Genomic DNA, 57,671 nt, shown 5'->3' with positions numbered 1-57,671 from the left:
AATATAAATCAAAGTTTATTATCTGATGAATGGATACTTGTAAATAAGGATGATGAAGCTTTTTATAATAAGATACAAGAAAAATGCAACTATAGTTTGGAAGATATAGCAATAAGCTTTCAAGGAATAATCACAGGCTGTGATAAAGCATTTATTTTGAGTAAAGATGATGTAAAATTGAACCTTGTGGATAATAAATTTTTAAAATATTGGATAAAAAGTAAAAATATAAATAAATATATAGTAGATAAAAGTGATTATAGGTTAATATACTCAAATGATATAGATGATGAAGAAAAAAATAAGAAGATACTTGATGAGATTATAGGAATATATAAATCAAAACTAGAAAACAGAAGAGAATGTAAAAGTGGAATAAGGAAATGGTATGAACTTCAATGGGGCAGAGAAAAGCTTTTCTTTGAAAGAAAAAAGATAATGTATCCTTATAAATCCAAAGAAAATAGATTTGCCATAGACTATGATAATAATTTTTCAAGTGCAGACGTATATTCTTTTTTCATAAAAGAAGAGTATTTAGATAAATTCTCATATGAATATCTAGTTGGAATTTTAAATTCCAGTATTTATGATAAATACTTTAAAATAACTGCTAAAAAAATGAGTAAAAATATATATGATTACTATCCTAATAAGGTTATGAAGATAAGAATTTTTAGAGATAATAATTATGAAGAGATAGAGAGTTTATCAAGGCAAATAATATCAATTTTATTAAATAAATCTATAGATAAAGAAAAGGTAGAAAGATTGCAGATAAAAATGGATAACTTAATAATTGATTCTTTAGGTATATAAGTATCCATAAATATGAAAAAAATTGAAATGTTAATTATTTATCTAAATTTTGAATAAAAAGTTAACCATATAAAAAAATATTAAAGATATATACTTTTCAATGTTTTTTTGATAAAATAAAAATAAATTTGTGCAATTTTATTTTTCTCCAATAACTAAAAATAGTTTTTTGAATTAATATTTGCTGAGAAATAGAAATCAGAAATGTTTTTAATATAGTAGGTGATAATATGAAAGGATTAGTTTTAGAAGGTGGAGGAACAAAAGGAGCCTATCAAATAGGTGCATATAAGGCTTTAAGAGAGCTTGGGATAGAGTTTCAAGGAGTAACTGGCACATCAATTGGTGCTTTAAATGGAGCATATATAATTCAAAATGATATTGAAGTAATGGAAGATATTTGGTTAAACTACGATTATACTCACTTTATGAATATTGATAAAGATACCTATGAGAAATTTAAAAATGTAGATTTCACTACTAAAAATATCAACGCACTTATTGAACTTATAAATAAGGCTAGAAAAAATGAAGGTATAGATATAAGCCCTATGAGACAACTAATGGAAACTACATTAAATGAAGATATAATACGAAAATCAAAAAAAGACTTTGGACTTGTTACAGTATGGTGGGATAAAAAGATTAATCCACACCCATTGTATATTGAAGATATGCCACAAGGGAGATTGATTGATTATTTAATTGCTAGTTCTAGTTTGCCTATTTTTCAATCAAATATGATGGATGATAAATTATATCTTGATGGAATGTTTTGTGACAATATGCCAATAGGACTTTTAGAAGACAAAGGGTATGAAGATGTTGTTGTGATTAGATTGATTGATGATTTTCTTGGAAAGATGAATCTAAATAAACATCAGAATATAAATATAAAAACTATAATACCATCAGAGTATCTGGGAGGTTCTCTTAATAAAGATAGAGACAATGTAGAAAAAAATATTAGATTGGGTTACTTGGATACTATGAAAGCATATGAAAGATGCAATGGGATTAAGTATTATTTTGATGTAGAATATAAATATAATGAAGAATATTGTTTTGACAAGTTTAGAAGTATGAGTAATGAAACTGTACAGTGTATTTGTAATTTATTAAACATAAAAAGAGATGCTTCACTTAGAACTATTATGGAAAGTGTAATACCAAAGCTTGGTGAAGTGCTTGGATTACCAAAGAATTTTTCATATAAAGATTTATTTTACTGTATATATGAAAAAAAACTTGAAGAAAATAGCATAAATAGAATAAAATTATATGATTTTAACAAAGTTTTAGATGTTGTAAATACAAATATTGATTCTAATAAAAATTTAGCTTCTAATTTTGAAATTAGACCTAAAATTAGTATTAAAAAGAACAAAAATACAAAATTATTGACAAATTGTATTATAAAAGACTTAAAAAATCAAAGTTAAATAAAAAACAAAAAAAAATTTGTAATTATACTCGAAAAAAGTGTATATTAGTAGTATAATATTTTTGTAGCACTAGTGGGAACAAAAAATGACCATAGGACAAAAAAGTACCACTAAGTACCATTAAAGTAAAAAATAGGAAAACAATTTTAAAAAATATAAAATGTAAAGTCTATAGGAGGATTAAAAAAATGGAAAAAATAGTTAGTATCAAAAATGCAAGTGGATTACATGCTAGACCAGCAGGAATGTTTGTTAAGAAGGCAGCTGAATTCAAATCAACAGTAGAGGTTGTAGCAAAAGACAAAACTGTAAATGCAAAATCAATAATGGGAATAATGAGTTTAGGTTTAGCTCAAGGAGAAGAATTAAAGTTAGTTGTAAATGGAGACGATGAAGAAGTAGCTTTAGCTGCAATGGTTGAATTAGTTGAAAGTGGATTTGGAGAGTAGATATAATAATTTTTTTAAGTTTAATATTTGTAATCTAATCATTACTTAGAGTAAAAGTAACAGAGAAGCATTAAACATATACAGATTAACGTTTGTAGATATTTAATTTCTTTGTTACTTTCATGTTTATTTAATCAGAAGATTAAGACTATTGTTAATTGGGTATGAAAATACAAATATTTTAGAATATGAAATAAGATATTTTTAATCATAAATTTAGTATGAAAATACAGAAGATATTTTTTAGGAGGTAGGGTTATGGCTTACAAAGGAATAGGTGCTTCTCCTGGTGTTGCTTTAGGGAAAGCGTTAGTAGTTGAGCATAGTGAATTAGTAATTGAAAAGAAATCTATAGATAATGTTGAAGCGGAAATTGCTAAATTAGAAAATGCAGTTGCAGTTTCTAAAGAAGAATTAGTAAAAGTTAAGGAAAAGGCTTCTGAAGAATTAGGAGCAGAAGAGGCAGAAATATTTGAAGCACATTTATTAGTTTTAGAAGACCCAGAGTTAATTGGTTCTGCAATAGATAAAATTAAAACTGAAAATGTAAATGCAGAGTATGCTTTAAATGAAATAAAAGAGATGTTTGTTAGCATGTTCGAGTCTATGGATAATGAGTATATGAAAGAAAGAGCAGCGGACATAAAAGATGTTACAAATAGAATACTTAGACATATATTAGGAATTAAAGTTGTTGATTTATCTGCTTTAAGTGAAGAAGTAGTATTAATAGCACATGACTTAACTCCATCAGACACAGCAACTATGAATAAAAAAATGGTTTTAGGATTTTTAACTGATATAGGTGGAAGAACTTCTCATACGGCTATCATGTCTAGAACTTTAGAGATAGCTGCAATCGTTGGATTAAGTGATATAACTTCAAATGTTAAGGATGGAGATTTTGTAGTCTTCAATGGAGATACTGGAGAAGTAATCGTTAATCCAGATGAAGAGACTATAAATAAATATACTGAGTTAAAAGCTAAGTATGAAGAAGAGAGAAAAGCATTACAATTATTAAAGGGAAAAGCATCTGTAACTTTAGATGGTAAGCATGTAGAACTAGCTGGTAATATAGGAACTCCTAATGATATAGAAGGTCTAATAAAGAATGATGCAGAAGGTGTTGGTCTTTATAGAACAGAATTCTTATACATGGATAGAGATTCTTTCCCAACTGAAGAAATACAATATGAAGCTTACAAAGCTGTACTAGAAGGAATGGATGGGAAACCTATAGTTATAAGAACACTGGATATAGGTGGAGATAAAGAATTAAGTTATTTAAGTATGGAACCTGAAATGAATCCATTCTTAGGTTATAGAGCAATAAGACTTTGCTTAGATAGAAAAGATATATTTAAGACTCAATTAAGAGCTTTATATAGAGCAAGTGTTCATGGAAAACTAAGAATCATGTTCCCTATGATTTCATCTTTAGAAGAATTATTACAAGCTAAAGAAGTTGTAAAAGAAGTTTTAGCAGAACTTGATTCTGAGGGTGTAGCTTATGCTAAAGATGTAGAAATTGGTATGATGATAGAAGTACCATCTGCTGCTATAATATCTGATGTATTGGCTAAACATGTAGATTTCTTCTCTATAGGAACTAATGACTTAATTCAATATACTTGTGCAGTTGATAGAATGAATCAAAAAATAAGCTATCTTTATAATCAATTTAATCCAGCTGTTTTAAGACTTATAAAGACAGTTATAGATAATGCACATAAAGAAGGTAAATGGGCAGGTATGTGTGGAGAATCTGCTGGAGACCAAAAAATGATACCAATACTTTTAGGTATGGGATTAGATGAGTTCTCTATGTCTCCAATATCAATACTTCCTGCTAGAAAGTTAATAACTTCAGTTAAAGAATCTGATATGAAAAAATTAGCTGATGAAGTACTTAATATGGGTACTGCTGAAGAAATAAAGAAATATATTGAAACTAGTTTTAATATGTAATTATTAAATTATATCTACATAAATACTTATTTAGGTAGATTATAGATAATGAAAATTATTTAATGAATGAGTAAAAGCCATAGTTTGTCTATATACTATGGCTTTTTTATTGTATAATTTAATGTATTATAATATTTATGGTTTGGTATTAAGGATATAGTCTGCATCTAATAAATATTTAATGGAGGTATACAATTTGAAAGGTATAAAAACAAAAGTATTTATCATAGCTATGCTTATTTTGAGTTTTGTAATATTATATTTAAATACAAAACCCAATTTAATAAATGATAAACATGATAAAAAAATATATTTAGATTTAAAAGATACAAAAAAAATAGAAATTTACAGTAATACTAGTCAAGAAAATGATTCTAAGCCAATTTTAATTTTAGATAAACATTTAATAGATGAGATACTAAATTATTTAAATGGTGTAACGTATTATAAAGATAAAGATAAGAATACGAATGAAGTTATATTAAAAAGTCAAAGTATAAATTTCTATAATGGTGATGGAGAACAAAAAATCATAAGTTACTCATATGATAGTACACATAATGTCGGAAATATTGAATATAATAATGAAAAATTTAATGTACCACATGATTTCTTTAGGTTGATATCATCACTTGAAGAATTTAGACCTCAATATTCGAAAGTACCTAATGATGTAAATGAACTTTTTAAAAAGTATAACTGGACACCAAGTTTTTTAATATCATCTCAACAAAAAACAATTCCAAATAATTTTAAGTATTCATCAGAAGATACAGTAGAGAAGTTATACTGGGCATATAATATAGAGCTATCTAAAGATATAGGTTTAGACTTTTCAAACTTAAAATCAAAAGAGATTACTGCTGAGATATACAATTTAACTGAACCATTATCAGATGAACTTGAAGATACTCTATTAAGTACTAGAGGTATAATAATAAGGTATGAAGGAAAAATTGTAGGAGCGTATATTGATTCTGGAAGGCATGAAGGGAACGCTATTAGCTTAAAAAGACATAGTTTTAAAGAAGTAACAAAAGAAGACTTAAGTTCATGGATAGAAGATAATTGTATAGATAAGTCCAATTCTTTATATATAGATGTATCAAAGTTAAGCAATGAAGATTTGATAAAAATGTATATAAAGGCTATAAAAGAAAATAATGCAAAAGTTTTATTAACTACTATGGATGTAGAAAGTAAGATAAACACTCTATTTATCAATTTGGATAATCATAAGCTTTTTAATGATACTAAGTTTGAGATGAATTTACCAGATTATATTGATAATGATAAAATTGTATATATGGAAAATGTGGATTTAAAAGAAAATGGAAAAAGATGTTATAATGTGGTATTTGGGGGTAATGATATAATGAGTGACACTGGAAGAGGAAGTTTTTCTGATATCAATATTGATATTGTAGATGAAAAAGGAGTGTGGAAAGTGTCTGGATTTACAAAATAAATCTAAAATAAATATTGTTAAAAATTAATATTGTATTGAAAAATAATTAAAAGTATTTAATAATAGAATTAGGGGAAGACTAAGTTTGTAAGTAGAAAATAATTAATTAATATTTAATAAAATAAATGTGATATCCAAATAAATCCTGAATCTAATTTGAGTTTTAATATAGATAGTCTAAAGTTTGATTATTAAAGATTTAATTGTAAGTTGTTACAGTTGAAGATATTGATGTAGAGATTAAAGTTTAGAATAGAAAGTTACCTTAAATTTAAAAATGCAAGATAACACAATCTAAAAATTATAATCACTCAATAGGTTTATGGATTTATTTGTTTATTATAAATGAATGGGAGTAGATTTATCTACTCCCATTTTGTATACTATTATTAATTTAATTAACAATCTTAGCTAAAATTATAATACTAGCTAAGATTTTCTGCATTATTAGTAAATAATTTTTTTATATCATTATTTCTAGTATTTAAATCATTACTAGAATTATTTGTTTTTTTCATAATTAATGAGTAACGTTTTTTATTTATAAAAAAGATTAAAATCTTATCATCGTCAAAATTGTATTCTTTGTATCTATCAATAGACTCATAACCTAAATTTAGAATGTTCTTATCCTTTATACTATCTACATCTAAAATATATGATGGGTCAGCCTTTAGTAATATATTAATTAAACATTTTTCTTCACCAGCACAGAATAACTCCATCTTATTTGATATAGACTTAGATTGTTCTGAAGTTATTTTTGCAGGAATAAGATTATTATTATCATCTCTTAAAAGATAACCATGTGTGTCTTGTTGATATACTAAATTAACCTTTTTCTTAGGGACACTAATTATTTTATCTAAATGCACATAATGATGATTTTCAACAAATCCTTCATTTAATATTTCAACAAAGTTGTCAATCTTACCTAGACAAAAAGATTCTATAGATTCTTTACAAAATTTATTTGTAAATGGTATGATGTTTACGTTTTCCTCATCTGTATTCCATGCTATTGCATAATCTAACGAATATACTTCTTCCTCTATATCTGCAAAATTAAATTGTACTATGTTTCCTTTCAAAATTACTCGACCTCCATCTTATAATATATTTAATATACTTTATAAAACTTATATTATATTTAAATAATATCATAAATTGGATAATTATGATATAGTAAATAAGAAAAAAATTGAAAAAAATCACTATAAATGAGTAATAAATATAAATAGTGTATACTAATGGGATGGAAACTGTCCACTATTAAATTTATTACCCCACATATGTAAAATAAATTTATTAATATAAAATATAATCTATCGACAATGAATGGACTTTTAAAGGAACTTAATATAAAATTAATTAAATAAATACTTAAAAACGATTTACTTTAATGATAAAATCGTATTAAAGGAGGTTAATTTTATGGATATAAAAAATAAAATTAAATCTATATTTTTACCAGAAAAAGATGACTATTTAGATGATGAAGAATTTGAGGATGATATAGAGAATAATGAGGAAAATTCAAAGGAAGAAAGTAAAGTACATTTAAATGACTTAAGCAGAGTAAAATATGATTACAGAGAATTGAAAGACATAGAAAATCAAACAGAGGAAATGTGTTTACTAGCAGTAAAACAGGATGGTACTATAATTGAGTTTGTAAAAGATAAGACTTATGGAGTATGTATGGAAGCAGTTAAACAGACATACAAGGCTCTTAAGTATATAACAAATCAAACAGAGGATATTTGTATAGAAGCAGTCAAGCAGAACTACAGAGCCTTGTACTACATAAATGACAAGACAGATAATGTATTAATTGAGGCTATAAAAAATGCATCTACTCATGATGTCATGGAAGTTTTTAAATTTGTAGAAGAGCAAACTGAAGATGTGTGTCTAGCATTTATAGAAAGGGCATCAAAAAATGATGTTGCAGAGATACTTAAAGATATAAAAGAGCAAACTCCAACTATATGTTTAGAAGCAGTAAAAAAAGATGGAAAATCTCTAGCTTATGTTAAAGAACAAAATAATAGTATATGTTTAGAAGCAGTAAAAGAAAATTATAGTGCACTACCTTGTGTAAAAGAGCAAACAGAAGAAATATGTATAGAAGCAGTAAAACAAAATGATTTTGCATTGTATTATGTAAATGAGCAGACAGAAGAAATATGTATAGAAGCAGTTAGAAGAAGTTATATGGCACTACAATATGTAAAAAAACAGACAGAAGATATATGTATGGAAGCAGTTAGAAATGATGGAAGAGCGTTACAATATGTAAAAGAGCAGACAGAAGAAATATGTATAGAAGCAGTTAGACAAAATGGGAAAGTCTTGCAATATGTAAAAAAACAGACAGAAGATATATGTATAGAGGCAATAAAAGGTTCATTTGAAGAACTTCAAATAAAAGAAATATTAAGTTATGTAAAAGTTCCAACAGAAAGAGTTTTTGTAGAAGCAGTAAAACAAAATGGAAAGACTCTTAAATATATAGAAAATCAGACTGAATTAATGTGCATAGAGGCAGTAAGAGAAAATTATAATGCTTTACAATATGTAAAGAAACAAACAGAAGAAGTTTGTTTAGAGGCAGTAAATCAAAGTTATGAGGCCCTTAAATATGTAAAAGAGCAAACAGAAGAAATTTGTTTAAAAGCAGTAAAGCAAGATTATAGAATGTTGAAATATGTGAAAAAACAAACAGAAAAAGTGTGTCTAGAAGCAGTAAAACAAAATTATAGAGCTTTGGAATTTGTTGATAATCAAACAGAAAAAATTTGCTTAGAGGCAGTAAAACAGAATAGAAAAGCACTACAATATGTAAAACAAAAACAAAGTTGAAATATATAGAAGAATATCTGTAAATAAATTAAAAACTGATATTTTGTACTGTATAAAGACACCTAGCTTATAGTAATAAGTTAGGTGTTTTTATGTATATAAAAGATAGTAAAACTATTTTATTATAATTATTTTGTTATATAAAGAATATCTAAAAATTTATATAGGTCTTTTTTTGACCAGTTTTACAATTTTAACAACTAGTTTTGTAAAGTATATTGAATTTTCTCAAAAAAGAAGGTATTCTATGTATGTAAAATTTTTTTGGAGGTAAAAATGTTTAAGAAATATGCTGATAAAATGACATCTGTTTTAATCTGTAATAATATGATAGATAATAATGAATCCAGAGTTTACTCTTATGGATTTGAAATATTAATGGCTTTTATAGTTAATATAACGACCATGCTGCTCATAGGTTTTTTATTTGGTAAATTTACATATATATTGTTTTTCTTGATGTGCTACTGTCCAATAAGACAATTTTCAGGAGGGTATCATGCAGACAATTATTTTAGATGCCTATTGACTTTTGTTTTTATAATTTTGTCTACAATATTAATTATAGAAAATCTAAATATATACTTATTTAAAAATATCATTATGATTATTGCTAGTATTAGTTGGATTGGAATTTGTCTTCTCTGTCCAATAGAGCATAGAAGTAATCCTATTAGTGATAGAGAAAAATCAACTTACAAAAAAGTTGCTGTATTTATATCTACAGTAGTGTTATCAATGACAGTTTTAAGTTTTTTATTAAATATATTTGTAGATTATTTCATATATAGTGTATTTGCTATGTTTTGGATATTTATAATGTTGGTATTAGGAAAATTAAAAGCTAAGAATATAAGTAAAATATGTATGAGGGAGAATTAAGTTATGAAGAAGTTTATTGTAAAATTTATGAAATTTGCTAGTTCATTAGCACTTAGCACTGCTATATTGTCAGCTAATAGTACTTGTCCATGGATTATACATCAGCCTAAAGTTCCTGAAGAAATTAAGACTTTAAAGAAGAAAAATTAAACACAAGCAATTATTTATATAAAATTATTATAAAAAAGGAATTATTATATTTTAATAAGGTTAAAACCATATAAAACTAGATACAAAATTTATTTTACGGGTGTATAATATATATTTGATAGTGTATTAGTGTGCCAATTTAGGGGGATATAGTGTATCCAATGAAATGACTTACGATTAGTAAGTCATTTTTGTATTGTATGTATTTTAGATAAACTTATGATATAATGAAGGGTAAAGTTTAATTAAAATAATAAAAAACTTTAGTATAGATAGTAATTTAGGAGGTAGGTTATGAGTATGATACATAAATTTTCTATGAATGGATATAATATCGTTTTAGATGTGAATGGTGGAGCTGTTCATGTATTAGATGATGTTGCATACGACTTATTAGACTTTTATAAAGAAAAAAGTAAGGAAGAAGTATTAGATGTATTAAAATCTAAATATGAAGAAGAAAAAATAAATGAAGCATATGAAGAAATATCAAATTTAGAAAAAGAAGGTCTTTTATATACAGAAGATACATATCAATATCATCCAAGTTTTGTACATAGAGAACCTGTGGTAAAAGCTTTATGTTTGAATGTAGCACATGATTGTAATTTAAAATGTAAATACTGTTTTGCAGCTCAAGGTGACTTTGGTGGAGAAAAAGAACTTATGAGCTTTGAAGTAGGTAAGTCAGCAATAGACTATTTGATTGCTAATTCAGGCAGTAGAAAGAACTTAGAGATAGATTTCTTTGGTGGAGAGCCTTTGATGAATTTTGAAGTTGTAAAACAGTTAGTTGATTATGGTAGAAGTATTGAAAAAGATTATAATAAAAATATAAGATTTACAATAACTACAAATGGTGTACTATTAAATGATGAAATTATAGATTATATAAATGAAAATATGCATAATGTGGTTTTAAGTTTAGATGGAAGAAAAGAAATTAATGATAATATGAGACCAACTTTAAATGATAAAGGGAGTTATGATATTACATTACCACGATTTAAAAAGCTTGTGGAAAAAAGAGCGAAAGATAAGTATTACTATATAAGAGGGACATTTACAAGAGATAATTTGGATTTTGCTAAAGATGTTATGCATTTTGCAGATTTAGGCTTTAAATTAACATCTGTAGAGCCAGTTGTTGGAGATGAAAGTAATCCATATGCACTTAGAGAAGAAGATTTACCTAAGATATTTGAAGAGTATGAAAAGTTTGCTGTGGAGTATGCAGATAGACAATTACAAGGAGATGGATTTAAGTTTTTCCATTTTATGATAGATTTAAATCAAGGACCATGTGTAATAAAGAGAATAACTGGATGTGGTGCTGGAAATGAATATCTTTCTGTAACACCAAATGGAGATATCTATCCATGCCATCAATTTGTTGGAAATGAAGAATTTAAAATGGCAAATATATTTGATGAAGAAATTGTACTTCCAGAAAGTTTAAAAAATATGTTTAGAGAAGCTCATGTATATACTAAAGAAGAGTGTAAACAATGTTGGAATAAGTTTTACTGTTCAGGTGGATGTCATGCAAATGCAATAAACTTTAATAATGACATATCAAAACCATATGAATTAGGATGTGAAATGCAAAGAAAACGTACAGAGTGCTCTATAATGATACAAGCTAAGTTAATGTTAGAAGGAGCAACTAACTAAATTTATATCTTAAAGGAGTTGTTTATATATGATTAGAGATTATTTGGAAGATAAGCCTTTAATTGATGAAAGTGTATTTGTGGCAAAATCAGCAGATATAATTGGAAACGTCAAAATAGGTAAGAATTCAAGTGTATGGTATAATGCGGTAGTTAGAGGAGATGAAGGACCGATAACTATTGGAGAAAATACTAATATACAAGATTGTTCTATAGTTCATGGAGATGCAGACACTATAATTGGTAACAATGTAACAGTCGGGCATAGGTCAATAGTTCATGGTTGTAAAATCAGCGACAATGTTTTGATTGGTATGGGTTCAATAATATTAGATAATGCTGAAATAGGAGAATATACTTTGATAGGAGCAGGTACATTAATTACATCTAATAAGAAGTTTCCACCAGGTGTTTTGATAATGGGGTCTCCTGGTAAGGTTGTTAGAGAACTTACAGAAGAAGATAAAAGATATATTGATGAATCATATGAATGGTATCTAGAAGCAGCACAAAATCAAAAATATTAAATTAAAAGGTGGTTGTTTCAAAACATACTTAAATCTGTTTTGAGGCAACCACTAATTTATTTTATTAAATTTAGTTGATATTTTAGTTTTAAAAAAGTGTCTGATTAAAATAGGTATAAAATGTCAAAAATAAAAATTAACTGAGTTAAATAATTTTAATAAAATTACTAGTATATGTGATAAAATTAAATATTAAAGAGGATATTAGAATATCAATTGGTAGGATAATGTCATATATGTGATAAATTAAGGTGTAAGTTTTTGGGTATACCTATTTTAGGAGTGAAAATATTTGAGAATAAGTTATAGAAATTTAAAAAGATATAGAGAAATTGGATATGTTTTAATAAAGTATGGTTTTAGTTTTATTGTAGAAAGATTAAATATAGAAGGAATAGCTTATAAAATTCCACTATTTGACCCACCAGAAGAAATAAAAAATATGACAACTGGTGAGAGAATAAAAAGAGTTTTAGAAGAATTAGGACCTACATATATAAAAATAGGGCAGATACTGAGTACAAGAAAAGACTTGTTAGACCAAGATATAATTGATGAGATATCAAAACTTAGAGATGATGTGGAGAAATTTGACTCAAATATAGCCATTGAGATATTTAAAGAAGAAGTAGGATTAAGTATAGAAGAGATATTCTTAGAGTTTAAAGAAGAGCCAATTGCAGCTGCTTCAATTGGACAAGTTTATGAGGGCGTACTTAGAACTGGAGAAGAAGTAATTGTAAAAATTCAAAGACCAAATATAGAGAAAATAATAAAGTCTGATTTAGAAATTCTTAGAACGGTTGCAAATACTTTAAAGGATTTAAAAAAAGATTTTAATTTAGACTTAGTACAAATGATTGAAGAATTTCAAACTCAATTAATGAGAGAACTAGATTATACTTTTGAAGCTATAAATGCAACTAAATTCTCTAGGATATTTAAAAATAGCGATGAAGTATATATACCTAAAATATACTCAGAATATAATACTAAGAAAATTTTAGTAATGGAGAAGGTTAATGGTACAAAATTAAGTGATGTAGAAAAAATAAAGAGACTGGGTTATAATACAAAAACTATTGTTGAAATAGGAGTGAGGTCTTTTTTTACACAAGTATTATCCCATGGATTTTTTCATGCAGACCCACATCCAGGTAATATATTTGTAGTTGCTAAAAACAAGATAGCATATATAGATTTCGGAATGATTGGAATTATTGACAATAAAACGCTAAACCAATTAAATGAAATTGCATTAGCAGGCGTAGAAAAGAATGTTGACAAGATAATATACTTGTTGATAGAAATGGATGCATTAAATGGAGAAGCAGATATTAAAGGTCTTAGACAGGATTTACTTTATCTAATACATTACTACTATGATGTTTCTATAGAAAAAATAAATGTAACAGATGTATTAAATGAACTGTTTAGATTTTTTAGACAGTACAAGATAATCATGCCAGCACAATTTGTGACTCTTGCTAAGACTATTATAACATTAGAAGGAACAAGTAGAACTTTGAATACAGATTTTTCTTTTGGTTCTATGGGAAAAGAGTTTATGAAGCATCATTATAAGAATAAGTTTAATCCTAAAAATGTTGTTTTAAGTTCAAGACAAAATGTAGAGGAAATATTACTTGATATAAAAACTATTCCAAAACAGCTAAAAGCAATCTTAAAGAATGTAGAAAGAAATAATATAAAAATGCAAATTGAAGACGTAAAAATGACAAAATTAGAAAATTGTATATTAGAGTTAACGTCTCAAATATCACTGAGCTTAGTGTTAGCATCAATTATAGTGGGTTCTTCCCTTATAATTGCATCTCCAAATATAGAAAACAATATATGGATAAAGTTTACTGCTATAGGAGGTTTCTTTATATCTTTTATAATAGGACTTTGTTTAGTTATAAGGAGTGTTAGGTCAAAATATAAAAAGGATTAGGGGGAATTAAATTTGAAAAAATGGATATTGAAATATAAAGGTAAGATAGAGGAAAGTGAATTTAGCAAAAAAATTAATATTTCCCCGGAAATCTGCCAAATTTTAAAAAATAGAGGGATATGTACTGAAAAAGATTCAGAAATATTTATGAATCCATCTTTAGATTATTTAAGGGACCCTTTTTTGATAAAAGATATGCAGAAGGCTGTTGATAGGATAAAATCAGCTATTGAAAATAACGAAAAAATTTGGATTTATGGAGATTATGATGTTGATGGTGTGTCATCTACTTCTATTTTATGTATATATTTTAAAAGTATAGGATATCATGTGGATTACTATATCCCAAATAGATTGGAAGAAGGCTATGGTATAAATGAAGAGGCTATTAAGCTTATAAGCTCTAGAGGATGTGACTTGATTATAAGTGTTGACTGTGGAATTACATCGGTATCTGAGGTCAATATAGCGAATGATTTGGGTATAGATGTTATAATAACAGACCATCATGAATGTCAAAATGAGATTCCATCAGCATTTGCAGTAATAAATCCAAAACAAGAAGATTGTAATTATCCATTTGATTCACTATGTGGATGTGGAGTAGCATTTAAAATGATTCAAGCATTAACTCCAAAAGAAGAATTTAAAACTAGTATGTATGATTATCTAGAAATAGTAACTCTGGCAACTATTTGTGATATTGTTCCACTTATAGATGAAAATAGAATAATTGTAAAAAATGGTTTAAAATTAATGAAAGAAGGCAAAAATATTGGATTAAGAGAGCTTATAAAAGTTTGTGGTGTAGAAAGTGATAAAATAGGTTCTTCTCATATAGGTTTTGCAATAGGTCCTAGGATAAATGCTTCTGGTAGATTGGGCTATTCTTACTTAGGGGTGGAGTTGTTTACAACTCAATCACAAGAGGAAGCTATAGAAATAGCAAATATACTAGAAGAAAAAAATAATGAAAGACAGATGATTGAGGCTAAGATGTATCATGAAGCTGAAGAAATGTTAAAGTCTAATAGCAGATACAATGATGATAAAGTGTTGGTTTTAGCTAAAGAAGGTTGGCAACATGGAATAATAGGAATTGTAGCATCAAAGCTAACTGAAAAATACTATAAACCTACGATTCTTTTAGGCATAGAAGATGGAGAGGCTACTGGTTCAGCAAGGTCTATAAAAGGATTTAATGTGTTTGAAGCTCTTGTAAAGTGTAAAGACTTAATGACTAAGTTTGGAGGTCATGAACAAGCAGCAGGATTATCTTTAAATTCAGATAATGTGGAAGCTTTGGCAAATGAAATAAATAAATTTGCAAATTATAATTTGACTGAAGATGATATGATAGAGAATGTGAATGTTGAATTTGAACTACAAGAAAATGTAATAAATTTAAATCTTGTAGAAGAATTACATAAGTTAGAGCCTTTTGGATTAAATAATCCAAATCCTAGATTTATAGTTAGAAATTATATTTTAAAAGATTTAAAAATTATAGGTAAAAATCAACAACATCTAAAATTAAGTATAGAAAAAGAAAAAAGCTATGAATGTATAGGATTTAACATGAGTCACTTAAAATCATTGTATAAAGTGGGAGACAAAGTAGATGTATTGTTCCAATTAGATGAAAATAACTATATGGGAAATAGGAAAGTACAGTTTTTACTTAAAGATATCCGATTAGCTCGACCTAAAAGTGCAAGTAATGACAAACTTTCACTGAAATTAATGTCAAAAATAATACCAAAAGATACACAAAGCTTGTATAATATATCTGTATCTGATTTTGAATTATTTGATGGAAATACTGATATAAATATATTTGATTATTTTGAAAAAGGTACATTAATAATATCTAATTCTATAAATGGATTTTATAGAGCAGTGTCAGATATATCACTTGTAGATTTAGATTTTAAGATAAATTACAATATTATTGAAGATATTAGCAAAAATACTGATAAATTAGAGCTTATATTTTCTCCTAATATTGATAAAATAGACTTAAAAAGATATAATAATATTATTCTTTATGATTATTTATACAATAAAGGCGAATATTCGTATATATATGAGAATAAAAGAGAAGAAAGTGAAATTATAAAATATTATAATAAAACAGACCTATTATATTTAAAGAATGTAGTTAGTAATATAGTTCCATCAAGAGATGAATTTATAACAATTTATAAACAAGCACTCATAAAAAAAGAAATTGATTTGGATATGGTAAATATAAAGGGAACTTTTAATGTAATTCCATTAAAGTTTTTTACGATATTGAATGTGTTTAGAGAATTAAATTTACTTGACTTTAATTTAAATTATGAAAAAAATTCTGTACTCATAAGAATATTGCCAAAACCACAGAAAAAATTAGATTTAAATGAGAGTTTAATACTCAATAATCTAAAAAATTTAGAAAAACAATATAATAGCAGTTATTAGGAGGCGTTTCCCATGGATTTAAAAAACTTTATAAGGAATATTGATGATTTCCCAAAGCCAGGTATAGATTTTAAAGATGTTACTACTCTATTTAAAGATGGCGAGGCATTTAAATATGCAGTAGACTCTATAGTTGAAGAACTAAAAAATAAAGGTGTAGATTTAGTAATAGGGCCAGAAGCAAGAGGATTTCTGATGGGTACACCTGTAGCGTATGCTTTAGGAGTAGGATTTGTTCCAATTAGAAAGCCTGGAAAATTACCAGGAGAAGTTGAGAGTTATGAGTATGGCTTAGAGTATGGTACGGATACTTTAGAAATACATAAAGATGCAATTAAAAAAGGTCAAAAAGTAGCAATAGTAGACGATTTATTGGCTACTGGTGGAACTATGGAAGCTGCTGCTAAGCTTGTAGAAAAATTAGGTGGAGAAGTAGTTTCTATGCAATTTTTAATTGAGCTAGAATTCTTAAATGGGAGAGAAAAGTTATCTAACTATAATGTTAATTCTCTTATAAAATACTAGTACTTTTACAATAGTTGGTATAGCACCAACTATTTTCATATATATTAAAATTTTATACAAAATAGGTGGTTATATGCATGATAAAGAATTACAAGAAATAATTGAAAAAATAAAAGTTTATGCACCTAATGCAAATTTTGAAATGGTTGAAAAAGCCTATAATCTTGCAAAAAAAGCGCATGAAGGACAATATAGAAAATCTGGGGAACCATACTTTATTCATCCATTAGCAGTGGCAAACATTTTGATAGAGATGGAATTAGATATTGAAACTATAACAGCTGGTTTACTTCATGATGTTGTAGAAGATACGGAATATACCTATGAAGACATAACAAAAGAATTTGGCAAAGAAGTAGCGGATTTAGTTGATGGAGTAACGAAACTTGGTCAAATAAAATATCGTTCAAAAGAAGAAACTCAATCTGAAAACCTAAGAAAAATGTTTTTGGCAATGGCAAAGGATATAAGAGTTATACTTATAAAACTTGCCGATAGATTGCACAATATGAGAACATTAAAATATATGCCTCCAGAAAAAGCGAAATATAAGGCAAAAGAGACACTTGAAATTTATGGAGGTATAGCTCATAGATTAGGAATTTCTAAGATAAAGTGGGAATTAGAAGATAGAGCATTAAGATTTATGGACCCAGAAGGGTATTACGATTTAGTTGATAGAGTGTCAATGAAGAGAAGTCAAAGAGAAGATTATATACACGGAATTGTTGAACTTCTTAAAGATAAGTTTAAAGATTTAAGTATACCATGTGATGTATATGGTAGACCAAAGCATTTTTACAGTATTTATAGAAAGATGCAAAAAAAACATAAGACTTTTGAAGAAATTTTTGATTTAACAGCAGTAAGAATACTAGTAGATAACGTAAAGGATTGTTATGCAGTTCTTGGTATAGTTCATACATTATGGAGACCTATTCCAGGCAGATTTAAAGATTATATAGCAATGCCAAAGCCAAATCTGTATCAATCATTGCATACTACTGTTGTAGGCCCTGATGGAGAGCCTTTAGAGATACAAATAAGGACTCATGAAATGCATAATATAGCTGAAAATGGTATCGCAGCCCATTGGAAATATAAAGAAGGTATTTCTAGTAAAGAATCAAAGGTTGAAGAGAAACTTCAGTGGTTGAGACAAATGATGGAGTGGGAGAAAGACTTAAAAGACCCACAAGAGTTTATGGATGCACTTAAAGAAGATGTATTTAATAGTCAGGTTTACGTATTTACACCAAAAGGAGACGTAATTGAATTACCAGCAGAATCAACACCTATAGATTTTGCATATAGGGTTCATACAAATGTAGGAAATAAATGTGTAGGAGCTAAAATTGATGGAAGAATAGTTCCTATTGATTATAAGCTTCAAAATGGTAATATTGTAGAGGTGCTTACATCATCTAATTCCAATGGTCCAAGTAGAGATTGGCTTAATATAGTAAAGACACCAAATGCTAAGAGTAGAATTAGACAATTTTTCAAGAAGGAAAGAAGAGAAGAAAATGTTGATCGTGGAAATACAATATTAGAAAGAGAATTTAAGAAGCATGATATACCACAAAAAGACCCTCTTGTTGAAAAATATATGGCACTAGTTGCTAAGAAATTTAATCAGCCAAGTGTTGAGGATTTAGTTGCTACTGTAGGTTATGGTGGTATAATGTCATCTCAAGTTGTATCTAAAGTAAAAGATTTATATTTAAAAGAAGTTAAAAAAGTCAAAAAAGAACAACAAATACAAGAAGAAGATTTAAATAAACACAATATAAGTGAAACAGAATACAGTAAAAAGAGAAAGAAAAATGCATCACAAGGGATTATAGTAAAAGGACTTGACAATATATTAGTAAGATTTGCTAAGTGTTGTAATCCTCTTCCAGGAGATGAAATTGTAGGATATATCACTAAGGGTAGGGGAGTAGCTATACACAGAGCTGATTGCCCGAATGCGAACAACAATGGAGATTTCTTCCAAAATAGATTGGTAGAAGTTTCATGGAGTTCAGCAGGAAAAGGTAAGTTTGAAGCAGAGATTCAAATAAAGGCTGTTGACAGAAGAGGAATTGTTAATGAAATAACTCATATTGTTGCAATGGATAAACTTAGTTTAAATGGAATAAATGCAAGAAAAGGTAAGGATAGTATTGTAAGTATAAACCTACTTGTAGAAGTTAATGACACAGACGAATTAAAAATTCTAATGAAAAAATTAAAAGCAATTCCTGGTGTAGAAAGTATTTATAGAATGACAAATTAGAGTTAAAATAATAGGGAGGAAACTATGAGAGCAGTAGTACAGAGAGTATCTTCATCTAAAGTTACAGTAGATGAAAACACTATAGGTCAAATAAATAAAGGGTTACTAGTATTATTAGGAGTGACTCATGATGATAAATCAAGTGATGTAGATTATATGATTGACAAAATATTGAATCTGAGAATTTTTGAAGATGAAGATGACAAAATGAATTTATCTCTAATGGATATAGGTGGAGAGCTTTTAGTAGTATCTCAATTTACTTTATATGGAGATTGTAGAAAAGGAAGAAGACCTGGATTTAGTAATGCAGCTAAACCAGAACTTGCAAATAATCTGTACGAAGAGTTTATAAAAAAGGCAAAAGATAAAGGTGTAACAGTTGGTACAGGACAATTTGCGGCTCATATGATGGTAGAATTAACTAACGATGGTCCAGTAACAATACTATTAGATTCAAGTAAATCTTTTTAAGGGGGAAAACTTTAATGGTTATAAAAAAATTTGTAGATAGTTATTTTGGAGTAAATACTTATGTATTAGGTGATGAAAAAACTAAAAAATGTGCAGTTATAGACCCAGGTGGAAGTTTGGTAGATACTCTAAGTTTTGTAAAAGAAAATGAATTAAATATCGAATATATAATTCTTACTCATGGGCATGGAGACCATATAGGATATGTTAAAGATATTAAAGATAAAACTGGTGCTAAGGTAGTTGCACATATTGATGAAAAAGAATTATTAAATGATAAAAATAAAAATCTAAGCTATACAATGAGATGTGGAGCACAGGAGTTTGATGCAGATATATATGTAAGTGATAAAGACAAGCTTGAACTTGGTGAATTAAAAATGACTTTCTTGCATACTCCAGGACATACACAAGGATGTATGTGTATAAGAGTTGAAGATGAATTGTTCACAGGAGATACTTTGTTTGCTGGAAGCATTGGTAGAACTGACTTGTATAGTGGAGATTTTCATCAAATGGAAAAATCACTTAAGAAATTATGTAAATATGAAGATGCTGTTAGAGTATATCCAGGACATGGTCCAACTAGTACTCTAGGGGTTGAAAAGAAGACAAATCCTTATATGTAATTTTATAGTAGTATTAAATAATGTATCAAATATTTAATAACTGTATTAGAGATTGGGTTCTTCTACTGTTAAATAGAAGGAGTTAAGTTGATGTTATATGTTTTTTTAAAAGGACACGATTATAAGTATGAAGTAGCAGAACTTATAAAATTGTTTACTAATGAATTTAAGTTTACTGACTCTGATAAATGTAGTAATAATATGGAGTCAATGTATTTAATAAATAGATTGATTTATGAAAATGGTGTATTGTCTTCAAGTACTGAGTGTTATGAAGATGGAAACTTAAAGTATGAATCAATACAAAATATAGAAAATATGAATCTTGAATTTTTAAATGGATTTGACAATAGCAAATCAATTGAAGGTTTTTTGAATAAGTTAGATAATGAAAGTAAGAGAAACTTTAAAAAGTTATGTAAAGAAAGTATCAAAAAAAGCATGTTTATAGTGCTTAAACAAATGTTTAATTCTTATGTTCCATGGGGAATTTTGACTGGTATTAGACCAGTCAAAATTGTCCACAATCTAATGGATAAAAAGTTAGATGATAATAGCATAAGAAACATTCTAAAAGATAATTATTTTATAATAGATGAGAAAATAGATTTAGCTCTGGAAATCGCCAAAAGAGAGCGAGTATTTATGTATCCTATAGATAAAAATAAAATTTCTCTTTATGTAAGTATTCCATTTTGTCCAACTAGATGTGTATATTGTTCATTTCCTTCAAATTCATTAAAGCAATTTGGGCATTTGAAAAGAGAATATGTTTATAAATTGATTGAAGAAATCAAGGGTTTTGCCAAGCTTATCAAAGATACTAACAAAGAAATTGAAACTTTATATATTGGTGGAGGAACTCCTACTACATTGGATGAGGAAGAGTTGGACTTGCTTATAAATTCATTATTTAATGAATTAGATTTAACTAAAATTAAGGAATTTACTGTAGAAGCAGGTAGACCAGATACTATTACAGAGCAAAAACTAAAAGTATTGAAAAAACACAATGTAAGTAGAATTAGTATAAATCCTCAAACTATGAATGATGAGACTTTAGTTAAAATTGGTAGAGAACATAAAGTTTCTGATTTAGTAGACTGTTTTAATATGGCCCGTAGAATGGGATTTGATAATATAAACATGGATATAATTTTAGGTCTTATAGATGAAGACTTAAATATGGTGAAGAATACATTAGAAGAAATAAAAAAACTTTCTCCAGAAAGTCTTACAGTTCATACATTAGCTATAAAGAGAGCATCTAACCTAAATATAAATATGGATATGTATAAAGAACACCTAACACAGTATGAAGAAATGGTAAAAATGATAGATTTATCAATGAAATACGCAAAAGATATGGGATTAAATCCATATTATATGTACAGACAAAAACATATGTTAGGAAATTTAGAAAATATAGGTTATGCTAAAGAAGGATACGAGTGTATTTATAATATACAAATTATGGAAGAAAAGCAAAGTAATTATGCATTAGGTGCAGGTGCTATATCAAAATTTGTTTATGTAGATGAAGATAGAATTGAAAGAGTAGAAAATGTAAAAAATGTTGAACAATACATTGCAAGAGTAGATGAAATGATAAAAAGAAAGAAAGAAGAGGTATATAAAAATGTTGACTAAAGCTCCTAGAGGAACTAAAGACATAACTCCAAAAGAGGCTTATAAATGGAGTTATGTAGAAAATAAATTTAGAGAAATATGCGCTTTATATGGATATGAAGAAATGGTAACACCTATATTTGAACATACAGAACTTTTTAAAAGAAGTGTTGGAGATACTACAGATATAGTTCAAAAAGAAATGTATTCTTTTAAAGATAAAGGTGACAGAGAAATCACATTAAAGCCAGAAGGAACAGCGGGTGTAGTAAGAGCATTTATAGAAAATAAATTGTATGCAGATACTCAACCAACTAAGTTATTTTATGTTACACCTTGCTTTAGATATGAAAGACCACAAGCTGGAAGACAAAGACAATTTCATCAATTTGGTATAGAAGCACTTGGAAGTGATACTCCTTCAATGGATGCTGAAATAATAGCATTAGCTGTTCAATTTTTCAATGAAGTTGGACTAAAGGATTTAATAGTAAGCATAAATTCAGTTGGTTGTCCAGTTTGTAGAAAAGAATACAATGCTTTATTAAAAGAATATCTTGATTCAAAAGCAGATGTACTATGCGAGACTTGTAATGAAAGAAGAGAAAAAAATCCAATGAGGGTTATAGATTGTAAAAACCCTACATGTAAAGAAAATATTAAGGATATACCATTTATTGCAGACCATTTATGTGATGATTGTAAAACTCACTTTACGAAATTACAAGAATACTTAAATGAAATGGATATAAACTTTGTAGTTGATAAAACAATAGTTAGAGGATTAGATTATTACAGAAAAACTGCCTTTGAAATTATATCTAATGATATAGGAGCACAAAGTACTGTATGTGGTGGAGGTAGATATGATGGCCTTGTTGAACAACTAGGAGGACCAAAAGGTATAAGTGGAATTGGTTTTGGATTAGGAATTGAAAGACTTTTACTTACACTTGAAAATAATGGAATTGAAATAGAAAATCCACAGTCTACAGACATATTTATAGTAACAATAGGAGAAGAAGCAAATACAAAAAGCTTTAAACTCTTAAAAGAATTGAGAAAAAATCATATAAGTGCAGATAAAGACCATATAGAGAGAAGTGTCAAAGCACAATTTAAATATTCAGATAAAATAAATTCTAAATTTACAATAGTAATTGGAGACGATGAGCTTAAAAATGACACTGCGACATTAAAAAATATGAAAACATCAGAGCAAACTACTGTAAAATTAAGTACATTAGTTGAAGAATTAAAACAAAAGCTGTAAAATAAGAAAGTATGATGTTTTGCATATTAGATAATAATATAGCATTAAAATTAAATAAAATGGAGGTAGTATCTTGGAAACTTTAAAGGGTTTAAAGAGAACTCACTACTGTGGAGAGTTGAGAGAAAAAAACATAAATGAAGAAGTTGTACTTATGGGATGGGTACAGAAAAAAAGAAACTTAGGTGGTCTTGTATTTGTTGATTTAAGAGATACAAGCGGATTGTGTCAAATAGTTTTTGATACAGATGTAGATAAAGAAGCTTTTGAAAAAGCTGAAAAATTAGGGGCTGAATTTGTAATAGCTGCAAAAGGAAAAGTATGCGAAAGACAATCTAAAAATCCTAATATGCCAACTGGAGATATAGAAATATTTGCCACTGAACTTAGAATCTTAAATAAGTCAGAAACTCCACCTATTTATATAAAAGATGATGATGATGTTTCAGAAGCACTAAGATTAAAATATAGATACTTAGATTTAAGAAAAGCATCTATGCAGAGAAACTTAAAATTAAGACACAAAGTAATGAATATTACGAGAAATTACTTATCAAATAATAGATTTTGCGAAATAGAAACACCATTTTTAATTGCACCAACTCCAGAAGGAGCAAGAGATTACCTTGTACCAAGTAGGGTTAATCCAGGGAAATTTTATGCATTACCACAATCACCACAATTATATAAACAGTTATTAATGGTAAGTGGTATGGATAGATATTTCCAAATAGTTAAATGTTTTAGAGATGAAGATTTAAGAGCAGATAGACAACCAGAGTTTACACAAATAGACTGTGAAATGTCTTTTGTTGAGCAAGAAGATGTTATGAATATGATTGAAGGATTGCTTGAAGCTATATTTAAAGAAGTTTTAAATGTAGAGTTGACACTTCCACTTCCTAAGATGACTTATGCAGAAGCTATGTCTAGATATGGTTCAGATAAGCCAGATACTAGATTTGGATATGAATTAACAGACATATCTGATGTTGTTTGTAGCTGTGGGTTCAAAGTGTTTGCAGATGCTACACAGCCAGGAAAAAGTGTTAGAGGTATAAATGTAAAAGGTAAAGCTGATGATTTTACTAGAAAGCAAATATCATCATTAGAAGAACATGCTAAGACATATAGAGCAAAAGGTCTTGCTTGGATGAAAGTAGGACAAGAAGGAGTAACTTCTCCAATAGCAAAATTCTTTAATGAAGAAGAAATGAATGCTATACTTACAAGAATGAATGCTGAAGCAGGAGATTTACTTTTATTTGTAGCTGATAAAAACTCAGTAGTATTTGATGCTTTAGGACAAGTTAGACTTGAAGTAGCTAATAGACTTAATATGTTAGATAAAAATGTATATAATCTGTTATGGGTAACTGAATTCCCAGTTTTTGAAGAAGATGAAGAAACAGGCAAGTTCTCAGCAATGCATCACCCATTTACATCACCTATGGATGAAGATTTAGATAAGTTAGAAGAAGGTGATAAATCATCTTTAAGAGCAAAAGCTTATGATATTGTATTGAATGGTTATGAAATAGGTGGAGGAAGTGTTAGAATATCAAATTCTGATGTCCAATCAAAAATGTTTAAAGCACTTGGTTTCACAGAAGAAAGAGCTAATGAGAAGTTTGGATACTTATTAGAAGCATTTAAATATGGAACTCCTCCTCATGCTGGTTTAGCTTTTGGTCTTGATAGACTTGTTATGTTACTTGCAGGAGCTGACAATATAAGAGAGGTTATTGCTTTCCCTAAAAATCAAAATGCTGTTTGTCCTATGACAAATGCTCCAACAGTAGCAGAAGATGAGCAATTAGAAGAATTAAGTATAAAGGTTGATATAAAAGACAACGAATAATATATAGTTATAAGAACTTAAAATGTAAAAAGTCTGGATATAAAGCATGTTTATATTCAGACTTTTTATGTTAATCTATTTTTTCTATTTTAAATATATTTATAATTTTAGCATCTGGGCAACAAAATACACATTCATTTTTATTTTCTTCACCAGGTATGCTTCCACCATATCGTAGTATGTCAATATAAGGAAAAGCTACATGTAATGCCATTGGGCACAATCTTCCTCTTTCTGTATCAAAATCAAATGAATCTCCAATCTTATGTCCATAATGACAAGCACCTTTTTCTTTTTTGTCTATTAAGGTTATCTTTATCTTTGGTCTTCTAGCCATATTTTTATATATCCCCCTTTTATTTTTATTTAATATAAAAAGACTATATTTACAGCTTTTATTTAAAGGTTTTTAAAATAGCTAATAAGGAAATCTTTAAATAGTAATACAGCTTTAGATGTGTAATTTTCATTAAACCATGATAGATTTAAATATCTTTTAAATTCAATATCTTTTATATGTAATAGTTTAATCTCGGGGTCTTTAGATAACCCCCATGACTTTCCACATATGAATCCAACACCTTGGAGTGATTTTATTAGTGCATAGATTGTATATGGTGAATCGCATTCAAAGGCTATTTTTGGTTTGAAATTAGCAGATTCACATAGTATATCTATTATTTCTCTGTAGTTTTCACCTTTAGTTATAACTATGAAGTTTTCATCTGAAACTTCACTTAAGTATACTTCATCTTTTAAAGATAAGTTGTGATTAATTGAAATACCCAATAATATCTCTTCACAAGTTAAAGTTATATTATTTTCTGAATTTATTTTTGTAAACGAAGAAGATATATACAAATCAAAATCACTTTTCTTGTAAGAAGATGGTAAAGTATGTGAGACATTAAAAGTAATGTTAGGATATAGTTTTCTAAAATTACTTAAAAGTGAAGGCAGTACATTAGCTGCCGCAGTGGCTAATATTTTTACTTCCCCTGAGTTCTCTAAAGAAGTATCTCGTAATTCCTTTTTTGACATCTCTACCAAATCTAAAATACTGTCCACTCTTTTTAGAAATAATTTTCCATATTCATTTAATACAATATATCTTCCTTTTCTATCGAATAACTTGACTCCAAGTTCTCTTTCCAAAGAAGATATGGTTTTACTTAAAGCTGGTTGTGCTATATTTAGTTTTTGTGATGCTTTTGTTATATGCTCCATTCTAGCAACCGTTTGAAAGTACTTAAGATGCAATAAATCCATAATATAAAATACACCTCTTTTAATATGACTTAAGTTATATCAGTTTGATAATTAACTATATATTATACATTATAATATAAAGCTTGTATAATAAACTATAGTATCTTAAAAAGTTAATCATATAGTTATTTATATATTATACATAATCTAATTAAAAAAAGTGAGTTCGATATATAATTAATTAAATAAATAATGCTAAAAACTTTAATTATATAAAAATATATCTGAGAAATAAATCGTATATCAAGTAAGGTAAAAAAATTATTACAGAAGTTAAGATATACTAAAAATAAAATTCTATTTATATTATTTAATATCTTAGAGTAATGATATTAGCTAAATTATTATGTTATACTATTTTAAATAGTAAAAATCTAGATACTATAATTTTAGGGGGAATTAAGATGAAGTTAACTAAATCAATATCATCAATATTGTGTTTATCTCTAGTTTTAAGTCTATCACCAGTAGCACATGCAAATGAAATAAGCAGAACAGCAGTGGAGAATACTTTAGTAGGTCAGGATAGATACCAAACTGCTGTTGAGGTAAGCAAAAAAGGATGGAGTAGTGCAAATGAGGCTGTAATTGTAAATAGTGAATCTATTGTAGATGCATTGGCTGTAACACCATTTGCTAAATTAAAAAATGCTCCTATATTATTGACAGAAAAAAATAATCTAAATTCACAAACTGAGAAAGAATTAAAAAGATTAGGAGTTAAAAAAGTTTATATAATTGGACTATCTAGCTCTGTATCAAATGATGTACAAAAACAGTTAGAATCCAATAGTTTAACTACTGATAGAGTTGGTGGTAGTGATAGATACCAAACAGCCTTGAGTATAGCTAAAAAAATAGAAGGATTAAAAGATATATCAGAAATAGCTGTAGTAAATGGATATACAGGTCTTGCAGACGCAGTTAGTATAGCTTCTGTAGCAGCTACTAATGGAATGGTTATACTTCCAGTGTCTGATGCATCTGGAATATCTAGCTTTAAAGATTTTATAGAATCTAAGAATATAAGTAAATCATACATAATAGGGTCTACTAATGCTGTATCAGATAAAATAAAACAAAGTTTGCCTAATTCAGAAAGAATAGGTGGAGCAGATAGAAATGAAACTAATGGTAAAGTAATAGAAAAGTTTTATACATCCAATAAATTAAATAATGTATTTGTATCCAAAGATGGAATGAAAAAGCAAAATCAACTTATAGATGCTCTAGCAGTAGGAGTACTAGCATCAAAAGAAGATTCTCCTGTACTCATAGTAGGAGAACAATTAAGTACAACACAAAAGAGTGTATTTTCTAATAAAAGTGCTACTTCTATAACTAAAGTTGGCAGTGGCGGTAATGAAAGTGCATTTAAAGAATTAAAAGATTTACAGGCAAATAATACTGATAAGAAAGTAATGTATGTAACTAACACGGATAAGGTAAATATAAGAAGTGATGCTACAATAGAAGCTTCTGTCATAGGATATCTAAATAATGGTGATGAAGTAGAAGTTTTAGAAGTGTTAAAAACTGGATGGGTAAAAATAAAATACAATGAAGATATTGGATATGTTAGTGGGTCTTATTTGACAAATAATAAGCCTGATAGTAGTAATGAAAATGTAAAAATAAAGTATGTAAAAGAAAAAGATGGTCTAAATGTTAGAAAAGGGCCAAGTACAGAAGATGAAAAAATAGGACATCTTCCATATGGTAGCAAAGTAGAAACAATAGAAATGTTTGCTACTGGATGGGTAAAAATAAAATATAGTGGTGGATATGGTTATGTAAGTAATGATTACTTATCTGATACACCAGTTATTTAATTATAAGTAATGATTAAAGGGGCTATCTCAAAATAGAGATGAGCCTCTTTTCATTGTTGAAATGATGAAAATATATATGATTTCATACAAAAAAGAGCGCCTCATGAACTAAAAAGTTCATTTTGAGACACTTCCTTTTTTATAAAACTTTGAGTTTGATGGTTATTTCTATTTTGATACCTTAATTCTAGGGTTTATTATTATGGATATTACTATCATACAAAAACTCAAAATCCAGTGAATAATTCCAAAGTTAGATATTAATAAATTCAATCCTGCTATAGCAAATAAGCAATATTTAATTAGAATTAAAAGTGTACTTATAGAAAGTCCTTTTATAGAAAGTATTCTAAATCCTAGGATGGACATTCTAAGTCCTACAAATGCCAATAATATACCTGTAATGTCCTGAATTAAGTAGTAGTATTCAAATTTCATACTTAATCAACTCTTCTCTGAACAGTGTCAAATATCTCTAACTCTTCAATTTCATCATCTGTATATGTAAGCATAGTAAAACCAGTTACACCATAAATAAATGAAATTATAGGAGTAATCCAACTTAAGAAACAATATGGTATAAATTCCAGTGGACTCACACCAAGAGTTTGAGCACAGAAAACAGCATTTGAATTCCATGGTATTAGTGGTCCACCAAGTGTGGCTGTATCTTCTATAATTCTAGATAGATTCTGTGGCTTTAATCTAAATTCTTTGTATATTGGAGACATTAAAGTTCCAACAAACACTGAAGTAAACATCATTGACGAACTAAATGCATTTGCAAAGTAGCTTACTATAAAAGTAGACCCAACTAATTTGGTTCTAGAATTTCCTATTTTAGTTATCATAGGTTGAAGTAGTACCTCTAAGAAACCAGTTTTTTGGAGAATACCAGCAATAACGAAAACTACAAATACTAGTAAAACGGTTTCAGCCATACTCATTATTCCTCCACGATTTAATAGTTTGTCAGCATAAACAAATCCAGTATCTATAGTAAAACCTGATAACATATAATTTAAAATATCACCTATTTTTTCTCCTTCTTGAAATACAGCTATAATAAGTCCCATTACAGCTGAACTTAGTATAGATATAATAGGAGGTTTTTGCAACAATAAAAGTAATAATAAAAATATTATTGGAATCATTGCTACTAAACCAATATGAAAGTTTGAATTTAATACATCTTTAATTTGGTTTATTTGAACATAGTCGATAGTGTTATTTGAATATTTTAATCCAATTACTGTATATAGAACTATACATATTACATATGCAGGTCCTGTTGTGTAAATCATGTGTTTCATGTGTGTAATCACATCTGTCTTACAAACTGCTGCAGCTAAGTTTGTAGAATCTGATAGGGGAGACATTTTATCTCCAAAGAAAGCACCAGAAATCACTGCACCAGCTGTTAAGCCAAGAGGAATACCCATGCTAGTACCAATACTCATCATTGCTATACCAGAAGTTCCAAGAGTTCCCCAAGATGTACCAGTAGCGACAGAAGTAAGTGAGCAGACTATTAATGTTGTAAGTAAAAAATATTTAGGGGTTATTATTGTTAGACCACTATACACTACTGTTGGTATCGTACCAGCAGCTATCCAAGCTGCTATTAGTACGCCAACAGAAAGTATAATCAAATTTGACTGAAATGCATCCTTACCAACTTCAAATCCAAAGGCTTCTATTTCATCATTAGTATAGCCAAGCTTCATAGCTGCAGGAACTACTATAAGCCATGAAAGTAAAAACATTGTAGTTATAGAAGCATTAAATACAACTATGCCAACTGATGTTAAAGCTATTATTGCAAGCATTACTAACAAGGAATATCTAAATGAAGGTCTTTTTCTTTCTGTATCTATTTTCATAGTGAAAATTCTCCTTAAATCTTTTTAGTTAATTGCATTTTTTATTCTTGTAAGAGCTTCTTCAAGCATACTTTGTGGACATGCTAAGTTTATTCTTTGATGTTGACTGCCTCCAATACCAAAGCTGTTTCCTTGATTTAAAGCAACTTTGCCTTTATTTACAAGTATATTTTCTAGCTCATCATCACTTAATCCAAGTTCACTAAAGTCTACCCATAATAAATAAGTACCTTCTGGTTTTCTAACTTTAAGTTTTGGCATATTTTCATGTATATAGTTTATAGCAAAATCTACATTAGATTCTAAATATTCCAAGAATGATTCTAACCAAGGTTCACCATTATTATATGAAGCCTCTGTTGCAACTAAGCTAAAGCAGTTATTTCTTTTTATATCAATTCTAGTAAAAGCATCATCTAATGATTTATAGTCTTTTTTATCAGGTAGTATCACATAAGATGATTGAAGACCAGCTATATTAAAAGTTTTTGTTGGAGCCATACAAGTAATCGTATTTTTTTCATATTCTTTAGAAATAGATGCCATAGGGATATGTTTATGTTTTTTTAATATGATATCACTATGTATTTCATCAGATATTACTTTTACATTATGTTTAAGGCAAATATCTCCTAATTTCTTTAATTCTTTCTTTGTCCATACTCTACCAACTGGATTATGAGGATTACAAAGTATGAATAATTTTACATCTTTAATATTTCTCTCAATGTCTTCATAATTCATTACATAATTTCCATCTTCTAATTTTTGTAATGGGCTTATAATTAGTTCTCTATTGTTATTTTTTACAACACTATTAAAAGGACTATAAACTGGCTCCTGTATCATTATTTTATCGTTTTCTTTTGTAAGTTCATTTATTAAAAGACTTATGGCTGGTATAACACCTGGGCTATAAACTAACCATTCACTTTTTATTTTCCAATTATGTCTTTTATCTAGCCAATTTACTATAGATTCATTGTAAGAATCTGGTCTTGTTGTGTAACCATAAATCTCTTGTTCTAGTCTATTTTTTAAAGCATCAATTATGCAAGGAGCAGCTTTAAAATCCATATCAGCTACCCACATAGGAAGTAAATCATTGCTTCCATACTTTTTATCCATCTCTGACCATTTAGACGAAAAATTATTGCTCCTATCAACAATTTCATTAAAATTATAATTCATTGTAAAAACCTCCAGTAATTTTTAAATTTATGTTAATAATATTAAGCAAACAACATGCCAAGATATATAATAAAAAGTATTTAACTATAAGTTAATATGTGATATTAAGTGATTTCAAAGTGTAAGGTAGCTAAAAATATTAATTATATTTAGAGATTTGTGGAAAAGGTTATTTCTAATAAGGTTTCATATGTATGAAAATATAAATGAATAGGTTTAAGTGGTTTAACTGTTTAACTTATTAGACCTATTCATTTATATTTTTTAGAAATTCAAATCCTTTTGATGTTATAACTGAACCACCACGACCAACCAGTATGTTTACAAGTCCAAAGTCTTGTAATTCTAAAAGTATATTTCTAATCTGTTGCTCTGTCAAAAATCTATTTTCATCTAAAGCTATTTTGTATAGACTTTTTCTGCCAATTCTTTCTTTTAAATTATAAGCCTTTTTTAAATTATCCAATATAAATAAGTATTCATCTAAAGGTCTTTTAAAATTATAATCATGTTTTAGTGAGTTTTTATCTTTGTTAATGTTTAGTTGATGCTTTCCTATTTTATCGGTTACTTTATTACAGACATTTCTGCTATAATTTGAATCTATAGTATCCAATATGTATTCAGGTAAATCACATATCTCTATAACATCTTTTCCTAAGTAGCAGAAGTATTCTCCTAAGTTTCTTAATTCTCTCACATTTCCTTCCCACCTATACACTTTGAAGATTTCTTTTACTTCTTCACTTAGAATAAAATTGCATGGAATATCGTATTTTAGAGAGTTAAAAATCTCAAATATATCAACAGGTCTTTCTCTAAGAGGGTGTATTTTAAGAGGAAGAACGTTTAATCTAAAATATAAATCTCTTCTAAACATATCTTTAGATACAAGTTCTTTTAAATTTCTATTAGTAGCTGCAATTATTCTTACATCAATATCAATGACATTATTAGAGCCAATACGTCTTACTTGTTTTTCTTGTATAACTCTAAGTAATTTGGATTGTGAATTTAAATCCATTTCTCCAATTTCATCTAAAAATATTGTTCCATTATTAGCCAATTCAAATAAACCCATTTTCCCACCTTTTTTAGCACCAGTAAAAGCACCTTCATCATAGCCAAATAGTTCGCTTTGCAATAAATTTTCTTGAAAAGTACTGCAATTTACCGCTACAAAAGGTCCATCTTTTCTTCGAGAGGCACTATGAATTGATTGAGCAAATAATTCCTTACCAGTACCACTTTCACCAATTATTAAAATAGAGGAGTTTGATTGGGCCATATTATTGGCAATTTTTTTTGTATTAATGGTTTGTATACTGGAACCTAATATATCATCAAATGTATATTTACTAATATTGCCAGAATTGACTAACTGCGCTCTTAGCTTAGCTTGCTTTTTTTCTAGTTGTGAGAATTTGGTCATTTTTAATATAAATCCATCAAATACATTTAATTGTATATGTTTAATTTCTAAATTTATATCGACATGGTTTATTTTAATTAACTTTTCATAAAATGGAGCTTTATTGCTTAATATATTTTGGAAATTGATTTCTTTTATGCAATCACCAACAAATGCATAAATCATTTCATTTGCATTTATAGATAAAATTTTTCTAGCCATATGATTGTAGAATTGAATTATCCCATCATTATTAGTACATATGATTCCATCATCAATTATGGATAATAATAAATCAAATTGTCTTTCAAATTTATTTGCATCTAATAATAATTCACCTGTACTATAGCTTGTAGGAATTATCTTCTCCACATATTTTTTTATTAAGTCATCTTTTATTAGATGTTTTAACTTAGTTTTTGTAGCAATTTCAACAATACAACTTAAATCTATTATTCTATACTTTAAGTCTATGACTTCACAATTTTTAATTTTAGGTAAGATTTTTTCACCAGGAGTTAGAATTATAGCATCTGTAGGGGTAAACTCTATCTCTGGATAGCAAGGTAGGACATTGATATTGTCTATTCCTAATCTATGTATTAAAGATATTGTCTCTATTGCCATATCCTTACTTAGATTATATACATAAATAGTTTTATCTTTTTCTAATTTTGATATCATATCTATACTGTTCTTTTCAAATGTTAACTTAGGTACAATAATTTGAGCATCATAATGAGACAATTTTACTATCTCATCATACTTTAAATAAGCAGATAGAAGTATCAAATTTTCTTTGAAAAATTTTAAATTTCCTTCTTCAAATGAGTATAAATTTATTTTTATATTGTCACCTAAAAATTGTCTTATTTGGTCTTCATAAATTTCTCCAGCATCTTTTTTCAAACTTACAATAGCTAATTCCATTTGTTTCATTTTAACCTCTCATACAAATTTGACTTATTTTAGATTATATAACAATTAAACTAGATATAAATAATTTTGTTTAATTGTTATTATAAATTTATTATATTACACATTGAAATAAAAGAAATCGCTAAAATTGTTCCTTTTATTTTTGTTTTTTGTATCTATTTGGTATAATAGTATTAAAGCATATAATAATTTAGGCAAAATTTTTAAAGAGGAATACTAGAGGAGAATATAACATGAAAAAATGTCTTTACTGTAATAGGGATATAAAGTCGCCAAATAATAAATTAGCTATACAATATGATGACAATACAAATATATATCCATGTCGTGCAGAATGTAAGGAAAAAATTGAAGAATATATAGCAAAAAAACCTACGTATAAGTTTATAAATATATTAGAGGTTCTTTTAGGTGTGGGTGGAATATTCTGTTTTTTGAGTAAATGGACTATTGCAGCCCAGATTGTACTTGGAATTGATGCATTGGTTATATTTTTATTTCCATTAGCAGGGTTTAAGATGAATGGAAAGTTAAGTATGGAACAAACTAAGAATCAAAGTAGGTCTATCGCAATATCAATTTTAGCATTTATAGTAGTAATAACGGTATTATATTTTAAACAAGTTGGTAAGTAGAGCATAATTATATAAGACATCATTAGAGTATGAGGTGAGTTTATGGAAGAAAGAAAATTAGCACCAAACAATGAGAGAGAAGCTCTTATAAAAAGATTAAAAAGAATAGAAGGTCAAGTTAAGGGTATACAAAAAATGGTAGAACAAGAACGTTATTGTGTTGATATATTGGTTCAAATATCTGCTATAAGGTCTGCTATAAATAGAGTAGGCACGATTATATTGGAGAACCATATAAAAGGATGTGTAGCAGAAAGCATCAAACATGATGATGGTGAGCAAACTGAAGAGATGATAAAAGAACTTATGGATACTATAAATAAATTTACAAAATAAGGAGGCGGTTAGTTATGAATCAACAAGGATTTATTATGGAAATTGTTGATGATAGAACTGCGAAATTAAAAATGCAAAGACATTCAGCTTGTGCTGCTTGTGGAAAGTGTGCTACTACAGATTCGGCAGAGTCAAAGGAAATATTAGTAGAAGTAGATAACACAATTGGTGCAAAAGTTGGAGACCATGTAGAAGTAAGTATGGATAATATGAATGTATTAAAAGCAGCTGTAATGGCTTATATAATACCACTTATAGCACTTCTTGTTGGAACAATAGGGACTTATTATATATTAGGTGCAGTAGGGATGACATCTGGTGTTGAAGCCATAAGTGGGCTAGTTGGAATTTGTCTTACAATACTTTGTTATTTGTACTTAAAGAAGAATGACAAAAAATTCAGAGATAGTAGAGAGTTTATACCAGTAATAACAAGAATATTAATTGACCTTTAAAATAATTATAATTAAAAATAGCAATGTACTTTTTAAATAAATACTCGATGTGTATTTGTAAACTTTTAGTACATTGCTATTTTTATGTTTTTATTTTGACTTTCTGTAAGGAATAAAGTTTTTTCTGATTTTTAAAAGATTCAATGTTCTTACAAAAGAAGTTACAACTAATACACCTAGTGCTATCGCGGCACTTAGAAACAGTGCATCTGTACCTTTTGACATGGCCAAAGAATAATTTTTTTGAATCAAAGATAACATTGTATTGTACAATCCAATTCCTGGTATTAAAGGAAGAATACCTGGAATTACAAATACAATAGCTGGTTGCTTTAGTTTTCTAGCCAAAGTTTCACTACATGCTGATACTAAAGCAGCAGCTATAAAACCTGCAAAAACTGCATTTGTAGTAAAGTTAAATAAATAAACATATACAATCCAACCAATTCCACCAGTTATTCCAGCTGGAAGAAGTAGATAAGGTGGTGCATTAAAGAAAACAGCAAATCCAGCAGTTGCAATTCCTGAAAATAAAAAATGTAAAATCATTGACATATCAGTCATTAGAAAGGACCTCCTATTCTATACCATGTATCAAGAACAAAACCAACTCCAGAAGCAATTGCAATAATAATCATAGCTGCATCAAAAGCACGAGAAATTCCTGATATTAAATTACCTGATATTAAATCTCTAATAGCTTTTATAAAAGCAACTCCTGGGAGTAGTGGCATTATGGCACCAACTATAAGCATTTTAGGGTCATTTAAAATGCCTATTTCAACTAGCAGAACTCCTGAAAGTGCAATTAAAAAAGAAGATACTAAACAGGAAAACGCAGATATTGCACTTATCTTCATAGTTTTATCATAAGTAATTGCTGCAAATATTGCTATTATAAACGTAAGTATAAAATTTAATACATAATTCCCTCCAAGCAAACAAGCAAAACAAGCAGATGCAATTCCTGTACAAGAGTAAAATAACCATAAAGGATACGGTTTTACATCTTGGATTTCATAAAGTCGTGCAATGGCATTATCAATATCATATTCTTTGTCGCTTACAAATTCTCGAGAAAAACTATTTAATAAAGAAATCTTATTTAAGTTTATACCTCTTGATTGAATCGTTTTCATAAATGAAAAGCCATCAAATTTTTCATCAGAAATAATTATTACTGTAGGAGTTGTAAAAATATTTACATGATAAAATCCTCTTGACCTGCATATTCTAAGGACACTGTCTTCAACCCTAGATGTTTCAGCTCCATTTTTTATCATAAGTTCCCCTACAAATAGAGCTAATTTTAGAATATTTTTCTTATATTCAAGCTCCTCATTTTGATTCATAAATACACCTCCAAATTAAAAACCGTAATATTGAAATTATACCAAATTTTTAAGCAATATTCTTTAATATATATAAATTATATTATCTTTTTTTATTTCAAAATAGTCACATTTAAATTATATCCAATTAAAAGAATTAGACAATATTATTTATTATATTTTAACTTAAAAATAAAGAAAGTAACTATGTTAAATATGGAAAAATGGCAAAACACTTGACTATTAATTTGTAAAGGACTATAATAATAAATTATCATATTGATAAAAACGAAAATTAAGAAATGTCTGTAAAAATAAAAATTAAATAATAACTAGGAGGAGTAATATGTTTGAGAACTTGAAAAAAGCGGACCCTGAGATTTATGAAAGTATGAAAAGAGAGTTAAAAAGACAACAAAGAAATATTGAATTAATAGCATCTGAAAACATAGTATCAGTTCCAGTAATGGAAACTATGGGAAGTCATCTTACAAATAAGTATGCAGAAGGTTACTCAGGCAAAAGATATTATGGTGGATGTGAGTACATAGATGAAGTTGAAACTCTTGCAATAGATAGAATTAAAAAAATATTTGGAGCAGAACATGCTAATGTTCAACCTCACTCTGGAGCAAATGCAAATATTGGTGTATATTTTGCTATGTTAAAACCAGGTGATGTTGTTATGGGAATGAATTTATCTCAAGGTGGGCATTTAACTCATGGTGCTCCAGTTAATATTTCTGGTCAATATTATAAATTTTATGAATATGGTATAGACAAAGATAGTGGACTTATAGATTTTGATGAAGTTAGAAAAATAGCACATGAAGTAAAACCTAAAATGATAGTTGCAGGAGCAAGTGCATATCCTAGAGAAATAGATTTTAAAAAGTTTAGAGAGATAGCTGATGAAGTTGGAGCATTACTAATGGTAGATATGGCTCATATAGCAGGTCTTGTGGCTGCTGGTCTTCACCAAAATCCATGTGAAGTGGCTGACTTTGTTACAACAACAACTCACAAAACTTTAAGAGGACCTCGTGGAGGAGTTATTTTATGTAAAGAAAAGTATGCTAAAGCTATAGATAAAGCAATATTCCCTGGAATTCAAGGTGGACCTCTTGAGCATATAATTGCATCTAAGGCAGTTTGTTTTAAAGAAGCATTAAGTGATGAGTTTAAAGAGTATCAAGTACAAGTTGCTAAAAACGCAAAAGCTCTAGCTGAAGAACTTATTAAAAGAAACTTTAAATTAATTTCTGGAGGTACAGATAATCATTTAATACTATTAGATTTAACTAATAAAAATATAACTGGTAAAGCTGCAGAAAAAAGATTGGATGATGCTTATATAACAGCTAATAAGAATACAATTCCATTTGACCCAAATGGTGCTCTTGTTACAAGTGGAATAAGACTTGGTACTCCAGCTGTAACTACTAGAGGTATGAAAGAAGAAGATATGGCGGTAATCGCTGAGGCCATAGACTTATGTTTAACTTATGATGAAGAATCTAAGGCTAGAACATTAGTTGTTGGATTAACTGAAAAGTATCCTTTATATGAAGAATATAATATTATGGATTAATTATAAAGAATAATTAAATAAAGTATGTTTAAATAATTATAATGATTGTGTATGTATTTGAATATATGTAGATATAAAGCCCAATTGGTATAGGAGATAATCTTCTATATTAATTGGGTTTTGTATTTTTTAATTAAAACTTTAAGATTTCTTAAGAATTATACTAGGTTTTTCTAAAGATTTAAAGTCTATACTTATAAATATAGTAATTAGAGGAAAAGAAAGACTTTAATGAGGAGGGAATCTTATGAAAGTATTAATTCTTACAGGAAAATTTGGTATGGGTCATTACTCAGCATCAAACTCTTTAAGTGAAGATATAAAAACAAAATTTAATAATTCAGAAATAATAATTAAAGATATATTTGAATACATTATGCCAAACTATTCAGATAAAATGTACAAGACATTTTCTATTCTTGTAAATCGGGGAAGTAGTCTTTATAATTTATTTTACAAATGTACAGAAAATGGAAAGAAAGATATAAAATTTACTTTTTCAGATTATTTTTTAACTAAATTAGACAAGTTACTTAATGAAATACAACCAACAGTGGTCATCTCAACTTTTCCATTTTGTTCACAATTAGTATCAAGATATAAGGAAAAGTATAATTCAAATCTTCCTTTGATAACATGTATAACAGATATAAGTAGTCACTCAGAATGGATTAGTAAAAATACAGACTGTTATTTAGTAGCTAGTAAATCTACTAAAGAAGAACTTATTTTTAAAGGAATAGATGAAGAAAAAGTTAAAGTTAATGGTATTCCAGTAAAAAAAGAATTTAAAAAAATAGAACATATAAAATATTCAAATAAAAAAAATATACTTATAATGGGTGGAGGATTAGGATTACTACCTAAATCAGAACAATTTTATAGTGAATTAAATAGTTTAGAAGGCGTAAAAACTACTGTAATAACTGGTAATAATAAGAAAATGTACTATAAGTTATCTGGTAGATATGAAAATATAGAGGTAGTAGGTTATACTAATGAAGTATATAGATATATGAAAAATGCTGACCTTATTATTTCTAAACCAGGTGGAATAACATTATTTGAAACGATTTATTCAGAGCTTCCAATATTAGCATTTAATCCGTTTTTACAACAAGAGATAAATAATGCTGACTTTATACTAAATAATAGAATAGGGAGAATACTTGATAAAAATAAAAAGTACTATGTAGATGAAATAAAAGATTTAATTTATGATGATGCTACTCTTAAAGAAATGAGTAAAAATATGAGAGAATTGAAAAAACAGTTTGATAATAATACATTAGAAAATATTTTATTTTCATTTGATGAACAAGGAGCGTGTAGAGAATGTATGTAGTAGGTTTAATTATAGTTGTAGCATTGATTTTTTTAATCCATTCAATTATACCTACATATTATAACAAACTATTAAATAAAGATGTGTTAAAAAATATGACTGGAGAAAATGAAATTGCGCTGACATTTGATGATGGCCCAGATAAGAGATATACAGAAAAATTATTAGATGTGTTAAAAGAAAATGATATACAAGCTATGTTTTTTGTAGTTGCAAAGAATGCTGAAAAAGAGCCTGAAATTATAAAAAGGATGTTAAGAGAAAATCACATAGTTGGTTTACATTCACTAGAACATAAGAATGCATGGCTTTACAGCTATAATTATGTTAAAAAAGATTTTATGGAAAGTGTAAATATAATGAAAAATTTAGGTGTAGATATAAACTATTATCGTCCACCATGGGGTCATACTAATCTATTTTCAAATTTATTTGTTAAAAAATATAATTTAAAAATGACCTTATGGGATGTAATGGCGGAAGATTGGAGTAAAGATAGTACAGTAGAGATTATTATAAATAAGTTAATGAATAGAACAAAAGAAAATTCTATAATTTGCTTGCATGATGCAGGTGAAAATTCAGGTGGTGCAGTAGGTGCACCTGAACGTACTATTGAAGCTTTGAAGATAGCCATTCCAAAACTTAAAGATAGTGGTTTTAAATTTGTAGCACCAGAAAGGATGTAGCTATGATAAGTAAAACTGAAAAGAAAAATAAATGCCTAGGTAGTGTCGCTTTTTTAGTTTTACTAATGGGCATAACAGGATATTTTGTTTTTAGAGGACAATCAATTGAATCGTTAATAAAATCATTAAAAGGTGCAAGCCCTGTGTTTATACTAATTGGATTTATGATGATGATTATATACGTTGCCTGTGAAGGTATAAATATATATTTAGGTATAAAAGCTTTAAAACAAAAAACTACTCTTTTAAAATGTATGGGGTATGCTTTTATTGGGTTTTATTTTAGTTCAATTACACCCTCAGCATCAGGAGGTCAACCAGCACAAGTTTATTATATGAAGAAGGATGATATAAATATCTCTTATTCTTCACTTATATTATTAGTGATTGTTGTCATCCATCAAGTAGTTGTATTAGCATATAGTGGAATAATGTTCATTATGGAACGTGAATTTATACTAAATAACGTAAGTGGTATGAATATTTTACTAATATATGGTGTAATAACAAATGTAGCCCTTGTAGTTGGAGTAATCGCAATTATATTTTCAAAAAAATTGGTCAACAATTTTATAATATTAATAACAAACTTATTAGGTAAGCTGAGAATAATAAAAGATGTTGAGGGCTCAAGAAAAGTTATAACTTCTCAGATTGAAGAATATGTTAAAGGTGCTCAGTATATCAAACAGAATCCAAAGCTTGTAATACAAATTTTATCCGTAACTATTGTACAAATAACAGCTATGTTTTTAGTACCATTCTTTGTATACAAAGCTTTTCATTTATCAACATATACTGTATTTGAGATATTGGCAATACAATCACTACTGAATATTGCTGTTTCATCATTACCATTACCAGGGGCTGTTGGAGCTTCTGAAAACAGTTTTATGACATTGTTTAAGATATTTTTCCCAGGTCATCTACTAGTTCCAGCAATGTTACTTAGTAGAGGTATAAGTTTCTATGCATTTGTAGCTATAAGTGGTTTGATATGTATTATAGTACATGTAAAATCTTCTGAAAAAGTGAAATCAGTAAAAAAAGTTATTTATGCAAGATAATATTATATAGAGCATTTTATAAAGATGTCGATTTATGTATACATGTTAATTGAATCTTAAAGGTGTTTACAGTAGTAGAAAGTATTAAAACGTGTGACATTGCTAAGCTTTTGCTAATAAAGTATAATATTTTATATAGTTTGAAATATTTAAGAAATATAGCAAAGAAAGGAGTTTAGTGATGAATAAAGAGATTCCAAAAAAAATTTTAGTAGCTGACGATAATCCTGAGATTAGAGAAATCGTGGAAATACTTTTAACTGGTGAAGGTTATGAGGTTGTTATGGCAACAAACGGAGAAGAAGCTGTAAACTTAGTAGATAGTACGATTGATTTGATTATTTTGGATGTTGTCATGCCTGTAAAGACAGGGTTTGTTGCATGTAATGAAATTAGAGAAAAAACAACAGCCCCAATATTATTTTTAACTGCAAAAACTCAAGATTCTGATAAAGTTATTGGCTTTTCAGCAGGAGGAGATGACTATTTGTCAAAGCCTTTTTCATATTCTGAATTAATTTCAAGAGTTAAGTCATTACTTAGACGTTATTATATATATCAAGGAAAGGAAAAGGAAAGAGAGCCAAACATATTACAGACAAAAGAATTATATGTCAATTTAGACACTCAAGATGTTACATTGAATGGCGAACCTGTGTTTTTGACAACTATAGAATATAGTATTTTGGTTCTTATGTTGAAAAATAGAAAAAAAGTTTTTTCATCTGAGAATATATATGAAACTATTTGGGATGAACAATATTTTTATACAGCAAATAATACAATAATGGTGCATATTAGAAATTTAAGAAAAAAACTAGAAAAAGACCAAAAAAATCCACAATACATAAAAACTGCATGGGGAAAGGGGTATTATATTGATTAGCAAAATTAAGCCATCAAAGTTGGGTGTTATACTATTGATATATGTAGTAATCTCAGCTGCAATGGCTTTTATTTTAAATATACCATTTTACTCTGCTGTTGAATCTATAGTAAAAGATGTATCAGAAGGAAAAGTATACTTTAAAAGAGAAGTAGACCAACTGATGGATGATTTTCAAATTTATGTTAATGATAATAGAGTAAATTCAAATAATGGAGATGCTATAGCAGAATGGAATGGTGATAATTGGTTTGTTTCTATGAAAATATACAAAGGAAATAAGGTTTTTTATGATACATTATACTATCCTAATGAAGTGCCTGATAAAAGTGAGGAAAATGAATTTTATAGCAATTCTATGGCTAGACATTATGAGATACAATTTTCTAATGTTAAAGCTGATATAGTTGTAATAGCTTTATTTAGATTCCGATTTCAAAATTTTATAGATGCAATTTCTATTACCTTCATGGCACTTACATTTATTATAACATTCTTACTGTTATTGAGTAGAAAGATAAAATACCTAAGAAAAATAGAGATGGGTATAAAAATAGTGGAGAGTGGTAGTTTAAAATACAGAATTCCAGTCAAAGGGAATGATGAATTATCATCACTTGCATCTAGTATTAATGAGATGAGTCAAACATTAGAGAATCAACTTATAAAAGAAAGAGAAATGAAGAATAAAAATAAAGACATAGTAACTTCAATATCACATGATGTCAGAACTCCATTAACATCAGTAATATGTTATCTAGATTTGATTAAAGACCATAAATATAATAGCCCTGAGCAATTAGAGCAGTACATAAAAAATGTAAGGTCTAAAGCATATCAAATAAAAGATTTAACTGATGACCTTTTTACCCATTTTGTAAATTCTGGAGAGGAAGTTTCAAAAGAATACGAAAAAATAAATGCAAATGAATTTATTTTTCAATTGCTTTTGGATAGTTCATATACATTGGAAGAAAAGGGATTTCATATAACAATAGAAAATGAACTTTATAATCAGTATCATATTTATGTAGATGTAACACAATTTAGGAGAATATTTGATAACTTATGTTCCAATATAATAAAATACGCTAGGAGAGATAAACCAGTAGTATTTTTCATTAAAGTTGAAGATTCTAAATTATTAATCATACAAAAAAATAGAGTGAGTAATTTCTCTAAAAATGTAGAAAGTTTTGGGATAGGTATAAAGAATTGTGAGAAAATAATTGCTCATCATAATGGAAGTATAAGTGTAAACTCAGATGATAAAGAGTTTTCTATTGAAATATCTATTCCAGTAAAAGAATTATAAAAATTTAAATTGCATATTGAAGGATTGGTTATTACATACCTGTGAGCAAGTAACAAGTTAACTTACAAGACCATATAATATTATTATCTTAAAAAAAGGGGACATAATAATATGGTTTTGACAGGAGCACATTATATTTACATTATATTTATGGTAATTATATTAATTACTATGATTATGAAAAAGGATACAATAGTACCATGTATATTGGGTGTTTTTTTCATGGGATTGTTCTTTGAAAAAAATATATTTGGTGCAATAACAGCAGTGTTTAACTCGTTTATTATATCTTTAAATGAGTTGGGACCAATTATTTTAATTATAGCTATTATGGTTGCTTTATCTAAAGCATTAGAAGCTAATAATGCTATACAGTATATGGTAAGACCATTTTCAAAAGTTATAAAAAATTCTAATACTGCATTTTTTGTAACTGGATTTGTTATGTTAATTCTTTCTTGGTTTTTCTGGCCGACTCCAGCTGTTGCTTTAGTTGGGGCTGTTTTTTTACCTGTTGCTATGAGAGCTGGGCTACCAGCAATTGGTGTTGCAGTGGCATTAAATTTATTTGGTCATGGTCTTGCTTTATCTACAGACTTTGTCATTCAAGGGGCTCCAAGTATAACAGCTGGTGCAGCAGGAGTTGCTGTATCATATGTAATAAATGATGGTATGATTCTATTTTGGGTAATGGGAATTGTAACAATATCTATGGCATTTTATACATTGAAAAGAGACATTAATAAGGGAATGTTTAGAGAAGAATTAAAAGATTTTGAAAGTGAAGAAGTAGAAGAATTTAATGGGAAATCTAAAATAGCAACTATTTTAGTAGCTTTAGGATTTCTTGCGGATATAATTGCAATGTATGTATTTGACCTAAAAGGAGGAGATGCCTCAGCTCTTTTAGGTGGGACAGCAGTATTTTTAATAATCATTATAAATACCATAAATTTTGGCAAAGACAGTCTTGAAAATGTCTGCGAGAATATAATAGATGGTTTTGTATTTGGTATAAAAATATTTGGAGCAATTATACCAATAGCAGCATTCTTTTATATGGGTGAAGTTGCACCTTTAACAGGTGTATTTGGAAAAGTGTTAGCATCAGGTTCACAAGGTTTATTATCAGATATAGGGATAGCTCTTTCTCAAACAATACCACTTAATAAATTTGCTGTATCGGGTATAGAAACTATAGTAGGAGCAATAACTGGACTTGATGGTTCTGGATTTTCTGGAATTTCATTAGTAGGTTCACTTGCTTCTGTATTTGGAACAGCTATCAATGCAAGTGTTGGTGCATTAGCTGCATTAGGTCAAATTAGTGGTATCTGGGTAGGTGGAGGATGTCTAGTTCCTTGGGGGCTTATCTCAGCAGCAGCAATTTGTGGAGTTAGTCCAATAGAGTTGGCAAAACGAAATTTTGTACCAGTTATAACAGGACTGATTGTAACAACTATAGTAGCAATGTTTATTATTTAGTCAATTAAATAAGTGCTAATTATATGCAAATTAAAACAAACATTGATTATATACAAATTAAAAATAGATGTATAACTATAATTTATAATAATGATTTTACTAACATTAAGCTATACATCTATTTTTTATTGATATTCTTCTATTAAAATCATTTAATAAGAAGAATATTTTTATGTTATATTTTATAATGCTTAATACGCTATGGTAATTTACATTCTTTGGATGTAATTTAAAGTATTAATACTTTAAAAGCTCAAACTCATATCCTAGCTTTCTTGCATCTGATATAAAATCATTTAAAATTTCTGTACTAGTTTTGGAAACTGCATGTAATAGTAAAATAGAACCATCGTGTAAATTATCCATTATTTTTTTGCTTGCTTCTTCATGTGATGGTTGTTTTTCAGTATCCCAATCTCTGTATGCAAAACTCCAAAATATAGTCTTGTATCCTAAATTTTTAGTCATTGCTAAGCTTTTCTCTGAGTATTTGCCCATAGGAGGTCTGAAAAATTTAATCATATCCTTTCCAGTCACATCCTTGTAAAGTCTTTCAACATCAGAGAACTCATCATTAAAGCTTTTTAGATTACTTGTTTTTGTTGGCATAGATGGATGAGATTTACTGTGATTTCCAACTATATGTCCTTCAGATACCATTCTTTTAACTAAGTCTTTATTTTCTTTTATGTATGGAGATGTAACAAAAAAAACTGCTTTAACCTGATTTTGTTTTAAATTGTCTAGTATCTTTGATGTATATCCATTTTCATAACCCTCATCAAATGTAAGGTATAAAGTTTTCTGACCATCTTTTTTAGGTCCATTGTATAGGGCATCATAGTCAGAAAATTTAAAGTCAATGTCAGTATTTACTTCTGGGGTCTTGTGTTTAGTGTTTGGTATGTAAAACCAATCAAGAGTGGTGTTATCTAAAGAGGATACATCTAGCTTGTCACTATCATTATCAGTAGTATCTTGTTTTGGTGGTTTATCTGTTCCATCTGAAACGACAACATTGGAAGTATCCTTATCGCTATCTACTTTTTTAGTATCTTCTTGCGATTGTGTTTCTTTATTTTGGTTTGTATTCTGTTTGTTCTGTGAATTTGAACATCCAACAATAAAAAAAACAGATATAGAAAGTAGTGTTAAAAAATATAATACCTTTCTAAACATTTTGAAGCTCCTTTCTAAATTAACAACAATTGTATATAGTATTATTATAATTGTAAATTGTTATTAATAATAGTTACATCTTTGAAAATAAAGTCACAATTGTATTACAAAAGATGAATAATCGATAAATTTAAGAAAAAATGAAAAAAGTAGTTGACCATACTATGATAAGATGTTATTATAATAAATGTGCTCAACAAGAAGTAAAGAAATAACAAGCACAAATAAGTTAATTAAATGAAATGAACTTTGAAAATTAAACAGTAGGTTAATTTATAAAACAAGAAACAAACCATAAAGCCAGATATTTTGATAACAATAGTATCTGAGCCTGATAAACTTTTATTTGAGAGTTTGATCCTGGCTCAGGATGAACGCTGGCGGCGTGCCTAACACATGCAAGTTGAGCGATTTACTTCGGTAAAGAGCGGCGGACGGGTGAGTAACGCGTGGGTAACCTACCCTGTACACACGGATAACATACCGAAAGGTATGCTAATACGGGATAATATATTTGAGAGGCATCTCTTAAATATCAAAGGTGAGCCAGTACAGGATGGACCCGCGTCTGATTAGCTAGTTGGTAAGGTAACGGCTTACCAAGGCGACGATCAGTAGCCGACCTGAGAGGGTGATCGGCCACATTGGAACTGAGACACGGTCCAAACTCCTACGGGAGGCAGCAGTGGGGAATATTGCACAATGGGCGAAAGCCTGATGCAGCAACGCCGCGTGAGTGATGAAGGCCTTCGGGTCGTAAAACTCTGTCCTCAAGGAAGATAATGACGGTACTTGAGGAGGAAGCCCCGGCTAACTACGTGCCAGCAGCCGCGGTAATACGTAGGGGGCTAGCGTTATCCGGATTTACTGGGCGTAAAGGGTGCGTAGGCGGTCTTTCAAGTCAGGAGTGAAAGGCTACGGCTCAACCGTAGTAAGCTCTTGAAACTGGGAGACTTGAGTGCAGGAGAGGAGAGTGGAATTCCTAGTGTAGCGGTGAAATGCGTAGATATTAGGAGGAACACCAGTTGCGAAGGCGGCTCTCTGGACTGTAACTGACGCTGAGGCACGAAAGCGTGGGGAGCAAACAGGATTAGATACCCTGGTAGTCCACGCTGTAAACGATGAGTACTAGGTGTCGGGGGTTACCCCCCTCGGTGCCGCAGCTAACGCATTAAGTACTCCGCCTGGGAAGTACGCTCGCAAGAGTGAAACTCAAAGGAATTGACGGGGACCCGCACAAGTAGCGGAGCATGTGGTTTAATTCGAAGCAACGCGAAGAACCTTACCTAAGCTTGACATCCCAATGACATCTCCTTAATCGGAGAGTTCCCTTCGGGGACATTGGTGACAGGTGGTGCATGGTTGTCGTCAGCTCGTGTCGTGAGATGTTGGGTTAAGTCCCGCAACGAGCGCAACCCTTGTCTTTAGTTGCCATCATTAAGTTGGGCACTCTAGAGAGACTGCCAGGGATAACCTGGAGGAAGGTGGGGATGACGTCAAATCATCATGCCCCTTATGCTTAGGGCTACACACGTGCTACAATGGGTAGTACAGAGGGTTGCCAAGCCGTAAGGTGGAGCTAATCCCTTAAAGCTACTCTCAGTTCGGATTGTAGGCTGAAACTCGCCTACATGAAGCTGGAGTTACTAGTAATCGCAGATCAGAATGCTGCGGTGAATGCGTTCCCGGGTCTTGTACACACCGCCCGTCACACCACGGGAGTTGGAGACGCCCGAAGCCGATTATCTAACCTTTTGGAAGAAGTCGTCGAAGGTGGAATCAATAACTGGGGTGAAGTCGTAACAAGGTAGCCGTATCGGAAGGTGCGGCTGGATCACCTCCTTTCTAAGGAGAATTACCTACTGTTTAATTTTGAGGGTTCGTTTTTACGAATACTCAAAATTAGCACTTTAAGCAACAGAATAAACTGAACGAATGTGAAGTTTGTTTGTTGGCGACGTGCGTTAGCACTTTAAGCAACGGGATTTATACGTTGGCGATGTGCGTTAGCACTTTGAAAACTGCATATATATTTAGTGATATGACATCTAATTTGTAATATATAAAGCTGATAACTTTTTAAAATTATCAAGTTGATAGACTTTAATCTATCAAACCTTTTTAACTGGTCAAGTTATTAAGGGTGCAGGGCGGATGCCTTGGCACTAGGAGCCGATGAAGGACGTGATAAGCTGCGATAAGCTTCGGGGAGTTGCACGTAAACTTTGATCCGAAGATTTCCGAATGAGGAAACTCACTTAGAGTAATGTCTAAGTATCATTAAGTGAATACATAGCTTAATGAGGGGAACTCAGGGAACTGAAACATCTAAGTACCTGAAGGAAGAGAAAGAAATTCGATTCCGTAAGTAGCGGCGAGCGAACGCGGAATAGCCCAAACCAATAAAGTTTTCTTTATTGGGGTTGCGGACATATCATAACGAAGAGGTATCGTAATTGAAGAGGTTTGGAAAGACCCACCACAGAAGGTAATAGTCCTGTATGTTAAACGAGAAGACTTTAGATATGATCCAGAGTACCACGGGACACGTGAAACCCTGTGGGAAGCAGGAGGGACCACCCTCCAAGGCTAAATACTACCTAGTGACCGATAGCGTATAGTACCGTGAGGGAAAGGTGAAAAGAACCCCGGGAGGGGAGTGAAATAGAACCTGAAACCCTGCACTTACAAGCTGTGGAAGCACATTTCTTGTGTGACCGCGTACTTTTTGTAGAACGGGCCAACGAGTTACGTTAAGTAGCAAGGTTAAGCACTTAAGGTGTGGAGCCGTAGCGAAAGCGAGTTTTAACTGAGCGTTCAGTTACTTGACGTAGACCCGAAACCGGGCGACCTACCCATGAGCAGGATGAAGCGAAAGTAAAATTTCGTGGAGGTCCGAACCCACGAGCGTTGAAAAGCTCGGGGATGACTTGTGGGTAGCGGTGAAATTCCAATCGAGCCCGGAGATAGCTGGTTCTCCCCGAAATAGCTTTAGGGCTAGCCTCAAGGTGAGAGATACGGAGGTAGAGCACTGAATGTCCTAGGGGGTATTGCACCTACCGAAGACTATCAAACTCCGAATGCCGTCATCTTATACTTGGGAGTCAGACTGTGGGTGATAAGATTCATAGTCGAAAGGGCAACAGCCCAGATCGTCAGCTAAGGTCCCTAAATGTAAGTTAAGTGGTAAAGGATGTGGGATTGCACAGACAACCAGGATGTTGGCTTAGAAGCAGCCACTCATTCAAAGAGTGCGTAATAGCTCACTGGTCGAGTGATCCTGCGCCGAAGATTTCCGGGGCTAAAACTTACTACCGAAGCTACGGCATCATTATGATGGGTAGGGGAGCTTCCCATACGGGTTGAAGCATGACCGTAAGGACATGTGGACAGTATGGGAGTGAGAATGTTGGCATGAGTAGCGAGATGTGGGTGAGAATCCCACAGGCCGTAAACCCAAGGTTTCCAGGGGAAGGTTCGTCCGCCCTGGGTTAGTCGGGACCTAAGCTGAGGCCGAAAGGCGTAGGTGATGGACAACAGGTTGATATTCCTGTACTACCGATAACCGTTTGAGAGATGGGATGACACAGTAGGATAAGCTAAGCACACTGTTGGTTATGTGTGCCCAAGCATTGAGGCAGTCAGAGTAGGTAAATCCGCTTTGATAATGCTGGGATGTGATGGGGAGCGAAATTTAGTAGCGAAGTAGCTGATTTCACACTGTCAAGAAAAGTCTCTATCGAGGTTAAAGGTACCCGTACCGCAAACCGACACAGGTGGGTGAGGAGAGTATCCTAAGGCCCGCGAGAGAACTGTTGTTAAGGAACTCGGCAAAATGACCCCGTAACTTAGGGATAAGGGGTGCCACCATCCGGTGGCCGCAGAGAATAGGCCCAAGCGACTGTTTACCAAAAACATAGGTTTCTGCTAAGTCGCAAGACGATGTATAGGAGCTGACGCCTGCCCGGTGCTGGAAGGTTAAGGGGATCTGTTAGAGTAATCGAAGCAGTGAACTTAAGCCCCAGTAAACGGCGGCCGTAACTATAACGGTCCTAAGGTAGCGAAATTCCTTGTCGGGTAAGTTCCGACCCGCACGAAAGGCGTAACGATTTGGGCACTGTCTCAACAACAGACTCGGTGAAATTGTAATTCCGGTGAAGATGCCGGATACCTGCGACAGGACGGAAAGACCCCATGGAGCTTTACTGTAGCTTGACATTGGGTCTTGGTACTACATGTACAGGATAGGTGGGAGGCTTTGAAACCAGGACGCCAGTTTTGGCGGAGCCATCCTTGGGATACCACCCTTGTAGTACTGGGACTCTAACCATAGGCCATGAATCTGGTCTTGGGACACTGTCAGGTGGGCAGTTTGACTGGGGCGGTCGCCTCCCAAAAGGTAACGGAGGCGCTCAAAGGTTCTCTCAGTACGGTCGGAAATCGTACGTAGAGTGTAAAGGCAAAAGAGAGCTTGATTGCAAGACATACAGGTCGAGCAAGGATGAAAATCGGACTTAGTGATCCGGTGGTTCTGCGTGGAAGGGCCATCGCTCAACGGATAAAAGCTACCCTGGGGATAACAGGCTTATCTCCCCCAAGAGTCCACATCGACGGGGAGGTTTGGCACCTCGATGTCGGCTCATCACATCCTGGGGCTGTAGTAGGTCCCAAGGGTTGGGCTGTTCGCCCATTAAAGTGGTACGCGAGCTGGGTTCAGAACGTCGTGAGACAGTTCGGTCCCTATCCGTCGCAGGCGTAGGAAATTTGAGAAGACCTGTCCTTAGTACGAGAGGACCGGGATGGACGTACCTCTGGTGTACTAGTTGTTCTGCCAAGGGCATGGCTGGGTAGCTATGTACGGAATGGATAAGCGCTGAAAGCATCTAAGCGCGAAGCCAACTTCAAGATAAGATTTCCCACCGCAAGGGTAAGACCCCAGAAAGACTATCTGGTTGATAGGTCGAAGGTGTAAGTGCAGCAATGTATTTAGCTTATCGATACTAATAGGTCGAGGACTTGACCAAATTATTTGATGTTCATTCAGTAAAATATATATGTAGTTTTTAGAGTGTTAATTAAAAATTAGTTTTACTATATAATAAGTTTGCTGGTGTGGCTCAACGGTAGAGCAGCTGACTTGTAATCAGCAGGTTGTAGGTTCGATTCCTATCACCAGCTCCAGTAAAGACTATGTTAAAGGCATAGTCTTTTTTTATTGTTTAATATATATTATTTTATAGTACATATTTTTAGTAATTTATGAGTTAATCACATATAAAATGACACAGTCTAAAATTCTTATTTTAAACTGTGTCTAGAAGTTTTGAATATAGAAGTTTTTAAATAAAAAAGTTCAAATACCTATAAAAGATATCTCTAATTTGAAACTAATTTACCATGAATCACCATTCTGGCATCATCAAATTCATAAGTACAGGTAGAAAGTGTAACTATTTTATCATTATTATTTACATTAATAGGAGATTTGTGCAATGACTTAGAAGTAATATCCTTTATGTAATTTTGATAATCTGATTCACTGTTAAAACTTGTTTTTAAATAGTCATAATCTGATTCTACAATGTAAGCAGAAAAGACATCATATAAAAACTCTTTCCCATTAAGGATAATTTTTATTTGATTATTTTCTTTAAAAAATGTTTCATCTTTAAACTTATTTAGATTATTAAACATAGTTTTATTTTTCATATTATGTCCATATATTATGACATTTTGGTCATCAAGAGATTTATTTCTATAATCCATAAATAATGTCCCTGAAATAGAATCTTTTTTATAAAAGTCTTTGTCTAGATAATAAGAATTATCTTTAGATTGTACAACTGGATAATTTATATTTGTATTCTTAACAGAAATCCAAAACTTAAAATCACTATTTATTTTTGATAAGTCTTCTTTTTTATCTTCTTTTTTTTGAAGTTCAGAAGATGTCTTAGTATCATGATTGTATTTGGTAAGTTTTGAGTATATATTAAATCCGCTGTAAATTATAACTAATATTAATATAATGTTAATTATTGTTTTATATGATTTTTTCAATATTTCACCTCAAGTCAAAATAGTTTATATACTTATATTACACTATTTTTGAAGAAATTTAAATTTTTAGTATAATATGTCTTTGACATATTGAAAAATTTATGTTAACATAACTAAGTGAAATAAATATTAAGTAAGCCAGATAATCGCATGTAGTTTTACATGAGGAAAGTCGGAGCTCCATAGAGCAGGGTGCTAGGTAACGCCTAGTGGGAGCGATCCTAAGGATAGTGCAACAGAAATAAACCGCCACCTTGTGTGGTAAGGATGGAAAGGCGAGGTAAGAGCTCACCAGCAGCTAGGAGACTAGCTGGCTATGTAAACCCCACCTGGAGCAAGACCAAGATAGGAATGAAGAGTGCTGCTCGTACTCTCCGGTAGGTAGGTCGCTTGAGCTTATTGGTGACGATAAGCCTAGAAAGATGATTATCTAATACAGAACTCCGCTTATAGACTTGCTTAATTATTTTGATAGTCAAAACATCAGTTTAAACTGGTGTTTTTTTATTTGTAAATTTGTCTAATTTACTTTTAAAATTTTGAGGAATATTGTAATATAAGTTAGTACAGATATTAAAAATGGTATAATATAAGATAGATATAAAAAGAAAAGGTAAAATGATGTAAATAATATGATATGATATAAGATGTAGCAAATTTAATAAATAATTATTTAAATATCATAATCAAATTAGTAACTTTGCACAATGTAAATATTACAATAAAATAATTGATTTAAGGAGTGAAGGTTTTGAGTGAAAATAATATAATAAGAAACACTGTTTTAAATGTCACAGCAAGTTTTTTAAAACAAGAGTCTAAAATAAATGAAAAATTAGATGGTGTTTTGGAAAAGAAATTTGAAAAAGTAGAATTTAATGAAGCAAAATATGCTGAGCTTTTAAAATTTAATATATTGTTTTATAAGACATTAGCAAGAAATACAGAGCCACTTATTGGCAAATGGATAGTAGATAAGTACATACCTGAGATAGATGAATTAGAAAAGGATTTAGAATTAACTACAGCCAAATGTAGAAAGTATGTAAATAATGCGATGAAAGAAGGTTTAGACTCTCTAAAAGCCAATGATTTAAATAGTTTTCTAGCATATGATAAAATGGAGCTATCAGAGAGAAGAAGACGTTTAGAAAAGGATTATAAGGTTTTAAACTTATATAAAGACCTTCTCAACATATCGCTTAGAAAAATAAGTTTAGAAAAGAAAGAATGCGGAAGTTTATTTCTTAAAAATCAAGCTGATGCTAAAAGAGAATTAAAAAGAGAGATTATATTCTGTGTAAATAAGATATTAGCTAGTAATAAAGATGTAGTAGCTAAGAATGTGGAAGAAAATAATGAACAAGATAGAGTTGAAATAAAAGCTACAGAAATTGAAGATTTGCAATTAGGTAAAGATAATTCAGAAAATGATTCATTATTAAATGAAGTTAAAAAATCAAGAGTGGAACAAGAATCAAAGACAAATGATATAAACTCAAAGTTTATGGATAAATTACATAGTTTAAATGATGAAAGCATATCACAAACAATATACAATGAATATAAAAAGTTGTGTGGATTAGAAGAACTTCATTCTGTTGAAGGATATGGCTTTGGTAAAGATGCTATTAAAGATTTTGCTTGTGCAACAATTGCATTAGAATTTTTAAAGAGAAGACATAGAGACCTTGTAGAAGGTGCAATGAGACTAACTATAATTGGAGAATTTGGTGCTGAAAACTTTAAAGAATTTGTAGACTATGTAATTAAAAATAAAACAGAAATTAGTGAAGGTGTATGGAATGAAGCTCATAATCTGATAAAAGATAACTATAATGAATTAGAAAATCATGAGATTGCATCAAAAAGAACTAGAAAAAATAAAGACATCGACATTGAAGAATATATTTATATGATAAAAAATGCAGATAAAGATATTTGCTTTAGAAGTAGTATCTCTATAGAAGATGATGTTAAAGAAGAGACTAAAGAAGAAGTAGATAATCATGATGAAAATATAAGTGATATTGTAGAAGAAAAAGAGAATACAGACAAAGAAGACAATATTGATAAAGAAGATATAACCGAATCAGAAAATAAAAAGAGTAAAAAGAAATCTAAATTATTTGGATTCATGAAAAAAGAAAATAAAGAAGAAAAAATTGACCAAGAAATTGATCAAGAAGAAGTTGAGCAGAAAGAAAATAATTTAGATGACATTTCTTCTGATGTAATTTTAGATAAACCTATTGAAAATAATCAAGAAGAGTTAAAAGAAGTGGAGCAAGAAGAAATAGAAGAAGTAAAACAAGACCTAGAAGAAGAACGTAGTGTAAAAATAGAAAAGCCAATAAATAATGACTTAGATGAAAAAATATCTTTAAATAGTGAATCTAAACCTAAAAAAGAAAGTAAAGATTTAGAAGAGGAAATACCAAAAGAAATAAAAGAAGAAAAATTACAAAATGAAAAAGCAGAAAGTGAAAAGTCAGTAATAATACCTATTAATAAGAAAGAAAGAGGCAATAAAAAATCAAAACATTCTTCTAATAATAAATCTAGAGAAAATAAGGTAGAAATGAAAAAGTATGAATCAAATAAAGATGATTCTAAAGACGATTATATAGAAGATGAAGAAGTTGGCTCTAAGAAGAGCAGAGTAAAAGAAACTATTATAGCAGTAGTTATAGTAGCAATTGTTGGTGTGGGTTACTTTATAACAGTAGGTAATAACAAGAAAAATGAGAAAGCTGTTACTCCAAAAACATCAACTCAGCAACAAGCTAATAACAAACTAACAGAGGAAGAGAAAAAAGCAAAAGCTGAAAAAGAGAAAAAGGAAGCAGAAGAAAAAGCAAAGGCTGAAAAAGAAGCAGAAGAGAAGGCAAAAGCTGAAAAGAAAGCAGCAGAAATGGAAGCATATAAAGATGGTAAAGGTGTGTATTATACTGTTTATGCTGGTTCACTTAAAGTTGAAAAAACAGCAAAAGAAACAGCAAAAGAATATGAAGCTAAAGGTATCTCTTCAACAATAATTCAAGAAAATGGATACTATAAAATAAAAATAGGCGATTATTCTCAATATGGGGAAGCACAAGAAAAATGTAATGAGCTAGCTAAGAAATCTATTGATACATATATAGCGATGTATGATAAGTACTATGATTATAAATTAGAGGATTTAAAAGAATCAGCTCCTTCATTGAGTGCTGAAGAACTTAGACAAAAATATGAAGATTTAAGAAGTGAATTAAGAAATAAATCTGGATATAGTGAATATGTTAGACATTTAGATAAACTTTATGAAGAAATAGTTGAAGGTGCTTAGGATATTATAAAAAATAAGGAGAAATTATGTCTCAGAATAAATAATATTAAAAGATATTATTTATCTTGAGGCATTTTGTTCACCTTTAGAGAATACTTATAATTTTGTTTAGGTGGTGAAGGTATGTTGAAATTAGGAGAAAAAATCATATATGAGCTTTCAGATGGCTTTGAGCTTAATGGTATCAGTAGATACTCAAAAGAATATAAAAAACTTCATATAACAAATTTAGGTAATATAATAATTAGTAAACCAGATGAAGTTAATGATGATACAGGGGTAAAATATATATATAGTTTTTCAGACAATAAAGAAAAATTAGAAGCAGTTTTAGAAGGTTCTCAAATAATTGTCTATGGAAATAACTTGCCTTTTTATATAAAAAGTGAAAATTCAAGTAAGAATGTTACAGCAAACCTGACTATGAAAATAACTGTAGATGAATATGATTTAATCTGTAAAAGTCAAAGAGAATTTATATTTTATATAAAGGACAATATGACTATATTAAGTTTAGATGATAATAAGTTTTATATGGGTGGAATCAATAAGGATAATGAGAAGTTCATATTTATCAGTGGGAAAAACAGATTTGAAATAAACTTTGATGATATAGAAAGATATATTTTAGAAGACAAAAGAGTCTCTTTAAAGGGATATTTTCATATGGAAAGAGAAGGTATCATAGTAAGGTCTGTATCTATATTCAATAACAACATAGAGAATATAGTTCCATCTGATTTAAATGAAAGAGTTAAAGATAATAAAAAAATAGGAAACCTTCCTAAAGATTGCGATATAGTCTTTTGTAAGATATCAGGAAATATAGATGGATTTGATTACAAAAACACAAATATGCTTCTAGTAAAATATCAAGACCAATTAATTTTTATAAATAAGAAGTCTAAGAAGACTATTGTAAAATCAGCAAAAGATAATTGTTCAAAGTTGAATTTTGGAGAAGACATTATATTATACGACAGTAAAAATGTATTCAACTTACACATAAATGATAAAAATAAAGCAATTATGCAGATAGATGATTTAAATGATATAGAAAATGAAATAGTAGGATATACATTAAAACATGCTCCATTTTTTATTCAAGAAGATTTCGATAGTTTGACTATTCTAAAGTCTTTCCAAAAAGAAATCATATCTATAAAAAATAGTGATGTAAAAGATATTGTAATTAATAAGGAGCTTGAAAGTGAAAATTCTAATTTTGTAGAGACAGAAATAAAGTTTAATAATCAAAAACTAACTTTGAATCTAAGTAAAAGTATGGTTCAAAAACTTATGCAAGATGTTTTTATATATGCAAAACAACCCCTACTTAAAGATACCTCTATTGAAGTTTTATATAAGAATTGGTCTAAAGCTATGAATGATATGATAATATTTAATTTCTTTGGAAATATTTATTATATGAAATATGAGTTTGATAAGGTTCTAAAAAAAGAATTAAATGATGAAATAAGAATAGAAGTTATAAATGAACTTTATAAGCAAGTACAGGAACAAAGAAACAATTTAGACTTATTATCAGCCTATATGCCAAGAATATTAGAAAATCAAGAGATAGAGTTATTTGAAAAATATAATGCTAAACTTGATATACAGGTATTTAAGCAGATTAAAAACCTATTATTCGATTTATCATATAATATCAGTAGTTATTTAGATGAAGTTGAAAAAAGCCTAGATAACATTATATTTGTAATCTCAGGAGAAGATAAGAAGAAGTACAATTATAGGATGCTAAAGGAAAGCGAAAGTGCAAGTCTTGATGTATTTTTAAAACAAGCCATATCAAGATTAAATCATTTGGTAGAAAATATGTATCCTTATTATGTGGACGAAACTAGTAGAGAAATATTTAAGTTATTTGAAATTTTATGGAAAAGCTATAAAAATATCAATGATGATAGTATAAAAGAAATATTATTCGAGAGAATAACAAATACATATGTATTTAGACAATTGACATTAAATAATGGTACAAATGAAAGAAGAAAAGACATAATTGAAAAAATATATAATTCTGTTGATTATGGAGCAAATAAACTAGATGAAAATATGTTTTTCACAGGAGGAATA

At 29.5% G+C, this 57,671-nt stretch carries 43 protein-coding genes, 1 tRNA gene, 2 rRNA genes and 1 other RNA gene (2 of these 47 cut by a window edge); 36 read left to right on the top strand and 11 right to left on the bottom strand.

The features are described from left to right. The 5 genes from ACTG45_RS15295 to ACTG45_RS15275 form a co-directional block, all read left to right on the top strand. Nucleotides 1-819, top strand: partial view of an N-6 DNA methylase family protein gene (locus tag ACTG45_RS15295; protein WP_479919297.1) — the end only. Its footprint begins 915 nt before the window's first position; the window shows 819 of its 1,734 coding nt (coding positions 916-1,734); the start codon falls outside the window, past its left edge; it ends in the stop codon at nt 817-819. Between the two features lie 230 nt (nt 820-1,049). After that, entirely contained in the window at nt 1,050-2,261 is a 1,212-nt protein-coding gene (locus ACTG45_RS15290) for a patatin-like phospholipase family protein (protein WP_021385709.1), read from the top strand. 191 nt (nt 2,262-2,452) lie between these two features. After that, the gene (locus ACTG45_RS15285) at nt 2,453-2,713 is read left to right on the top strand and encodes an HPr family phosphocarrier protein (protein WP_021385729.1); all 261 of its coding nucleotides are present in this window, start codon (nt 2,453-2,455) and stop codon (nt 2,711-2,713) included. A gap of 258 nt (nt 2,714-2,971) precedes the next feature. Continuing rightward, nucleotides 2,972-4,684: a phosphoenolpyruvate--protein phosphotransferase gene (ptsP, locus tag ACTG45_RS15280; protein ID WP_479917322.1), complete on the top strand. Its 1,713-nt coding sequence runs from the start codon at nt 2,972-2,974 to the stop codon at nt 4,682-4,684. A 196-nt stretch (nt 4,685-4,880) separates the two neighbouring features. Continuing rightward, the gene (locus ACTG45_RS15275; protein WP_479919296.1) at nt 4,881-6,152 is read left to right on the top strand and encodes a DUF4830 domain-containing protein; all 1,272 of its coding nucleotides are present in this window, start codon (nt 4,881-4,883) and stop codon (nt 6,150-6,152) included. A 425-nt stretch (nt 6,153-6,577) separates the two neighbouring features. Here ACTG45_RS15275 and ACTG45_RS15270 read toward each other — a convergent pair whose 3' ends face one another. Next, nucleotides 6,578-7,243, bottom strand: coding sequence for a hypothetical protein (locus tag ACTG45_RS15270; RefSeq protein ID WP_479917320.1), 666 nt, complete (start codon nt 7,241-7,243; stop codon nt 6,578-6,580). Between the two features lie 343 nt (nt 7,244-7,586). On the opposite strand from ACTG45_RS15270, the gene ACTG45_RS15265 reads away from it, so the two are divergent. From ACTG45_RS15265 to aspS, 14 genes are all read left to right on the top strand, one after another. Continuing rightward, entirely contained in the window at nt 7,587-9,017 is a 1,431-nt protein-coding gene (locus tag ACTG45_RS15265; protein ID WP_479917319.1) for a DUF4116 domain-containing protein, read from the top strand. 276 nt (nt 9,018-9,293) lie between these two features. Continuing rightward, nucleotides 9,294-9,899, top strand: a complete 606-nt coding sequence (locus tag ACTG45_RS15260) for an accessory gene regulator ArgB-like protein (RefSeq protein WP_479919295.1) — start codon at nt 9,294-9,296, stop codon at nt 9,897-9,899. A gap of 3 nt (nt 9,900-9,902) precedes the next feature. Continuing rightward, complete coding sequence (locus ACTG45_RS15255) at nt 9,903-10,049, top strand: cyclic lactone autoinducer peptide (RefSeq protein ID WP_021385659.1); 147 nt, start codon at nt 9,903-9,905, stop codon at nt 10,047-10,049. Nucleotides 10,050-10,343: 294 nt separating this feature from the next. Then, entirely contained in the window at nt 10,344-11,723 is a 1,380-nt protein-coding gene (gene scfB / locus ACTG45_RS15250) for a thioether cross-link-forming SCIFF peptide maturase (protein ID WP_479919294.1), read from the top strand. A 28-nt stretch (nt 11,724-11,751) separates the two neighbouring features. Then, nucleotides 11,752-12,249 (top strand): gamma carbonic anhydrase family protein, encoded by a 498-nt coding sequence (locus ACTG45_RS15245; protein WP_021385726.1) that lies wholly within the window; start codon nt 11,752-11,754, stop codon nt 12,247-12,249. Nucleotides 12,250-12,541: 292 nt separating this feature from the next. Beyond that, nucleotides 12,542-14,206 carry an ABC1 kinase family protein gene (locus ACTG45_RS15240; RefSeq protein WP_479919293.1) on the top strand — a complete coding sequence of 555 codons (1,665 nt, stop codon included), beginning with the start codon at nt 12,542-12,544 and terminating at the stop codon, nt 14,204-14,206. Nucleotides 14,207-14,218: 12 nt separating this feature from the next. Further along, a complete protein-coding gene (recJ, locus tag ACTG45_RS15235; protein ID WP_479919292.1) occupies nt 14,219-16,669 on the top strand; it encodes a single-stranded-DNA-specific exonuclease RecJ in 2,451 nt (816 codons plus the stop codon). Nucleotides 16,670-16,681: 12 nt separating this feature from the next. Further along, nucleotides 16,682-17,194: an adenine phosphoribosyltransferase gene (locus tag ACTG45_RS15230; RefSeq protein ID WP_021385675.1), complete on the top strand. Its 513-nt coding sequence runs from the start codon at nt 16,682-16,684 to the stop codon at nt 17,192-17,194. A gap of 73 nt (nt 17,195-17,267) precedes the next feature. Further along, nucleotides 17,268-19,475: a RelA/SpoT family protein gene (locus tag ACTG45_RS15225; RefSeq protein WP_021385682.1), complete on the top strand. Its 2,208-nt coding sequence runs from the start codon at nt 17,268-17,270 to the stop codon at nt 19,473-19,475. Nucleotides 19,476-19,499: 24 nt separating this feature from the next. Then, nucleotides 19,500-19,949 carry a D-aminoacyl-tRNA deacylase gene (dtd, locus tag ACTG45_RS15220; protein ID WP_021385652.1) on the top strand — a complete coding sequence of 150 codons (450 nt, stop codon included), beginning with the start codon at nt 19,500-19,502 and terminating at the stop codon, nt 19,947-19,949. A 14-nt stretch (nt 19,950-19,963) separates the two neighbouring features. Next, nucleotides 19,964-20,578 carry an MBL fold metallo-hydrolase gene (locus ACTG45_RS15215; protein ID WP_479919291.1) on the top strand — a complete coding sequence of 205 codons (615 nt, stop codon included), beginning with the start codon at nt 19,964-19,966 and terminating at the stop codon, nt 20,576-20,578. Between the two features lie 90 nt (nt 20,579-20,668). Continuing rightward, entirely contained in the window at nt 20,669-22,228 is a 1,560-nt protein-coding gene (locus ACTG45_RS15210; RefSeq protein WP_479919290.1) for a coproporphyrinogen III oxidase, read from the top strand. Continuing rightward, complete coding sequence (gene hisS, locus ACTG45_RS15205; protein WP_021385688.1) at nt 22,218-23,480, top strand: histidine--tRNA ligase; 1,263 nt, start codon at nt 22,218-22,220, stop codon at nt 23,478-23,480. Before ACTG45_RS15210 ends, hisS begins: the two co-directional genes overlap by 11 nt. Before the next feature lie 73 nt (nt 23,481-23,553). Then, entirely contained in the window at nt 23,554-25,341 is a 1,788-nt protein-coding gene (gene aspS, locus ACTG45_RS15200; RefSeq protein ID WP_479919289.1) for an aspartate--tRNA ligase, read from the top strand. 70 nt (nt 25,342-25,411) lie between these two features. Here aspS and ACTG45_RS15195 read toward each other — a convergent pair whose 3' ends face one another. Both ACTG45_RS15195 and ACTG45_RS15190 read right to left on the bottom strand, forming a co-directional pair. Then, entirely contained in the window at nt 25,412-25,678 is a 267-nt protein-coding gene (locus tag ACTG45_RS15195; protein WP_479919288.1) for a TIGR04076 family protein, read from the bottom strand. Nucleotides 25,679-25,740: 62 nt separating this feature from the next. Next, a complete protein-coding gene (locus ACTG45_RS15190) occupies nt 25,741-26,610 on the bottom strand; it encodes a LysR family transcriptional regulator (protein ID WP_021385714.1) in 870 nt (289 codons plus the stop codon). Nucleotides 26,611-27,014: 404 nt separating this feature from the next. Between ACTG45_RS15190 and ACTG45_RS15185 the strand changes: the two genes are divergently transcribed. After that, nucleotides 27,015-28,442 (top strand): cell wall-binding protein Cwp14, encoded by a 1,428-nt coding sequence (locus tag ACTG45_RS15185; RefSeq protein WP_479919287.1) that lies wholly within the window; start codon nt 27,015-27,017, stop codon nt 28,440-28,442. Between the two features lie 168 nt (nt 28,443-28,610). Here the strand turns inward: ACTG45_RS15185 and ACTG45_RS15180 are convergent, their stop codons facing one another. The 4 genes from ACTG45_RS15180 to ACTG45_RS15165 all read right to left on the bottom strand — a co-directional run bounded on the left by ACTG45_RS15180 (nt 28,611) and on the right by ACTG45_RS15165 (nt 33,866). Then, a complete protein-coding gene (locus ACTG45_RS15180) occupies nt 28,611-28,880 on the bottom strand; it encodes a hypothetical protein (protein ID WP_021385706.1) in 270 nt (89 codons plus the stop codon). A 2-nt stretch (nt 28,881-28,882) separates the two neighbouring features. Continuing rightward, a complete protein-coding gene (gene nhaC, locus ACTG45_RS15175; protein ID WP_479919286.1) occupies nt 28,883-30,325 on the bottom strand; it encodes a Na+/H+ antiporter NhaC in 1,443 nt (480 codons plus the stop codon). Nucleotides 30,326-30,349: 24 nt separating this feature from the next. Further along, nucleotides 30,350-31,516 carry a MalY/PatB family protein gene (locus ACTG45_RS15170; protein WP_021385653.1) on the bottom strand — a complete coding sequence of 389 codons (1,167 nt, stop codon included), beginning with the start codon at nt 31,514-31,516 and terminating at the stop codon, nt 30,350-30,352. Nucleotides 31,517-31,763: 247 nt separating this feature from the next. Continuing rightward, nucleotides 31,764-33,866, bottom strand: coding sequence for a sigma-54 interaction domain-containing protein (locus tag ACTG45_RS15165; protein ID WP_479919285.1), 2,103 nt, complete (start codon nt 33,864-33,866; stop codon nt 31,764-31,766). 233 nt (nt 33,867-34,099) lie between these two features. Between ACTG45_RS15165 and ACTG45_RS15160 the strand changes: the two genes are divergently transcribed. The 3 genes from ACTG45_RS15160 to ACTG45_RS15150 are packed head-to-tail and all read left to right on the top strand — an operon-like array spanning nt 34,100 to nt 35,292. Further along, the gene (locus ACTG45_RS15160) at nt 34,100-34,501 is read left to right on the top strand and encodes a hypothetical protein (protein WP_021385692.1); all 402 of its coding nucleotides are present in this window, start codon (nt 34,100-34,102) and stop codon (nt 34,499-34,501) included. Nucleotides 34,502-34,543: 42 nt separating this feature from the next. Further along, nucleotides 34,544-34,837 (top strand): metal-sensitive transcriptional regulator, encoded by a 294-nt coding sequence (locus tag ACTG45_RS15155; protein WP_021385716.1) that lies wholly within the window; start codon nt 34,544-34,546, stop codon nt 34,835-34,837. 14 nt (nt 34,838-34,851) lie between these two features. Beyond that, a complete protein-coding gene (locus tag ACTG45_RS15150; protein WP_479917307.1) occupies nt 34,852-35,292 on the top strand; it encodes a SoxR reducing system RseC family protein in 441 nt (146 codons plus the stop codon). A 90-nt stretch (nt 35,293-35,382) separates the two neighbouring features. Here the strand turns inward: ACTG45_RS15150 and ACTG45_RS15145 are convergent, their stop codons facing one another. Both ACTG45_RS15145 and ACTG45_RS15140 read right to left on the bottom strand, forming a co-directional pair. Next, nucleotides 35,383-35,856, bottom strand: a complete 474-nt coding sequence (locus ACTG45_RS15145) for a threonine/serine exporter family protein (RefSeq protein ID WP_021385661.1) — start codon at nt 35,854-35,856, stop codon at nt 35,383-35,385. After that, nucleotides 35,856-36,644, bottom strand: a complete 789-nt coding sequence (locus tag ACTG45_RS15140; protein ID WP_054271303.1) for a threonine/serine exporter family protein — start codon at nt 36,642-36,644, stop codon at nt 35,856-35,858. The genes ACTG45_RS15145 and ACTG45_RS15140 overlap by 1 nt, the downstream gene beginning before the upstream one ends. Before the next feature lie 325 nt (nt 36,645-36,969). On the opposite strand from ACTG45_RS15140, the gene ACTG45_RS15135 reads away from it, so the two are divergent. The 7 genes from ACTG45_RS15135 (at nt 36,970) to ACTG45_RS15105 (ending at nt 45,001) form a co-directional block, all read left to right on the top strand. Further along, the gene (locus ACTG45_RS15135) at nt 36,970-38,214 is read left to right on the top strand and encodes a serine hydroxymethyltransferase (protein ID WP_044213851.1); all 1,245 of its coding nucleotides are present in this window, start codon (nt 36,970-36,972) and stop codon (nt 38,212-38,214) included. A gap of 247 nt (nt 38,215-38,461) precedes the next feature. Beyond that, complete coding sequence (gene hexS / locus ACTG45_RS15130) at nt 38,462-39,559, top strand: monogalactosyldiacylglycerol synthase HexS (protein WP_021385713.1); 1,098 nt, start codon at nt 38,462-38,464, stop codon at nt 39,557-39,559. Continuing rightward, entirely contained in the window at nt 39,550-40,248 is a 699-nt protein-coding gene (gene hexD / locus ACTG45_RS15125) for a polysaccharide deacetylase HexD (protein WP_479919284.1), read from the top strand. Before hexS ends, hexD begins: the two co-directional genes overlap by 10 nt. 2 nt (nt 40,249-40,250) lie before the next feature. Then, on the top strand, nt 40,251-41,315 hold the full coding sequence (hexF, locus tag ACTG45_RS15120) for an aminohexosyl-hexosyldiradylglycerol biosynthesis protein HexF (protein WP_479919283.1): 1,065 nt from the start codon (nt 40,251-40,253) through the stop codon (nt 41,313-41,315). Between the two features lie 181 nt (nt 41,316-41,496). Next, nucleotides 41,497-42,201: a response regulator transcription factor HexR gene (gene hexR / locus ACTG45_RS15115; protein WP_021385681.1), complete on the top strand. Its 705-nt coding sequence runs from the start codon at nt 41,497-41,499 to the stop codon at nt 42,199-42,201. Next, on the top strand, nt 42,194-43,516 hold the full coding sequence (hexK, locus tag ACTG45_RS15110; RefSeq protein WP_021385711.1) for a sensor histidine kinase HexK: 1,323 nt from the start codon (nt 42,194-42,196) through the stop codon (nt 43,514-43,516). The genes hexR and hexK overlap by 8 nt, the downstream gene beginning before the upstream one ends. Nucleotides 43,517-43,627: 111 nt before the next feature. Beyond that, a complete protein-coding gene (locus ACTG45_RS15105) occupies nt 43,628-45,001 on the top strand; it encodes a hypothetical protein (protein WP_479919282.1) in 1,374 nt (457 codons plus the stop codon). A 237-nt stretch (nt 45,002-45,238) separates the two neighbouring features. Here ACTG45_RS15105 and pdaA read toward each other — a convergent pair whose 3' ends face one another. Beyond that, nucleotides 45,239-46,180, bottom strand: coding sequence for a delta-lactam-biosynthetic de-N-acetylase (gene pdaA, locus ACTG45_RS15100; protein WP_021385662.1), 942 nt, complete (start codon nt 46,178-46,180; stop codon nt 45,239-45,241). Between the two features lie 342 nt (nt 46,181-46,522). On the opposite strand from pdaA, the gene ACTG45_RS15095 reads away from it, so the two are divergent. The 3 genes from ACTG45_RS15095 (at nt 46,523) to ACTG45_RS15085 (ending at nt 51,361) form a co-directional block, all read left to right on the top strand. After that, nucleotides 46,523-48,025 (top strand): 16S ribosomal RNA (locus ACTG45_RS15095). A gap of 282 nt (nt 48,026-48,307) precedes the next feature. Beyond that, nucleotides 48,308-51,204: ribosomal RNA gene (locus ACTG45_RS15090) — 23S ribosomal RNA — on the top strand. The 16S and 23S rRNA genes sit together here with 1 tRNA gene alongside, the layout of an rRNA operon. 82 nt (nt 51,205-51,286) lie before the next feature. Beyond that, a tRNA-Thr gene (locus ACTG45_RS15085) sits at nt 51,287-51,361 on the top strand. A gap of 195 nt (nt 51,362-51,556) precedes the next feature. Here the strand turns inward: ACTG45_RS15085 and srtB are convergent. Beyond that, nucleotides 51,557-52,240, bottom strand: coding sequence for a class B sortase (gene srtB / locus ACTG45_RS15080; RefSeq protein WP_479917305.1), 684 nt, complete (start codon nt 52,238-52,240; stop codon nt 51,557-51,559). A gap of 130 nt (nt 52,241-52,370) precedes the next feature. Between srtB and rnpB the strand changes: the two genes are divergently transcribed. The 3 genes from rnpB to ACTG45_RS15065 form a co-directional block, all read left to right on the top strand. Then, nucleotides 52,371-52,706: RNase P RNA component class A (gene rnpB / locus ACTG45_RS15075), an RNA gene on the top strand. A 276-nt stretch (nt 52,707-52,982) separates the two neighbouring features. Beyond that, a complete protein-coding gene (locus ACTG45_RS15070) occupies nt 52,983-55,571 on the top strand; it encodes an SPOR domain-containing protein (RefSeq protein ID WP_479919281.1) in 2,589 nt (862 codons plus the stop codon). 123 nt (nt 55,572-55,694) lie between these two features. Continuing rightward, on the top strand, nt 55,695-57,671 hold the 5' portion of the coding sequence (locus ACTG45_RS15065) for a hypothetical protein (protein ID WP_021385583.1). Its footprint extends 15 nt past the window's final position; the window shows 1,977 of its 1,992 coding nt (coding positions 1-1,977); it begins with the start codon at nt 55,695-55,697; the stop codon falls past the right edge of the window.

Source organism: Clostridioides sp. LIBA-7602 (genome assembly GCF_056688945.1).
This window is presented reverse-complemented; position numbering and strand designations above follow the sequence as displayed.

Bases quoted from the DNA above. Each gene is read 5' to 3' on its own strand.
- ACTG45_RS15225 (WP_021385682.1), top strand. From the start codon at position 17,268: ATGCATGATAAAGAATTACAAGAAATAATTGAAAAAATAAAAGTTTAT.
- ACTG45_RS15105 (WP_479919282.1), top strand. From the start codon at position 43,628: ATGGTTTTGACAGGAGCACATTATATTTACATTATATTTATGGTAATT.
- ACTG45_RS15195 (WP_479919288.1), bottom strand. From the start codon at position 25,678: ATGGCTAGAAGACCAAAGATAAAGATAACCTTAATAGACAAAAAAGAA.
- ACTG45_RS15260 (WP_479919295.1), top strand. From the start codon at position 9,294: ATGTTTAAGAAATATGCTGATAAAATGACATCTGTTTTAATCTGTAAT.
- ptsP (WP_479917322.1), top strand. From the start codon at position 2,972: ATGGCTTACAAAGGAATAGGTGCTTCTCCTGGTGTTGCTTTAGGGAAA.
- ACTG45_RS15180 (WP_021385706.1), bottom strand. From the start codon at position 28,880: ATGAAATTTGAATACTACTACTTAATTCAGGACATTACAGGTATATTA.
- hexF (WP_479919283.1), top strand. From the start codon at position 40,251: ATGATAAGTAAAACTGAAAAGAAAAATAAATGCCTAGGTAGTGTCGCT.
- ACTG45_RS15155 (WP_021385716.1), top strand. From the start codon at position 34,544: ATGGAAGAAAGAAAATTAGCACCAAACAATGAGAGAGAAGCTCTTATA.
- ACTG45_RS15210 (WP_479919290.1), top strand. From the start codon at position 20,669: ATGTTATATGTTTTTTTAAAAGGACACGATTATAAGTATGAAGTAGCA.
- hexS (WP_021385713.1), top strand. From the start codon at position 38,462: ATGAAAGTATTAATTCTTACAGGAAAATTTGGTATGGGTCATTACTCA.
- ACTG45_RS15185 (WP_479919287.1), top strand. From the start codon at position 27,015: ATGAAGTTAACTAAATCAATATCATCAATATTGTGTTTATCTCTAGTT.
- hisS (WP_021385688.1), top strand. From the start codon at position 22,218: ATGTTGACTAAAGCTCCTAGAGGAACTAAAGACATAACTCCAAAAGAG.
- scfB (WP_479919294.1), top strand. From the start codon at position 10,344: ATGAGTATGATACATAAATTTTCTATGAATGGATATAATATCGTTTTA.
- nhaC (WP_479919286.1), bottom strand. From the start codon at position 30,325: ATGAAAATAGATACAGAAAGAAAAAGACCTTCATTTAGATATTCCTTG.
- ACTG45_RS15150 (WP_479917307.1), top strand. From the start codon at position 34,852: ATGAATCAACAAGGATTTATTATGGAAATTGTTGATGATAGAACTGCG.
- ACTG45_RS15190 (WP_021385714.1), bottom strand. From the start codon at position 26,610: ATGGATTTATTGCATCTTAAGTACTTTCAAACGGTTGCTAGAATGGAG.
- ACTG45_RS15170 (WP_021385653.1), bottom strand. From the start codon at position 31,516: ATGAATTATAATTTTAATGAAATTGTTGATAGGAGCAATAATTTTTCG.
- hexR (WP_021385681.1), top strand. From the start codon at position 41,497: ATGAATAAAGAGATTCCAAAAAAAATTTTAGTAGCTGACGATAATCCT.
- ACTG45_RS15165 (WP_479919285.1), bottom strand. From the start codon at position 33,866: ATGAAACAAATGGAATTAGCTATTGTAAGTTTGAAAAAAGATGCTGGA.
- hexD (WP_479919284.1), top strand. From the start codon at position 39,550: ATGTATGTAGTAGGTTTAATTATAGTTGTAGCATTGATTTTTTTAATC.
- dtd (WP_021385652.1), top strand. From the start codon at position 19,500: ATGAGAGCAGTAGTACAGAGAGTATCTTCATCTAAAGTTACAGTAGAT.
- ACTG45_RS15285 (WP_021385729.1), top strand. From the start codon at position 2,453: ATGGAAAAAATAGTTAGTATCAAAAATGCAAGTGGATTACATGCTAGA.
- ACTG45_RS15290 (WP_021385709.1), top strand. From the start codon at position 1,050: ATGAAAGGATTAGTTTTAGAAGGTGGAGGAACAAAAGGAGCCTATCAA.
- ACTG45_RS15215 (WP_479919291.1), top strand. From the start codon at position 19,964: ATGGTTATAAAAAAATTTGTAGATAGTTATTTTGGAGTAAATACTTAT.
- ACTG45_RS15230 (WP_021385675.1), top strand. From the start codon at position 16,682: ATGGATTTAAAAAACTTTATAAGGAATATTGATGATTTCCCAAAGCCA.
- ACTG45_RS15245 (WP_021385726.1), top strand. From the start codon at position 11,752: ATGATTAGAGATTATTTGGAAGATAAGCCTTTAATTGATGAAAGTGTA.
- ACTG45_RS15160 (WP_021385692.1), top strand. From the start codon at position 34,100: ATGAAAAAATGTCTTTACTGTAATAGGGATATAAAGTCGCCAAATAAT.
- ACTG45_RS15145 (WP_021385661.1), bottom strand. From the start codon at position 35,856: ATGACTGATATGTCAATGATTTTACATTTTTTATTTTCAGGAATTGCA.
- ACTG45_RS15255 (WP_021385659.1), top strand. From the start codon at position 9,903: ATGAAGAAGTTTATTGTAAAATTTATGAAATTTGCTAGTTCATTAGCA.
- ACTG45_RS15135 (WP_044213851.1), top strand. From the start codon at position 36,970: ATGTTTGAGAACTTGAAAAAAGCGGACCCTGAGATTTATGAAAGTATG.
- pdaA (WP_021385662.1), bottom strand. From the start codon at position 46,180: ATGTTTAGAAAGGTATTATATTTTTTAACACTACTTTCTATATCTGTT.
- ACTG45_RS15140 (WP_054271303.1), bottom strand. From the start codon at position 36,644: ATGAATCAAAATGAGGAGCTTGAATATAAGAAAAATATTCTAAAATTA.
- ACTG45_RS15265 (WP_479917319.1), top strand. From the start codon at position 7,587: ATGGATATAAAAAATAAAATTAAATCTATATTTTTACCAGAAAAAGAT.